This window comes from Pantoea sp. USMM079, from assembly GCF_037153115.1.
Lineage (GTDB): Bacteria > Pseudomonadota > Gammaproteobacteria > Enterobacterales > Enterobacteriaceae > Pantoea > Pantoea communis.
This window is the reverse complement of sequence record NZ_JBBCKX010000010.1, coordinates 57672-113478: the sequence shown is the minus strand read 5'-3', so window position 1 is coordinate 113478 and position 55807 is coordinate 57672. Positions and strand designations below refer to the sequence as shown.

Sequence of the window (55807 nt, the reverse complement as noted above, 5' to 3'; positions counted from 1 at the left end):
ACGTCAGCGAAAATTTCAACACTGATGCTCTGGCCTACTGAGTACTCTTCACCTTCGGTGCGGAATTCCCACAGACCACGGCCAGCTTCAACGCCAGCTTTAGCAAAATGACCTGCTTCCGGCTTGCTCACACGGTTTGCTTTTTTAGCACCGGTGGTCACCTGGATAGCCTGGTAACCGTCGTTTTCCAGGCCTTTGACCTGAGTAACGCGGTTTGCTTCAACTTCGATTACGGTTACTGGGATTGAAACGCCATCTTCAGTGAAGATGCGAGTCATGCCCACTTTTTTACCGACTAAACCAATCATTGTATCAACCTCTCAATCGCTCGATGACCTGATTAACCCAGGCTGATCTGCACGTCAACACCGGCAGCCAGATCCAGACGCATCAGTGCATCAACGGTTTTTTCAGTTGGCTCAACGATGTCTACCAGACGCTTGTGAGTACGGATCTCGTACTGATCGCGCGCGTCTTTGTTAACGTGCGGAGAGATCAGAACGGTGAAACGCTCTTTGCGAGTTGGCAGCGGGATCGGACCACGTACCTGCGCACCAGTGCGCTTGGCAGTCTCAACGATTTCCGCGGTTGATTGATCGATCAGGCGATGATCAAACGCTTTAAGACGGATACGGATTCTTTGGTTCGACATGAGACCAAGGCTCCAAACATTTTATAAACGAAAAGAATTACTACCCACACCCATTACGATTGATGGAGGAGTGTAATCGTTCAGCATATAACTCCCCAATCGGGAGTATTGTCAGGTGATACATAGCTTGCTATCACCTGCGATTCTGCTCGAATCGCGCCATACCAATATCGGCAGGCCCGCGCATTATACGCAAATCAGTTCAGGAAGCAACCCGTGATGCGTTTTTAACCACATCAATTGCGGACTAAATACGAAAAAGCCTGTATGGGGCTCGATATTTCCCCCTACAGGCTCTGTGACATTGCTACAACGAAAGGGTTTTAGTCTGTGCTTTCTTCTTTTAATTGCGCCTGCAGGTAATTCTGCAAACCGAGTTTTTGAATCAGGTCGAGTTCTGTTTCCAGCCAGTCAATGTGATGCTCTTCCTCACCCAGAATCTCAATCATCATGTCGCGGCTGACGTAATCATGCACCTTGTCGGCATAGGCAATCGCTTCACGTAAATCCTTCGCCCCTTCTAACTCCAGCGTCAGATCGGATTGCAACATTTCCGGGACATCTTCACCAATACGCAACCGGCCGAGATCCTGCAAATTTGGAATCCCTTCAAGGAAAAGAATGCGCTCGATGTATTTGTCCGCATGCTTCATTTCATCGATGGATTCGTGATACTCGACATCGTTGAGGCGAATAAGCCCCCAGTTTTTGAACATACGTGCATGAAGAAAGTACTGATTAATCGCAACCAGTTCATTCCCCAGCAGTTTATTGAGATGAGTTATGATTTTACTGTCGCCCTTCATTTTGCTTCCTCCGCTTCCAGGTAAATAGATCGTAGATGCGGATAAAAAGAAGTCAAAAAAACAGGACTGTTTTTGTGGTTATTGCCAGAGGCTGTCGAGTCGACCTAAGCGATTTCTTTGTACAGCGGTACCTTCTGCAGCTCATCATCCATAATCTCGCGCGCAAAACGGATGCACTTACCACACTGTTTTCCGATAGGAACCAGTTGACGAAGATGTTGGATCGATTTGGGCTGATAGCGACGCACTACTTCACGGAGGGTTTTGTCACTCACGGCATTACACAGACAGACGTACATTTACTGCGACTCCAGTACAAATTCTGATCAAAGTGTAAATGAGAATGGTTTTTATTTCAAACGTAGCTTTTGTGTGGGATTGGCTTGAGCGGTGAATTTCAGGCAAAAAAAAGAGCACCGAAGTGCTCTCTTTTCGTGCTGCGGTGGCTACCTAAGCAACCACCGACATTAACGCAATTAAGCGAGAACTTCAGCAACAACGCCCGCACCAACAGTACGGCCGCCTTCACGGATTGCGAAACGCAGACCCTGGTCCATCGCGATTGGGTGGATCAGCTCAACGGTCATTTTCACGTTGTCGCCTGGCATTACCATCTCAACGCCTTCTGGCAGCTCAACGTTACCAGTCACGTCAGTAGTACGGAAGTAGAACTGTGGACGGTAGCCTTTGAAGAACGGAGTATGACGGCCGCCTTCGTCTTTAGACAGTACGTATACTTCTGATACGAACTTGGTGTGTGGCTTGATGGTGCCTGGCTTAGCCAGTACCTGACCACGCTGGATGTCTTCACGCTTGATACCGCGCAGCAGAACACCACAGTTTTCACCCGCCTGACCCTGGTCCAGCAGCTTACGGAACATTTCAACGCCAGTACAGGTAGACTTAACAGTCGCCTTGATACCAACGATTTCAACTTCGTCGCCCACTTTAACGATACCGCGCTCAACACGACCGGTTACAACAGTACCACGGCCTGAGATTGAGAATACGTCTTCGATTGGCAGCAGGAACGGCAGGTCGATTGCACGTACTGGCTCTGGGATGTAGTTATCCAGGTGACCAGCCAGCTCAATGATCTTCTCTTCCCACTCAGCAACACCGTTCAGTGCCTGCAGAGCAGAACCGCGTACGATTGGAGTATCGTCGCCTGGGAAGTCGTAAGCTGACAGCAGATCGCGAACTTCCATCTCTACCAGTTCCAGCAGCTCTTCATCATCAACCATGTCGCACTTGTTCAGGAACACGATGATGTAAGGAACGCCAACCTGACGACCCAGCAGGATGTGCTCACGGGTCTGTGGCATTGGGCCATCAGTCGCAGCAACAACCAGGATCGCGCCGTCCATCTGCGCAGCACCGGTGATCATGTTTTTCACATAGTCGGCGTGGCCTGGGCAGTCAACGTGCGCGTAGTGGCGAGTCGGGGTTTCATATTCAACGTGTGAAGTGTTGATGGTGATACCACGAGCTTTCTCTTCTGGTGCGTTATCGATCTGATCGAACGCTTTAGCAGAGCCGCCGTAGGTTTTAGCCAGAACGGTGGTGATAGCTGCAGTCAGAGTGGTTTTACCATGGTCAACGTGACCGATGGTGCCAACGTTTACGTGCAGTTTGTTACGCTGAAATTGCTCTTTCGCCATGGCGATAATTCCTTACGTTGTGCCTTCATGAGTCATGAAGGCATCAGTTCACAATTTTTAAACCGTAGCTTATTTGCTACGAGCTTCAATAACGGCCTGAGCGACGTTGTTCGGCGCATCATCGTACTTCAGGAACTCCATGGAGTAAGAAGCACGGCCTTTAGTCAGAGAACGCAGCTGGGTTGCATATCCGAACATTTCAGACAGTGGAACTTCAGCATGGATCTGAACGCCAGTAGCGTTAGATTCCTGTCCTTTGAGCATACCACGACGACGGCTAAGGTCACCGATAACGTCACCGGTGTTCTCTTCCGGAGTCTCTACTTCAACCTTCATGATCGGCTCAAGCAGAACGGGCTGTGCTTTCTTAAAGCCATCTTTGAAGGCTAAAGAAGCGGCCAGTTTAAACGCCAGCTCAGAGGAGTCAACGTCATGGTAAGAACCGAAGTGCAGACGAACACCCAGATCTACTACCGGGTAACCGGCCAGTGGACCAGACTTCAGCTGCTCCTGGATACCTTTATCAACCGCAGGGATGTATTCAGTTGGAATCACACCACCCTTGATGTCGTTGACGAATTCGTAACCTTTAGGGTTAGAACCCGGCTCCAGTGGGTACATGTCGATAACAACATGACCGTACTGACCACGACCACCAGACTGCTTAGCGTGTTTACCTTCAACATCGGTAACTTTAGAACGAATCGCTTCGCGATAAGCAACCTGTGGTTTACCGACGTTCGCTTCAACGTTGAACTCACGCTTCATACGGTCAACGATGATGTCGAGGTGCAGCTCACCCATACCCGCGATGATGGTCTGGTTAGATTCTTCATCAGTCCATACGCGGAAAGATGGATCCTCTTTTGCCAGACGACCCAGAGCCAGACCCATTTTTTCCTGGTCAGCTTTGGTTTTCGGCTCAACGGCGATAGAGATTACTGGCTCTGGGAATTCCATGCGCTCAAGGATGATGACATTTTCTGGATCACACAGGGTGTCACCAGTGGTCACATCTTTCAGGCCGATCGCAGCTGCGATGTCGCCCGCACGAACTTCTTTGATCTCTTCACGTTTGTTAGCGTGCATCTGAACGATACGGCCCAGACGCTCACGGTTTGACTTAACCGGGTTGAACACGGTGTCACCGGTGTTAACAACACCAGAGTAAACGCGGAAGAAGGTCAGGTTACCCACAAACGGGTCGGTTGCGATTTTGAACGCCAGAGCAGCAAACGGCTCGTTGTCGTCAGAATGACGCTCAGCCGGCGTGTCTTTACCGTCGTCCAGCATACCGTTGATCGCGGTAACGTCAGTCGGTGCTGGCAGGTATTCAACTACCGCATCCAGCATCGCCTGAACACCTTTGTTCTTAAATGCAGAACCACAGGTAACCAGGATGATTTCGTTTTTCAGCACGCGCTTACGCAGAGAAGTTTTGATCTCTTCTTCAGTCAGCTCTTCACCGCCGAAGAATTTCTCCATCAGCTCATCAGAACCTTCTGCAGCGGCTTCAACAAGATTCGCACGCCATTCATCAGCCAGTTCCTGCATATCAGCTGGGATATCTTCGTAAACGAAGGTAACGCCCTGATCTTCATCGTTCCAGTTGATGGCTTTCATTTTCACCAGGTCAACAACACCGGTGAATTTCTCTTCTGCGCCGATTGCCAGCTGAAGCGGAACCGGGTTTGCACCCAGGCGCGTTTTCATCTGATCAACAACTTTCAGGAAGTTAGCACCCATGCGGTCCATTTTGTTAACGAACGCGATGCGTGGAACTTTATATTTGTTAGCCTGACGCCATACGGTTTCAGACTGTGGCTGAACACCACCAACCGCACAGTAAACCATTACTGCGCCATCAAGCACACGCATAGAACGCTCAACTTCGATGGTGAAGTCAACGTGTCCCGGGGTGTCAATGATGTTGACGTGGTGTGGCTCGAACTGCTTAGCCATACCTGACCAGTAACAGGTGGTTGCAGCGGAAGTGATGGTAATACCACGTTCCTGTTCCTGCTCCATCCAGTCCATGGTTGCGGCGCCGTCATGCACTTCACCGATTTTGTGGTTTACACCGGTGTAGAACAGAACACGTTCGGTAGTGGTAGTTTTACCGGCGTCGATGTGAGCACTGATACCGATGTTACGATAGCGCTCAATGGGTGTTTTACGAGCCATTTGATTCCTCTGATTCTGAGACGTTCTAAGTTAAAAAAGCCCAGCAGGTAAGCCACTGGGACGCCCGCTGGGTTAATAACAACTACGTGGCTGTTACCAGCGGTAGTGTGCGAACGCCTTGTTGGCTTCAGCCATACGGTGAACGTCTTCACGTTTCTTAACTGCAGTACCTTTGTTCTCTGCAGCATCAGAAAGTTCGTTCGCCAGGCGAAGAGCCATTGATTTATCACCGCGTTTACGAGCAGCTTCAACGATCCAACGCATTGCCAGAGCATTACGACGAACCGGACGGACTTCAACTGGAACCTGGTAGGTTGAACCACCAACGCGACGTGACTTAACTTCTACAGTCGGACGTACGTTTTCGAGTGCAACTTCAAAAGCTTCCAGACCATCTTTACCTGCACGTTGAGCCAGGGTATCAAGTGCGGTATAGACGATAGATTCTGCAGTAGATTTTTTACCATCTACCATCAGGATGTTTACAAATTTAGCCAGCAATTCTGATCCGAACTTAGGATCTGGCAGGATTTTACGCTGACCAATGACGCGACGACGTGGCATGGAAATACTCCGTTGTTAATTCAGGATTGTCCAAAACTCTACGAGTTTATTTTGACATTAAAGTGAAAATGTTTGGCCTTACTTAACGGAGAACCATTAAGCCTTTGGCTTCTTCACGCCGTACTTGGAGCGTGACTGCTTACGGTCTTTAACACCTGAGCAGTCAAGCGCGCCGCGAACGGTGTGGTAACGCACACCTGGCAAGTCTTTAACACGACCGCCACGAATCAGGATCACTGAGTGTTCCTGGAGGTTATGACCTTCACCGCCGATGTAGGAGGTAACTTCAAAACCGTTAGTCAAACGCACACGGCAAACTTTACGCAGTGCTGAGTTTGGTTTTTTAGGGGTAGTGGTGTACACACGAGTACAAACACCACGTTTCTGCGGGCAAGCTTCCAGCGCAGGCACGTTGCTCTTTGCAACTTTGCGTACGCGTGGTTTGCGAACCAGCTGGTTAACTGTTGCCATTAAATAGCTCCTGGGATTTAGCTTTTTGCTTCGTAAACACGTAATAAATCGCCTCGTATTACTACGAGGAGGCAGAATTTTAGGGCTGTGTCAAAAGGGTGTCAAGAAATAACCAGGTTTTCCTTGCTACCAGGCCACTTGTTGTTGGTGCTTCACCGTCATCGTAACGAAACCAGTATAGTCCAAACGTGCTACTTTGGTCGAAATTTGCTCAACCAACCCACGCGCGACCACATCTTCCTCAAGAACCCAAAGCGCGGCCGGAGAGGCTTGCAGCTTGATGAACATCTGGCTGCCCTCAAGCGCGGCCGTGACGCCATCCTGCATTAGCAGCAAGTCGTCGCCCTCCTGCATCAGCAGTAACAGGCTATCGATATCGCATTGCCAGGGTGATTGCAGTAGCGTGTAGAGCATGTTGGATTCTCAGAAACGAAGGATTCGATGATAAGTGGCGAGTTTCTGGCGCAGTGTCGCGGCATCCAGCACTTCAGCCGTCATCACGCGTTCAGCCGTCAGGCTTTGCCCGCGCGCATCAAGTGACTCGCGGCAGGCGAAACACTGGTCGATGTCGTAGAGATCGAGCACGCCAAACGTCGCGATATAGTTGCGAGCCAAAATCTGCTCAGGCTGCTGTGCGCGTTGCAGTTGCAGCACGCCATCGCCAATAAAGAACAGTCCAATGTCTTCGCTGAGCGCGCCAGTGGCCAGCACCGCATCCAGCCCTTCCCTGCCCGCGCTGCTGCCGTGGGGTGCCTGAGTGAAAAGAAATGCCACACGATTCATCAGAATTGCACCAAACGATCACAGCTCAACGCGGCTTCTGCCAGCGCACCTAAGCCGCTCAGTTCAAAACCAGGCTGCAAATTACTGCCCACCAGTTGCAAGCGCGTCGCTTCCTGCTCATCCGTCACGCCACGGCGCAATGCGGCAGCCACGCAAATATTTAGCGCGGCACCACTCTCTTCGCGCAGTTGCTGCCATGCGCGCACCACATCGACTTCATCGCTGGCAGGTGAAGTGAGCTGATTGGCATTCAGCACGCCTTCTCTATAAAAGAAAACACTTTCCAACTGGTGCCCTGCTTTGAGCAACGCACGAGCAAACAGCAATGCACTACTGGCATGCTGCGTACCGTATGCCGGCCCCGTCACCAGTAAGGTATAACGCATTAGCGATCCTGCCCCTGGAAGTCTCCACTTTTGAACTGGCGGATGTAGAGGTAAACCGTGTGTTTGGAAATATTGAGACGATCGGCCACCTGGTTAATCGCATCCTTGATATCAAAAATTCCCTTCTCGTACAGGTTGAGCACAATCTGGCGATTCTTGGCGTTGTTCGACACATTGCGGTCGTTGCTCACTTCCTCAATGGTAAATTCCAGCGTTTGCATCACCAGGTCTTCGACTGAGCTGGCAAAGTTGACGTTGGAATCTACCTGCTGCATTTCCGGCGGCATAAAGGTCGACATAATCTGCGAGAACGGCACATCAAGGTTCATGTTAATACAAAGCAGGCCAATCACGCGTTGCTGACGATTGCGAATCGCGATGGTGACCGATTTCATCAGCACGCCGCTCTTAGCGCGCGTGAAGTATGCGCGGGACACATTGCTGTCGGCACCATGCATATCGTGCAGCATGCGCAGTGCCAAATCGGTAATCGGCGAGCCCACTTTACGGCCGGTATGTTCACCGTTGGCGATGCGCACGGCGGAGCATTTCAAATCTTCCAGCGAGTGCAGCACGATTTCGCAGTGCGAGCCGATCAGCATCGCGAGACCATCAACGACGGCTTCGTAAGATTTGAGAATATCGTAATCGGCTTGCTCGAACGGACGTTGCTCCAGTAAATCGAAGTCAGTCAGTTCACCGGGATTGAATGGATTAGACATCGAAGACATTACCCTAAATGGCTGGAGCCTGTCTCGACAGCTTTGGGGCAGACTCATATTGTGATAGTTGTGCAGGCGCTAGTCTGGCAAATGTCGGGGTGTTTAGCCAGAGCTTTACTCATTCCCCTAAACAATTTGGGTTGCTGCAAGACGGCATATTGGTTCAGCCCTGAGCATGAGTGAGGATGGCGAGCACAGCCAGCGCAGCTCAAGTCTGGCGGACAAATAAAAACGCCGCCCGGAGGCGGCGTCAGAAGCGCAAGCAGATTACTGCGCTTTCTTATCAGCAGCGGCCGGAGCCTGTGCTTTCTCATCCGCTTTTGGCGCTGGCTTGATATCCAGCAGCTCAACATCAAATACCAGCGTTGAGTTGGCCGGAATGCCCGGAACGCCATTTTTGCCGTAAGCCAGGTTCGGTGGGATCACCAGCTTGATCTTGCCGCCTTTCTTCACGTGCTTCAGACCTTCGGTCCAGCCTGGGATCACGCCGTCGAGACGGAATGACAGTGGCTCGCCACGGGTGTAAGAGTTATCGAACTCGGTACCGTCGATCAGCGTACCTTTATAGTTCACGACGACGGTGTCGCTGTCTTTAGGTGCGTCACCGGTGCCTTCTTTCTCAACCTGATACAGCAAGCCAGATTCAGTTTTCTTCACGCCTTTTTCTTTGGCGAATTTATCAGCGTAAGCGGCACCCTTGTCAGAGTTCTCTTTCGCGTCTTTTTCCATCTTCGCCTGTGCAGCGCCTTTCACGCGGCCTTCGAAGGCTTGCAGTGTCTGCTCGATCTCTTGATCAGACAGTTTGCTCTTGCCACCGAATGCATCCTGAACACCTGCGATCAACTGATCTTTGTCCAGTTTGATGCCCAGTTTCTCTTGTTCCTTCAGAGAGTTGTCCATGTAGCGACCCAAAGAAGCACCCAGCGCATAAGCTGACTGCTGGTCTTCGTTTTTGAAGGCAGCATTTTTCGGTGCCTGCGGTGCTGCCTGAGCAGCGTCAGCCGGAGCCGCAGCGGTTTCAGCTGCCATTGCCAGCGGTGCATTCAGCGCAATGGCCATGGTGGTAGCTAACAATGTGACTTTAAACAGTGATTTCATCCTTTCTCCAAAACCGAAGCATCTAAACCTCGGGAATCATTGCGGACAGTGGCCCACACTATAACTTTACGTGGCAGCGGCGAACACTCCCACAACGTAATTACCCGCTTAACATCCGACCTTTTTTGCATCAGGAAGTTTCACCAGAGATGAAGGCATTAGCGCTGATTTCAACCGCAAAGCCCCATAAAGGTTAAAAATCGGGTGATTCTGCCGCTAAAGACCGTAGAATCACGCCCGATACGCGCCAGGCGCAGCACCGTGACAGGAGAAGAGATGATGCAACAAGAAGAGTGGGAACAACGCCTTGAGGCGCTGGAGAGCAAACTGGCATTTCAGGAGCACACCATCGATCAGCTCAATCTGACGGTGACTCAACATGAACTGGAGATGAGTCGTATGCGCGAACAGGTACGTTTATTAGTGGATAAAGTGAAAGCAGCGACACCTTCACCGATTGCTTCGCAGTCCGAAGAGACGCCACCACCGCACTATTAAAGCAAAAGGCCACCTGAAGGTGGCCTTTTGTTGTTCAATGCAGAACTTAGTGGCTGCAACCGCAACCGCCAGTACCACAACCGCCCTGGCCGTGATCGTGACCATGGTCGTGATCGTGGTCATGATGATGACCATCTGCACCATGTACATGGCCGTGTGCGATTTCTTCTTCCGTTGCTTCACGGATCGCTACCACTTCCACGTTGAAGTTCAGGTTCTGACCCGCCAGCATGTGGTTACCATCAACCACAACGTGCTCGTCTTCCACTTCAGTGATTTCAACCGGCACTGGACCCTGATCGGTTTCTGCCAGGAAGCGCATGCCAACCTGCAGTTCATCGACGCCCATGAACACGTCTTTTGGTACACGCTGCACCAGGTTGTCATCGTACTGACCGTAAGCGTCGTTTGCCGGAATATGCACATCAAACTTATCGCCAACCGCGTGATTTTCCAGCGCTTTTTCCAGACCAGAAATCAGGGAACCATGACCGTGCAGATAGTCCAACGGTGCACTCACCGGTGACTCGTCAACCAACACACCGTCTTCGGTACGAACCTGATACGCCAGGCTCACCACCAGGTCTTTTGCTACTTTCATGATATCTCCTAACCGTTGAGAACTGAGATCCCGTCTCATTGGTCTATTTTGCGTGCAATAACCAACCAGAAAGGTTCAAGACTGAGGATGCCAACAAATGTGTTGCTGCATACTGCTCAGCGTTAATGGCGCCGATTGTAGCGGAATTCAATCCCGCTGTAAGTTTAAGCTTAAAAAAAGCTGCGCCATTCTGCTACTCAGGATGAAAAATGCCGATCACTTGCTCATTGCTGCGCACCTTATCGCGAACTTGTTTATCCGCTTCACGCATTTGATGGCCGCACTGCACGCACTCCACCACTTCGACATTGTTTTCACGCCATAACGCCAGCGTGTCTTTTTCCTGACATTGCGGACATACCGCACCAGCAATAAAACGTTTACGCATACTCTTTCCTGCCCGCTATTAAGCAACGGATATGTTAAGTGTAGTCCTACTCGTCATCCCAACCGTCGATCTGACGTTTTTCATGCTGCATTTCGCGCTGGAAGATGTCTTCTAACTCACGACGAGCTTCACGCACACGTGAGGCCTGCGCATTATCATCGTGGCTTGGCACCAGCTCACGTAGCATGCGCATATCGAGTCGGCGGAAATGCTGTTGCGCGCGTTGCGCCTGATGCGGATGCATGCCGAGTGAAATCAGCGTCTTGCGCCCCAGCTCCAGCGCACTTGAGAAGGTTTCACGCGAGAACAACGTCACGCCCGCTTGCAGTAATTCATGGGCTTCCACACGGCCACGCGCACGCGCCAGAATTTCCAGCTGCGGGAAGTGCTGCTGGCAAAGGTGAACGATGGACATCGAATCTTCCGGATCATTGCAGGTAATCACAATGGATTGTGCATTCTCCGCACCGGCAGCACGCAGTAACTCAAGCTCAGTGGCATCGCCGTAGTAAACCTTATAGCCATATTTGCGCATCAGGCTGACAGCCGAGATGTCACGCTCCAGCACCGTAATACGCTTATTGTTAGCCATCAGCAAGCGGCCCACCACCTGACCAAAACGACCAAAGCCAACCACAATGACCTGCGGCTGATCATCTTCGACAAACGGCTTCTCATTGTCATCATCGGGCTCATTGAACCGACGTGCGAGAATTTTATCCACCCCCTGCATCAACAGCGGTGTGGTCATCATCGACAGCGTCACCGTCACCAGCAACAGTGGTAATTGATCGCCGCTAAACAGTTTGGCCGACGAGGCCGCTGAAAACAGCACAAAAGCAAATTCACCGCCCTGGCTAAGCACCCCGGCAAACTGCAGGCGCTCGGAACTGCGTAAACCATAAATACGGCCCAGCACATAGAGCACCAGCGTCTTGACCGCCACGAGAATCACTACGCCAAGGATAATCTCCGCGATATGGGTATAGAGCACGCCCAAATTCAGCGCCATGCCGACGGAAATAAAGAACAGCCCGAGCAGCAACCCTTTGAAGGGTTCGATCGCCACTTCCAGCTCGTGCCGATATTCACTCTCGGCCAGCAGGATCCCGGCGATAAAGGTGCCGAGCGCCATCGACAGCCCTAGCATATCCATAAACAGCGCCGAGCCCAGCACCAGTAATAATGAAGCCGCCGTGAACACTTCACGCACACCGGAAGCGGCGATAAAGCGGAAAATCGGACGCAGCAGATAACGGCCACCCACCAGCATGCCGGCAAACGCCAGCACCTTCATGCCGACTTTCAGCCAGTCAACATGACCGCTGTCCCCTCCGGCCAGCAACGGCACAAGTGCTAATGCAGGAATGACAGCCAAATCCTGGAAGAGGAGCACTGAGAAGCCGAGTTGTCCCGCTTCGCTACGATTCATGCCTTTATCGCGCATCAATTGCAGTGCCATAGCCGTGGAGGACATCGCCAGGCCAATCCCGCCGATAATCGCGGCCTGCCAGCTAAAGTTGGTTAGCCACAACAGCACACCGAGAATCGCGGCAGAAACCAATACCTGCGCAGCGCCCACGCCAAAGATTGAACGTCTTAACGCCCAGAGCTTGGCGGGATTTAACTCCAGCCCGATGATGAACATCAGGAACACCACGCCGAGTTCGGAGAAGTGCAGAATCTCATCAACGTCGCTGATAAAGCCTAGCCCCCACGGCCCGATGGCAATGCCTGCCACCAGATAACCCAGCACGGCACCAATGCCAAGTCGGGCCGCAATCGGCACCACAACCACAGCGGCCACCAGATAAATCACTCCGGCAGTGAGTAACGTTTGACCTTCCATCACATCACTCCCTGCGGCAAGGGTGACGAGAGCCAGTCACGGTAGGCGCGCGCATAATTGCGCATCACTTCCGGTGTCTGGCGGCGAGCCCAATAGATCACCATCGGCGTCATCCAGTGCATACGACACATCTGCGCCGTCAGCTCAAACGGACGCATGATGTCGCTCATCGGGTAACGATTCAGGCCGTTATGGTGATACGCGGTTTCCGGTTCTCCGGTGGTCACCACGCTGCGCCAGTACTTGCCCTCCAGCGCATTCCCGTCCTGGCCGCTGGCAAACCCACGCGACAACACGCGATCCAGCCACTCTTTCAGCAAAGCCGGGCAGCTATAGGTATACAACGGATGCTGGAAAACGATGATTTGGTGTTCGCGCAACAGCTGCTGCTCGTAATGAATATCAATGAAAAAATCCGGATAGTGGGCGTATAAATCGTGCACCGTGACGTGGTCCAGTTCCATAGCCGACTGCAGCAAAACCCGATTAGCAATCGAATCCTGTGTTTCCGGATGGGCGTAAAGCAGCAAAATTTTGGGTGGCTGCGACATCGTTCCCCTCCAAAGCGTCGTCACCGCAACGGAATTCCGCTACCATGCTCGACGCAACTAACCATTATTGAATTATGTTGCCGATAAATTAACATATTCTGACGATACGGCGCTTATGATTGTCTTTTCCGCATTACAAATACGCCGCGGCACTAACGTGCTGCTGGACAACGCAACAGCCACCATTAATCCCGGCCAAAAAGTCGGTTTGGTGGGTAAGAACGGCTGTGGAAAATCCACGCTGCTGTCGCTACTGAAGGGCGAAATTAGCAGTGATGCAGGCAATTTCACTTTTCCAGGTAACTGGGCGCTGGCATGGGTGAACCAGGAAACCCCGGCCCTCACTAAAGCCGCGCTGGAATATGTTATCGACGGCGACCGCGAATATCGTCAGCTTGAATCCGAATTAGCTGATGCCAACGCCAGGGATGACGGCAACGCCATCGCTCTGCTGCATGGCAAGCTGGATGCAATTCAGGCGTGGAGCATACATGCTCGCGCCTCCAGCCTGCTGCACGGATTGGGCTTTAGCCAGGAACAATTAATGCGGCCGGTGAGTGATTTCTCCGGTGGCTGGCGCATGCGCCTTAACCTTGCGCAAGCGCTGGTGTGCCGATCCGATCTGCTGCTACTTGATGAACCGACTAACCACCTCGATCTTGACGCTGTTATCTGGCTAGAGCGCTGGTTGAAAAGCTATGAAGGCACGCTGATCCTCATCTCGCATGACCGTGACTTCCTTGATCCGGTGGTGGATAAAATCATTCATATCGAACAGCAAACGATGTTCGAATACACCGGCAACTACAGCTCGTTCGAGCGCCAGCGCGTCGCCAAACTGGCGCAGCAGCAGGCGTTGTTCCAGAGCCAGCAGGAAAAAGTACAGCACCTGCAAAAGTACATCGATCGCTTCCGCGCCCAGGCCACTAAAGCCAAACAGGCGCAGAGCCGTATCAAGATGCTGGAGCGCATGGAGTTAATTGCCCCGGCTCACGTCGATAACCCGTTCAGCTTCAGCTTCCGCGCACCAGAGAGCCTGCCCAATCCATTATTGAAAATGGAGAAAGTCACGGCGGGTTATGGCGAACGCATCATTCTTGATGCCATCAAACTGAATCTGGTACCGGGTTCACGCATCGGTCTACTCGGCCGTAACGGTGCGGGTAAATCAACGCTGATCAAACTGCTGGCCGGTGAAATTGAAGCGCTGGATGGCAAAGTTGGCCTGGCAAAAGGCATCAAGCTTGGCTACTTCGCTCAGCATCAACTTGAATACCTGCGCGCCGATGAATCGCCATTGCAGCATCTGGCCCGCATTGCGCCACAAACGCTGGAACAACAGCTGCGTGATTATCTCGGCGGCTTCGGTTTCCAGGGTGATAAAGTCAGTGAAATCACTGAACGTTTCTCAGGCGGTGAAAAAGCGCGACTGGTGCTGGCACTGATCGTCTGGCAACGTCCAAATCTGCTGCTACTCGATGAACCGACCAACCACCTTGATCTCGACATGCGTCAGGCATTGACCGAAGCGCTGATTGATTTCGAAGGCGCGCTGGTGGTGGTTTCGCATGACCGTCATTTACTACGATCCACCACCGACGATCTCTATCTGGTGCATGACCGCAAAGTCGATGTGTTTGAAGGCGATCTCGATGATTACCAGCAGTGGTTGAGCGATCTGCAAAAGCAGCAAGCCCAGCAGGATGCTGCACCGAAGCAGGATAACGCCAACAGCGCCCAGTCTCGTAAAGATCAGAAACGCCGCGATGCTGAACTGCGCGCGCAAACCCAGCCGTTGCGTAAAGAGATCGAGAAGTTAGAGAAGCAGATGGCGAAGTGGCAGAGCCAGCTCAGCGAAGCGGAAGCGATGCTGTCAGACAGTGCAATTTACGATCAGAGCCGTAAGGCCGATTTAACCTCGGCGCTGCAACGTCAGGCTGAAAGCAAATCGGCGCTGGAAGACGTTGAAATGGCCTGGCTGGATGCTCAGGAACAACTGGAGCAGATGCTGGCGAGTTAGTGTTCAGCATCCATGCTGCCCCTGCAGGGTGAGTGCCTGCTGTAAGATCAGCAGGCAGGGTTCGCATCTCTGGAAGGCCAGCATTCTTGTTCAGCTTCTGCTGTCAGGCAAGTATGTCTGGTGCGGATTTCGTGGATGCTCAGCGTCTGTTGTAAGTCCGGTATTCTTGTTCAACTTCTGCCGACAGGTCGGCATTTAGGCCGACCTGGTTTACCACCGCACTCTTTTAAAACGGAACATCCCCTAACACCGTCGCCCGATGCATTACTCGCCGCGCCGGATAGTAATCGGCATTCGCATAATGCTGCGTCACGCGGTTATCCCAGATCGCCACATCATTCTCCTGCCAGCGCCAGCGCACCTGAAACTCCGGTTTTGCCGTGTGCCAGAACAGGAAATTCAGCAGTGCTTCGCTCTCCTTCTCACTCAATCCCAGTAAACGCGTCGTGAAGCCTTCATTCACAAACAGCGCCTTACGCCCACTCACCGGGTGCGTGCGAATGACGGGATGGTGTACCGGCGGATGCTTCGCTACGGCTTGTTGCCAGCGTTGATGTTCCTCTTCGGTCTTACGGTATTTATATTCCTGGAATGACTTCTTGAAATCGTGTTCTGCCTGCAAGCCACTCAGCAGCTGCTTGAAAGGCTCGGACAGCGCTTCATAAGCTGCAATGCCGGTTGACCACAGCGTGTCGCCACCGCTCTCCGGCAGCAACTTAGACGCTAAAATCGCAATCGCCGGCGGCGTTTCAATAAAGGTCACGTCGGTGTGCCAGTTATCGTTATCCGGTGGATTATCCTGATGGGTATCCAGCACGATAATTTCTTCCACCCCCTCTGCATGCGGATACACCGGATGGATGTGCAGATCACCGAAGCGGATCGCCAAAGCGCGCTGCTGTTCCGGCGTGATCACCTGATTGCGCAGGAACAACACCTGATGGCGCAGCAGACCATGATAAAGCTGCTCAAACTGCGCGTCGCTTAACGGGCGGCTGAGATCGAGATCGCTAACCTGCGCACCGATATGCGGGCCCAGCGCGGTAAAAGTGATACGTTCGTTCATTGCTGTTCTCCATTCCAGGGCGTTAATCGGCGCTGCAAAGCGCGCAGACCCAGTTCTAAGCTAAAAGCGATCAAGGCAATTACGGCGATTCCGGCCAGCACCACATCGGTGGCAAGGAACTCGCCCGCCGACTGCACCATAAATCCCAGTCCGCGCGTGGCGGCAATCAGCTCGGCAGCCACCAGCGTTGACCAGCCGACGCCGAGGCCAATGCGTAAACCGGTAAGGATTTCAGGCAATGCGCCCGGCAGGATGACAAAGCGCAGCAGTTGCCAGCGCGTAGCGCCTAGTGCCTGCGCAGCGCGAATCCGCACCTGCTGAGCATTTTTCACACCCGCCAACGTCGACAGCGTCACCGGCGCGAAGATCGCCAGATAAATCAGTAAGATTTTCGAGGTTTCGCCGATGCCAAACCAAATCACCATCAGCGGCAAATAGGCCAATGGCGGCACCGGACGATAGAGTTCAATCAGCGGATCGAGCAGCCCCCTAATCGCGGGACTTAGGCCCATTGCAATCCCCACCGGGATGCCAATCAACGCAGCGAAGAACAGCGCCACCAGCATGCGCGTCAGGCTGGCGCCCAGGTGCTGCCATAGGGTCGCATCCATAAAGCCTTGCGGGCTGGCGATCAGCAGCAGTTTTTGCAGCACCTGCTGGGGCGGCGGCAGAAATAGCGGTGCCACCAAATTGAGCGCCGTCACGCTCCACCACACCAGCAGCAGCACGGCTACACTCAGCAAGCTCAGGGAAAACTGCGGTGAAAAAGGCCAGCGCAACGTGCGTCGGCGAGTCTGGGTTTTCTCATCAATCACCGCGCTCATACAAACGCCTCCCGCTGGGAAAAGACCTGATTCAGCACATATTCACGGCGCTCGATAAAGGCCGGGTCGGATTTGATACTGCGGCACGGTTCACCCGCAGCGAAGCGCTGACCGAAGTCGAGTTTGATGCGCTCCACCACACGGCCTGGCCCCGGCGACAGCAGCACCAGTTCGCTGGCAAGAAACACCGCTTCTTCAATATCGTGGGTAATCAACAGAATCTGTTTGCCGGTATCACGCCACAGCGTCAGCAGCAGGGTTTGCATCTGTTCGCGTGTAAAGGCATCCAGCGCACCAAACGGCTCATCTAACAGCAGCAACTGAGGATCAGCCGCCAGCGCACGCGCAATCCCCACGCGCTGACGTTGCCCCCCAGAGAGCTGCCAGACAAAACGCTTTTCTGCCCCTTCCAGTCCGACTTTGCGGATTAAACGGCGAGCAATGGTGTGGCGTTCAGCCTTGTCCATTCCCGCCAGCTGCAAGCCAAACGCCACGTTATCGATCACGTTACGCCACGGCAGTAGCCCTTCGTTCTGAAACACCACGCCGCGTTCTGCGCCCGGTCCATTTACCGCTTTGCCATCCAGCGTGATACTGCCTGACTCCAGCGGCAGGAATCCGGCGATCAAGTTCAGTAAGGTGGTTTTGCCACAGCCTGACGGTCCCAGCACCACCAGCAGGTCGCGTTGATCCAGCTGCAGGTTGATATCCTGCAGCGCGGGTTGTCCGGCGTAACGTGCATTCAGATTGGTGATGCTGAGCATACGGCCTCCGTTATTTCGCCAAAGGCGCGACAAAGCGCGTGGTGACAAAGCTGCTGTAATCGTTAGCGGCATCCGGCACTTTGCCCTGCTCTTTCAGGAAGTGCGCGGTATCAACAATGGCTTTGTTCACTGGCTTGCCCAGCTGTTCCACCTGCTGCTGTGCGGTCAGGTAGGTATTGCCTTGCACCAGAACCGGCACATCGCTTTCCGGTACGCCACTCAGGCGCGCCAGTTTGCTGAGATTGTCGGGCTGCTTGAGCCACTGTTCTGGATTCGCAATGTAGGCTTGCTGTGCCTCAATCGCACTGCGCGCGAAAGCGGTGACCACTTCAGGATGCTGCTGAGCGAAATCTTTGCGCACCACCCACACATCCAGCGTTGGCGATCCCCATTTGCCCACCTGAGAAGAGTCGGTTAACACCGTGCCATCCTTTTCCAGCTCGTTTACCGCCGGTGACCAGACGTACGCGCCGTCGATATCACCGCGTTTCCACGCTGCAATAATGGCTGGCGGTTGCAGATTCACTAACTGCACCTGCGATGGCTTGATGCCCCAATGTTTGAGCGCTGACAGCAGGCTGTAATGGGTGGTGGAGATGAAGGGCACGGCGATGCGTTTGCCAATCAGATCCCTGGTACTGGTGATGGATTTTTTGACCACCAGCGCTTCGGAATTGCCAAGCTGTGATGCCAGTAAGAAAGCTTCGATGGGCAACTGCTGTGTTGCCGCCACTGCCAGCGGGCTGGACCCGATATTACCGATTTGCACATCACCGGAAGCCAATGCCCGCAGCACGCTGGCACCGCTATCAAACTTGCGCCAGTCGACCGTCGCGCCGCTCTCTTTAGCAAAGGTGTTATCGGCCTGCGCCACTTTGGCCGGTTCCGCCGAGGTTTGATATGCCACGGTGACGTTGACCGCCTGTGCCTGGAATGCCATCAGGGCCAATGCTGCCGCCACTGCCGTTATCGTTTTTTTTACTGCCATCATCATTCACCCCAATGTTATGTCGTGATGGCAGTTTCTCCAGCGGCTGTAATTTCATAAAGGAATTAAAAATTATCCCTAATGAAAATCTGTTCTTAGATCAACATCGGGCAACGCTATGCGAAATGCGCAAATGCAAAGAAGGCGTAAAGACGGAAATATGTCACACGCTCACATAGCGACTGTGCTATTGATAGGCTTCTGATTTTTCACCTCTACTGGCGGTACTGAAATCCATGTCGATTGAGAAAGTTGCCCGTCTTGCTGGCGTGTCTAAAGCCACGGTTTCTCGGGTGTTGAACCAGCATCCGGGCGTGCGTTCTGATACACGAGCAAAGGTATTGGCGGCCATCGAACACTGTGACTATCAGCCCAACCTGCTGGCCCGCCAGCTGCGTACTGCCCAGAGCCATATGTTGCTGGTGTTAATTTCAGACATCACCAATCCTTTCTGTTCACGTGTGGTGCAAGGCATTGAAGCTGAAGCCGAAGCGCAGGGTTATCACATCCTGTTGTGCAATTCGGCCTCACAGCTGCCGCGTGAAGCCGCTTATCTGGCGTTATTAAGCGGTAAAGTGGTCGATGGCGTGATCACCATGGATGCCGCGGCCTGCCTGCAACAGCTGAAGGGGTTGATAGGTGACGCGCCTTGGGTGCAATGCGCCGAATACGATCCGGCTATCGCTGCTTCCAGTGTCACGATAAACAATAAAGAAGCGGCTTACGAAACCGTGCGTTATCTGGCCAACAAAGGCCGCCGCCGTATTGCATTGGTTAACTGTGATATGCGCTACCTTTACTCGCATCAGCGTGAAAGTGGCTATCGCGAAGCGCTGGAACAGCTGGAACTGAATTGGGGTGGCGTGGCTTACGCGGAAAACATTTCGTGTGAAGCGGGCAGTGCCGCACTGCGTGAACTGCTGGCACGACCGGAGCGACCAGACGCCGTGTTTGCAGTCTCAGATGTGCTGGCGGTTGGCGTGATTCACGCCGCGCTGGAGGCCGGATTGCGCATTCCGGAAGATCTCGCTGTCGTGGGGTTTGATGGTATTCCCTTCACCAGCAGCCTCAATCCACCGCTGACCACCATCGAACAACCGATGAATCGGCTGGGTGCACGCAGTGTTCAGCTGCTACTGAACCGCATCCGCCAGCCGCACAGTGACGTGGTGCGTGAGGTGTTACCCTGGAAGCGCGTTGAACGCGCCTCCAGCTAACTCAACGCCAGATCAGCAGTACACAGGCGGCAGTGAGCGCACCCATCGCCAGGTTGAAGATTTTCCACGCGCGCGGGCTGCGCAACAGACGGCCAATCAGCGAACCAAATCCCATCCAGATAACACCGGATACCACATTGACCAGCGCCATACCGATACTGATGGCGATCACCGAATGCAGATACGCATCGCCCGCCAGGCTAAAGCTGGCTACCGCGCCCAACGCCATCAGCCAGGCTTTTGGGTTGATCAACTGTAGCAGGCCACCCTGCCAGAACGGCATCTGCTTGACGTTGGCATCTTCAGTTTCCAGCTTCTCGTACTCCGCGGTGGCAATTTTCCACGCCAGCCACAGCAGGTAGAGGCTACCGGCAATCTTCAGCACCAGATGCAGAGAGGGATAAAGCAGGATCAAACCACCGATGCCAAATGCCACCATCAGCAACATGACTTGCATACCAATCATGATACCAATGAGCAGCGGGATGGTGCGCAGGAAGCCAAAATTAGCACCTGAGGCGGTAAGTAACATATTATTGGGCCCTGGCGTGATGGCAGCGACCCAAAGAAAACCCAACATTGATAAAAAAAGACTCAGTTCCATGTATATTCGGGTGCTCCTCACCCAGTAAAGCGGACAACCCATCGAAGCTATCAGCGAGTTATGCATCAGACAAGCCTTTACCCAAGCTATTTTGATCGCCTGAACGGCGAGCGATTTACACCGCTGCGCGGATTCAGTAACGCGCATCTGCAAACCCTGCTGCCGCGCATACTGCGTCGGCGCGTAACCCTGCGTCCGCACTGGCAGCGACTTGACCTGCCGGACGGTGATTTTGTCGATCTCGCGTGGAGCGAAGATCCAGCACAGGCGCGTCACAAGCCGCGCATGGTGATGTTCCATGGCCTGGAAGGCAGCTTCCGTAGCCCGTATGCGCATGGCCTGATGCAGGCGTGTCAGGCGCGTGGCTGGCTGGCGGTGGTGATGCACTTTCGTGGATGCAGCGGCGAGCCGAATCGTCTGGAGCGCATCTATCATTCCGGTGAAACCGAAGATGCGACCTTTTTCCTGCACTGGTTGCAACGCGAATGGGGCACGGTGCCGACTGCAGCAGTGGGCGTTTCACTCGGTGGCAATATGCTGGCCTATTTATTGGGCATGCAGGGAAATGATGTGCCTGTGGATGCCGCCGTCGCCATCTCGGCACCCTTTGCGCTCGAACCCTGCAGTGAAAAGCTCGATGCTGGCTTTTCTCGTTTCTATCAGCACTATTTACTGACCAAGCTGAAACAGAACGCTACGCGTAAACTGCTGGCCTGGCCCGGCACACTACCGGTGGAACTGAGCCAGCTGCGCGCATTTCGCCGCATTCGTGAGTTTGATGATGCGATTACCGCACGGGCGCACGGTTTTCTGGATGCCAACGACTATTATCAACGTGCCAGCGCTATGCCTCTGCTCACGGGCGTGCGCAAGCCGCTGCTGATCATCCATGCCAAAGACGATCCCTTTATGACCGATGCGGTCATCCCGCAGCCGGCGCAACTGTCGCCTTCCATTGAATATCAGCTGACACAACAAGGCGGGCACGTCGGCTTTGTTGGCGGTACGTTAATGAAGCCGAAAATGTGGCTGGAACAGCGTGTGCCTGACTGGCTTTCAACCTATCTGGATGTGTGATCGTGATTATTCCCTGGCAAGAACTTGAAGTCGCAACACTGGAAAACCTGATTGAAACTTTCGTGCTGCGCGAAGGCACCGACTATGGTGAGCAGGAGCGCAGCCTGGAACAGAAAGTCGCCGACGTGCGCCGCCAGCTGGAGCGCGGAGACGTTGTGCTGGTGTGGTCGGAACTGCATGAATCCGTCAACATTATGCCGAAAGGCGAGTTTCGCGGTTAATGCACCGCGCAGTAATTCGTGGTAACAATGCTCATCGCCCGACTTCACAGGGAGTTCTGTTATGTCAGCCAGGCATCCAATCATTGCCGTGACCGGTTCCAGCGGTGCCGGTACCACGACCACCAGCCTCGCCTTCCGTAAGATTTTCCAGCAGCTGAATCTGCATGCTGCGGAAGTGGAAGGTGACAGTTTTCACCGTTATACCCGTCCAGAAATGGATATGGCGATCCGTAAGGCACGCGATCTGGGCCGTCATATTAGCTACTTCGGTCCGGAAGCCAATGACTTCGGGCTGCTGGAACAGACGTTTAAGCATTACGGAAAAACCGGGCTGGGTGAGTCGCGCAAATATCTGCACACCTACGACGAAGCGGTGCCGTGGAATCAGGTGCCGGGCACCTTTACGCCCTGGCAGCCGCTGCCGGAAAACACTGACGTGCTGTTCTATGAAGGATTACACGGTGGCGTGGTTACACAGCAGCACAACGTCGCCGAGCATGTCGATTTGCTGGTCGGCGTGGTGCCGATTGTCAATCTGGAGTGGATTCAAAAGCTGGTGCGCGACACCAGCGAGCGCGGCCATTCCCGTGAAGCGGTGATGGATTCAGTGGTGCGTTCAATGGAGGATTATATCAACTTCATCACGCCGCAGTTCTCGCGCACCCACATCAACTTCCAGCGTGTACCTACGGTGGATACGTCCAACCCATTTGCCGCACGTGAAATTCCGTCACTCGATGAAAGCTTTGTGGTGATTCACTTCCGTGGACTGGAAGGCATTGCTTACCCTTACCTGCTGGCGATGATCCAGGGCTCGTTCATTTCACATATGAACACGTTGGTGGTGCCGGGCGGCAAAATGGGGCTGGCAATGGAGTTAATCATGACGCCACTGGTGCAGCGGCTGATTGAAGGTAAACGGATTGAATAATCCAGAAATTCTGTAGCGGCGGCCGTTTGGCCGCCCACTTATGTTATCGCTCAATCACTTCGTAACTGTGCGTCATTTTCACACTATTGCCGAGCATGATCGCCACCGAGCAATACTTCTCCGCCGACAGATCGACGGCCCGCGCCACCGCTTTATCGCTTAGCGCTGTGCCGCTAACGATAAAATGCAGGTTGATTTGCGTAAAAATACGTGGCGCTTCTTCCCGGCGCTCGGAGGTAAGTTTCACCTCGCAGTCAGCCACATCATTTCGGCCTTTTTGCAGGATCGATACCACGTCAATCGCGCTACAGCCGCCTGCTGCCATCAAAACCATCTCCATCGGGCTTGGCGCTTTGTCACCCGAGTTACCGTCCATTAATACCTGATGGCCTGATGAGGATTCTCCGAGAAAGGTCAGCCCTTCCACCCATTTCACTCGTGCCTGCATTATTCTTTCTCCTGAAGTGGCGGTTTTGCCGCCAGAGTACGCTTTCACTTGATAAACAGCAATCCAGACTCTTCCGCCTGTTGCTGAAGCGAGACAACAGAAGACAGCTTGCAAAAGCTGTGCTACAAACAGTGCTGAAAATATTTTCGTCATCACAGACGAAGGCGGGAAGAATCAAAAGCGTAGCTTAAGAATTACCCGGAAATAATTTTCCTTTACTGGAAACGCTCGACGATTACACCGCCTGACAGGGAAAACTGCCCCCTGTGTTTTGGGCACGATTACAACAGAGGATAATAGCGAATGGTTCTCGGCAAACCGCAAACAGACCCTACACTCGAATGGTTCCTGTCCCATTGCCATATTCACAAATATCCGTCCAAAAGCACGCTCATCCATCAGGGTGAGAAAGCGGAAACGCTGTACTACATCGTGAAAGGTTCCGTTGCGGTTCTGATCAAAGATGAAGAAGGCAAAGAGATGATCCTCTCCTACCTCAATCAGGGAGACTTCATCGGCGAACTCGGCCTGTTTGAAGAAGGCCAGGAACGTAGTGCCTGGGTACGTGCTAAGACTGCCTGCGAAGTGGCTGAAATTTCCTACAAAAAATTCCGTCAGCTGATTCAGGTAAACCCGGATATTTTAATGCGACTTTCGTCGCAAATGGCGCGTCGTCTGCAAGTCACTTCCGAGAAAGTGGGCAACCTTGCCTTCCTCGATGTGACGGGCCGTATCGCGCAAACACTGCTTAATCTGGCGAAACAACCCGATGCGATGACGCACCCCGACGGGATGCAAATCAAAATCACCCGTCAGGAGATTGGTCAGATCGTGGGTTGCTCACGCGAAACCGTGGGTCGAATCCTGAAAATGCTGGAAGATCAGAACCTGATCTCCGCACACGGTAAAACCATCGTCGTCTACGGCACCCGCTAATTTCTTATCACCCACGGCGTGATGGCAACATCGCGCCGTTTTTGTTTGCGATGAGCTGATGTGGCGCCGAATCATCTATCATCCTGAGGTCAACTACGCACTGCGGCAAACGCTGGTGATGTGCCTGCCTGTGGCACTAGGCTGGCTGTTTGGCGATCTGCAAAAAGGCCTGCTGTTCTCCTTAGTCCCTGCCTGCTGCAACATGGCGGGTCTTGATACACCGCATAAGCGCTTCTTTAAACGCCTGATTGTTGGCGGCTCACTGTTTGCTACCGCCAGTTTCCTGATCCAATTTCTCACCAGTGACGCCATTCCGTTACCGCTGATCCTGTTTGTGCTGCCGCTGCTGATAGGCGTGACCGGCGAAATCAGCCCGCTGCACGGCCGCTTGTTGCCCGCCACACTGATTGCCGCCATCTTTAGCCTCAGCCTGGTAGGACGCATGCCCATGTGGGTGCCGCCGCTGCTGTATATCGGCGGCACGCTATGGTATGGCCTGTTTAACTGGTTCTGGTTTTGGCTGTGGAAAGAGCAGCCGATGCGCGAAACGCTCAGTCTGCTGTATCGGGAACTGGCGGATTATTGCGATGCAAAATACACCCTGTTGACGCAGCTTACCGATCCCGAGAAAGCGCTGCCGCCGCTGCTGGCGCGTCAGCAAAAAGCCGTTGACCTGATCACCACCTGCTATCAGCAGATGCACATGCTCTCTGCCGGCCGCGATAACAGCCACAAGCGCCTGACGCGGGCTTTCCAGGTGGCGCTTGATTTGCAGGAGCACATCTCGGTGAGCCTGCACCAGCCGGAAGAAGTGCAAAAGCTGGTCGAGCAGAGTCACGCCGAAGCGGTGATCCGCTGGAATGCCAAAACCATCTCTGCGCGTCTGCGCCTGTTGGCCGATGCCATTCTCTATCATCAATTGCCCGATCGCTTCCACATGGAAAAGCAGCTCGGCGCGCTGGAAAAAATTGCGCGCCAGCATCCCGACAATCCGGTGGGCAACTTCTGCTATTACCATTTCAGCCGCATCGCCCGCGTGCTGCGCACCCAGAAACCGTTATACACCCGTGACCTGATGGCCGATCGCCAGCGCCGTTTGCCGTTGTTCCCGGCGCTGCGCAGCTATCTGTCGCTCAAGTCCGCTGCATTGCGCACCGCGGCTCGTATTTCGGTGATGCTGATGTTCGGCAGTGCGCTGGCGCTGTTCTTTAATATTCCCAAGCCTTATTGGATTCTGATGACCATCATGTTTGTCAGCCAGAATGGCTACAGCGCCACACGAGTGCGTATCCAGCACCGTGCGCTGGGCACCTTTGCCGGATTGCTGATCGCCGCAGGATCGCTACGGCTCGAAGTGCCTGAATCGATCACCCTGCTGTTTATGCTGGCCATCACCCTCGCCAGCTATCTGGTCACGCGCAAGTATTACGGCTGGTCGATGATTGGCTTCACCGTGACGGCGGTGTATTCGCTCCAGCTGTTGTCGCTGAACGGGGCGCAGTTCCTGCTGCCGCGCATGATGGATACCCTGATGGGCTGCCTGATCGCCTTTGCCGGTATGATCTGGCTGTGGCCACAGTGGCAGAGCGGATTACTGCGCAGCAACGCGCATGATGCGCTGGAGGCTTATCAGGAAGCCTTGCGGATGTTGCTGGGGCCGGAGCAATCTCCTGAAAAGCTGGCTTACCAGCGCATGAAGGTCAATCAGGCGCACAATGCACTGTTCAACTCACTGAATCAGGCATCGAGCGAACCGGGCTTTAACGCGCAGTACCTGAAAGATATGCGCATGTGGGTCACCCACAGCCAGTTCATTGTGGAGCATATTAACGCGATGACGATCCTGGCGCGTGAGCACACCATGCTGACGCCGAAACTGGCGGAACGCTATCTGCAATCCTGTGAAATTGCGCTGCAGCGCTGTCAGCAGCGACTGGCGTATGACGGGCCAGGCAATGACAGCAATATTCTGGAAGCGCCGGAGAATATGAATGAAGGGCCGGTAACGATTGTCGAGCAGCATGTGAAGCGCATCCTGCAACACCTGAATGTGATGCACACCATCTCTTCACTGGCCTGGAGCCAGCGACCGCATCACGGCCGCTGGCTAAAGGTTTTGCGTCCGAAAGGATGATTACGCCGCCAGCACTTTCTCAATCGCTTTGGCGAAACGCGCCATGCCTTCTTCGATGTCAGTCGGCTCGATCACCAGTGACGGCACAAAACGAATCACATCAGTGCCTGCGGTCAGAACCATCAACCCTTCTGCTGCCGAGGCATTGAGGATATCGCGCGCTTTACTGGCGTGCTGTGGCTTCAGCGCTGCGCCAATCAGCAAACCTTTGCCGCGAATCTCACTGAAAAGATCATATTTGCTGTCAATCGCCTGCAGTGCCTCAACGAACTGTTGACGACGGGCTTCCACGCCACCCAGCACTTCAGGGGTGTTGATGATGTCCAGAGCCGTTTCAGCAATCGCACAGGCCAGCGGGTTGCCGCCATAGGTGGTGCCGTGCACGCCCGGCGCCATCACTGAAGCGATTTCATTGGTGGTTAGCATCGCACTCACCGGGAATCCGCCGCCCAGCGCTTTCGCGGTGGTGATGATGTCTGGCTTGATGCCGTAATGTTCGTAGCTGAACAGCTTACCGCTACGACCCATGCCGCTCTGCACTTCATCCAGCACCAGCAGCGCTTTATGCTCATCGCACAGCGCACGCAGACCCTGCATAAATTCCTGCGTCGCAGCCACCACGCCGCCTTCGCCCTGAATCGGTTCAACGACAATCGCGCAGGTGTGGTCATCCATCACTGCTTTCACCGCATCCAGATCGTTAAACGGCACATGGACGATATCTGCCGGCTTTGGACCAAAGCCGTCGGAGTATTTCGGCTGGCCGCCAACAGAAACGGTAAACAAGGTACGACCATGGAACGCATTGTGGAACGCGATGATTTTGCTTTTGAACGGGCTGTGTTTTTTGCAGGCGTAATAACGCGCCAGCTTAAAAGCAGCTTCGTTAGCTTCCGCGCCGGAGTTGCCAAAGAAAACGCGATCGGCAAAGGTCGCTGCAATCAGTTTGCTCGCCAGACGCAGCGCCGGTTCGTTGGTGAACACGTTGCTGGTGTGCCACAGGGTTTCGCCCTGCGTTTTCAGCGTTTCCACCAGCGCCGGGTGGCAATGGCCTAAAGCAGTCACCGCGATACCGCCGGAGAAGTCGATATACTCTTTGCCCTGCTGATCCCAGACTCGGCTGCCCTTGCCTTTTACCGGCACGAACTGCGCTGGTGCATAAACAGGCAAAATCACGTTATCGAACGTTTCCCGGGTTACCGCTAGTTTTTCCGCTGCCATTGCTGACCTCATTGGGTTATTTATTGAGCTGAAGTGAAATTATAATCACAAAATATGCATAAAAAATCACACGAAGGCAAACATAAGTTACGTGTTGAGGAAATTAGTCAACAGCTGATGGCCCTGCTCGCTGAGGATGCTCTCAGGATGGAACTGCACCCCTTCTAAGGGCAGCGTACGGTGGCGGAAGCCCATGATCTCATCGGGCTCACCATCACGCAGGCTCCAGGCCGTGACTTCGAATTCTGCGGGCAGCGTATCGCGCGCCACAATCAGTGAATGATAGCGCGTGACGGTGAGGGGATTATTAAGGTCGCGAAATACGCCTTGATGAGTGTGCTGGATAACAGAGGTTTTGCCGTGCATCACCTGACGAGCCCGCACCACCTGCGCGCCATAGGCTTGCGCAATTGCCTGATGCCCGAGGCAAACACCGAGAATCGGTAAGCGACCGGCAAAATGGCGGATGGCATCCAGAGACACACCGGACTGATCCGGCGTGCAGGGACCGGGTGAAATCACCAGATGCGTCAGCGGCAACGCATCCATCTGCGCCAGCGTGATGGCATCGTTACGCACCACGCGCACTTCTGCGCCCAGCTCACAGAAGTACTGGTATAGATTCCAGGTGAAGGAGTCGTAGTTATCAATTAACAGCAGCATAGTGCCCTCAGGCCAGTCAAACCGCCGCTATTCTACGCATTTTACCGTGCGGGACTCACCACTTTCGCAAACTGTGTCGTCAGCGGTGCCAGATCGCCCGACACACCAGCAAACAGCGCGGTACGCCACATTTCTCGTTCCAGCTTATCCCACGTCAACAGGTAACCGGCATGCAGCGCCAGCTGTTCAAAGAAAATGCGCTGCGTGCGGCCATTACCCGCGCGGAACGGATGCAATACGAAGATCTCACAGTAATAATGCGCCAGCCGCGCGACAAACTCATCCTGCGTCAGGTTTGTCAGCTGTTGCTCATCTTCCAGCGCGCTCATCAGCGCATTGCCCTCTTTCTCGATGTATTCGCAATGGCAATAGGGTGTTTCGTCGCGCCAGATATCAATGCTGCGCAACTCCCCCGCCCAGCTGTAGAGATCCTGAAACAGCGTGCGGTGAATATGGCACAACCACGGCATGCCGGTGCTGCGCGGACCGAGTTCCAGTGTCGCCAGACGTGCCGCGCTAAAGGCCAACTCCGCTTTACGCAACTGCGCTTCATCATGAATATCGAGACGATTTTTCAACACCGTGTCGTTGTGCCAGACATAAGGGTCGCGCACGGCCAGACTGTTATCCGCCATATTGCCTCCTTAGTGACTCAAGTCGCTCTTCATGCTGCTCAGCGCTGATATCGCTGAGTACGTAGCCGGCAAGACGGCAACTGGCCTGATAACTGGCCATGCGGCGCTGTTGCCACAGGGTGGCTTTCTGTTTTTCGGTGAGTTGGCTGGTCATTGCGCCTCCGACAAGCAATTTGCCCTAAGTATAAGAGCTAATTTTAGCTTTGCCGGAGAGCAGCAGAACGCGCCGACGAGTGCCAGCGCGTTAATTCATTAAGGCAGGACTTTCGCAGACAGGATAACAATCGGTTTTGACGGCACATTTTGGTACGGGCCGACATCTTTGGTTGGCACCTGAGCAATCTTATCGATCACATCCTGGCCTTTCACAACTTTACCAAATACCGCATAACCGAAGTCGCGTTGACCGTGATCGAGGAAGGCGTTATCCGCAACGTTGAGGAAGAACTGGCTGGTCGCACTATCTTTATCTGCAGTACGCGCCATCGAGATGGTGCCACGCAGGTTACGCAAACCGTTGTCGGCTTCGTTCTTGATCGGTGCCACGGTCTGCTTCTGCTGCATATCCGTGGTGAAACCGCCGCCCTGGATCATAAAACCCGGGATCACACGGTGGAAGATAGTGTTGTTGTAGAAACCGTTGTTGACGTAGTCGACAAAGTTTTTCACCGAAACCGGGGCTTTCTGGTTGTTCAGTTCGAGTTCGATATTGCCCGCAGAGGTGGTGAGCAGCACATGGGTATCCCCTTTGGCTGCCAGAGCGGTAGCGGATACAGAAGAGAGCGCTAACAGGGCGACTGCCGCTGTCAAAGTACGTTTAAACATGAAAGATTCCTTACCATGGAGTGCAAGCTCAAAAACGAGATCGATTGTAAAGAGCAAGTTATACAAGAGCCAGCGTTTTACCGATATTTACGCTGATGTTGCGATTGTCATACTTTTTGGGGTGCGCAATCATTTGCGTGACGAAAATCACACTATTAATGAAATATTTCGCGCTCGTTACACTCGTTGTTTATTAAGATCACAGTTGCATTTACAATTCATGACACTTTTTGCCAATCCCGGCGCATCACAGGTTCAGAACATGACAAACCGTAATCGCATTGGCCTTACCTGGATCAGCTTTTTCTCCTACGCGCTCACCGGCGCGCTGGTGATCGTTACCGGTATGGTACTGGATAATATTGCCCAATACTTCCAGTTGCCCATCTCAGAAATGAGCAACACTTTCACCTTCCTGAATGCCGGTATCCTGGTCGCGGTATTCCTTAACGCCTGGCTGATGGTGATTGTGCCGTTGAAACGCCAGCTGATTTTTGGCTTTGTGCTGATGATCCTCGCGGTGGCAGGCCTGATGACCAGCCATAACCTGACCGTCTTCTCGCTGTGCATGTTTGTGCTCGGTGTGGTCAGCGGTATCACCATGTCGATCGGTACCTTCCTGATTACCCATCTGTACGATGGTCGCCAGCGTGGTTCGCGCCTGCTGTTTACCGACTCGTTCTTCAGCATGGCCGGTACCATTTTCCCGATCATCGCTGGCGTACTGCTGGCGCGCATGCTGCCGTGGTACTGGGTATACGCCTGCATCGGGGTGATTTACATCGCGATCTTTGTCCTGACGCTGATGGTGGAATTCCCGGAACTGAAAAGCGAAGCAGCCGTGCAAGGCGGCGAGAAAGAGAAATGGGGCATCGGCGTGTTGTTCCTGTCTATCGCGGCGCTGTGCTACATCCTCGGTCAATTGGGCTTTATCTCCTGGGTGCCAGAGTACGCCACCAAATCGATGGGCATGGATATTGCGGCGGCTGGTCAGCTCGTCGGTAACTTCTGGACCGCGTACATGGTCGGCATGTGGGTGTTCAGTTTCCTGCTGCGCTTCTTCGATCTGCAGCGCATCCTGATGGTATTGGCGGCCCTGGCAACCGGTTTAATGTACTGGTTTGTCACCACCAGTGACGCCAGCATGCTGCACTGGATCATTATGATTCTCGGCTTCAGCTCCAGCGCTATCTACACCACCATCATTACGCTGGGTTCGCTGCAAACCAAAGTCTCTTCGCCGAAGCTGGTGAACTTTATCCTCACCTGCGGCACCGTCGGCACCATGCTGACCTTTGTGGTTACCGGCCCGATTGTGGCGAAAGGCGGCGCACATGCAGCGCTCTCTACCGCCAATGGCCTGTATGCCGTGGTGTTTGTGATGTGCGTGCTGCTGGGCTTTGTGACCAAACATCGCCAGCACGGCCATATTACGCACTAATCGGTGACGTGCAGGGGTGAACGTTCACCTCTGTTGCCTGGCTCAGTAGCAAGAGAGTGCGCAGTGATGCGCACTCTTTTTTTATGCAGCGACTATCGTCGGAATGTCACCGCTTCCGCCTCACCCAAATAGATTTCACTGCTCGCGGGCTGCGTTGCCGCCACCACGCTTCCCTGCCGTATTGAATAGCGCACAGGCACTTGTCTGCGCACCGCATCAAAGCCACTTTCAGCCGGCAGAATAATCAGACTGGCATGGTCACCTACCGCCAGACCGTAATCCTTCAATTGCAACGTTTTCGCGCTGTTGGTGGTAATCAGGCTCAGGCCATTGTCGATCTGCTCGTAGCCCATCAACTGACAGACATGTAATCCCATATGCAGCACCTGCAGCATGCTGGCGGTGCCGAGCGGATACCAGGGATCAAACACATCATCATGGCCAAAGCAGACGTTAATATCGGCTTCCAGCAACTCCTTCACCCGCGTGATGCCACGGCGTTTGGGATAACTATCAAAACGGCCCTGCAGGTGAATGTTCACCAGTGGGTTAGCGACAAAATTAATCTTTGAAAGCTTCAGCAAGCGGAATAAGCGCGAGGTGTAGGCGTTGTTGTAGGAGTGCATCGCCGTGGTGTGGCTGGCGGTAACACGTTCGCCATTGCCATCACGATGTGCCAGTGCCGCCACGGTTTCGACAAAGCGCGATTGCTCATCATCGATCTCATCACAGTGCACATCCACCATGCGGTCATAACGGTTAGCGAGCGCGAAGGTTTTATGCAGCGATTCCACGCCATACTCGCGTGTGAACTCGAAGTGCGGGATGGCGCCCACCACATCGGCGCCGAGACGCAATGCCTCTTCCAGCAGCGCTTCACCATTTGGATAGGAGAGAATCCCCTCCTGCGGAAACGCCACGATTTGAATATCGATCCATGGCGCCATTTCCGCCTTTACTTCCAGCATGGCTTTCAGCGCGGTGAGAGTAGGATCGGAAACATCAACATGGGTACGCACATGCTGAATACCGTTGGCAATTTGCCACTTCAGCGTCTGCTGTGCGCGCTGTTTGACATCGTCATGGCTGAGCAGCGCCTTGCGCTCCGCCCAGCGTTCAATACCTTCAAACAGCGTGCCGGACTGATTCCAGGCAGGCTGCCCGGCGGTTTGCGTGGTGTCGAGATGGATATGCGGTTCGATAAATGGGGCACTTGCCAGCCCTCCTTCGGCATCCAGCGCATCATCCTGCTGCGTGATTTGCGGTGGCTGGGGGCGTAATGCCGTTATTTTGCCGCCGTTGATTTCCATCTGCCACAGACCCTGCTGGCCGGCCAGACGCAGGTTGTTGATCCACTTTAGTGTGCGATTCGCCATGCCTTCCTCCCGTTTTAAGCCACAGGTTAAGCTAGCATGAAAATCTTTCCGTCTGTGCCATAGGTTTTTAGTCTGCCAAAATGACCATGCAAAAAAGCCCTCAGCTCAGTTTGTAGCAGCGACACTGATGGCAACCGATGCTGCACAATAACCAATCAAATAAGCCACTTATCATTTTCGTTCAAAATCAATTACATACCTCTAAATAGGTATATGGCCGTGCGCTTGATGTGCATCAATAAGCGCCTGATATTGCGCGCTATCGTAAGCGCAGATACCGCAATTTTTGAGGCAAGCATGAGCAAGCACAGTGTCGTGATTATTGGCAACGGCATGGTCGGCCACCGCTTTATAGAAGAACTGATCGACAAAGCCGAACCCGGCCAATTTGCCATTACCGTCTTTTGTGAAGAACCGCGCGTCGCCTATGACCGCGTCCACCTTTCCGCCTACTTCTCCCATCACACCGCTGAAGAGCTGTCACTGGTTCGCCCCGGCTATTACGAAAAACATCAGGTCAACCTGCTGATCGGTGAGCGGGCGATTACCATCAACCGCGATGAAAAACTGATTCACTCCAATACCGGTCGCGCGGTGCATTACGACACGCTGATTTTTGCCACCGGCTCTTATCCGTGGATACCGCCGATAAGAGGTGCCGAAGGCAGTGACTGCTTTGTCTATCGCACCATCGAAGATCTCAACGCCATAGAAGCCTGTGCCCGCCGCAGCCAACGCGGTGCCGTGATTGGCGGCGGTCTGCTGGGTCTCGAAGCGGCAGGCGCACTGAAAAACCTCGGCATCGAAACCCATGTCATTGAGTTCGCGCCCGGATTAATGGCGGAACAGCTGGATGCGCAAGGTGGCGAGCAACTGCGTCGTAAGATCGAACAAATGGGTGTGCGTGTACACACCGGCAAAAATACCCAGCAAATTGTGCACCACGCAAAAGGCGGTAAGACGCTGGAATTCGCCGATGGTAGCGCGTTGGATGTCGATTTCATCGTGTTCTCCACTGGCATTCGTCCGCAAGACAAGCTGGCAAAACAGTGTGGGCTGGAAATCGGCCAGCGTGGCGGCATCGCCATCAATGACCGCTGCCAGACGCGCGATCCGGCAATTTATGCCGTCGGCGAATGCGCAGCCTGGCAAAACCGGCTGTTCGGCTTAGTCGCGCCGGGCTACAAAATGGCACAGGTCGCCAGCGATGCGTTGCTGGGACGCGACAGTGCCTTTTCCGGTGCCGATATGAGCGCCAAACTTAAGTTGCTGGGCGTGGATGTCGGTGGTATCGGCGATGCGCATGGCCGCACGCCGGGCGCGCGCAGCTATATGTGGCTCGACGAACAGAAACACATTTACAAACGCCTGATCGTCAGTGAAGACAATCGCACGCTGCTCGGCGCGGTATTGGTCGGTGACACCAGCGATTACGGCAATCTGCTACAGCTGGCGCTGAATAACATCGCGCTGCCCGATAATCCTGAAGGTTTGATTTTGCCAGCAGGCAGTGGCGAGAAGCCGGTGTTGGGAGTCGATTCCCTGCCGGACAGCGCGCAAATCTGCTCCTGCTTTGATGTCAGCAAAGGCGATATCGTCAAAGCGGTGCAAGCCGGTTGCCACACCGTGGCGATGCTGAAAAGCGAAACCCGTGCCGGCACCGGCTGCGGCGGCTGCATTCCGCTGCTCACTCAGGTGCTCAACGCGGAACTGAGCCGTCAGGGCATCGAAGTCAACAACCACCTGTGCGAACACTTCCCCTATTCACGTCAGGAGTTGTATCACCTGATTCGTGTCGAAGAGATCACTTCCTTCGATGCCTTACTGGCGAAATACGGTCAGGGTTATGGCTGTGAAGTGTGCAAACCCACCGTGGGTTCGCTGCTGGCATCCTGCTGGAACGACTATGTGCTCAAGCCACAACTCGCGCCACTTCAGGACAGTAACGATCTGTTCCTTGGCAATATCCAGAAAGATGGCTCCTACTCGGTGATCCCGCGCTCACCCGGGGGCGAAATCACGCCTGAAGGGTTGATGACGATTGGAGCGGTGGCGCGCCAGTACAACCTTTACACCAAAATCACCGGCTCACAACGTATTGGCCTGTTTGGTGCCCAGCGTGATGACCTGCCTGCCATCTGGTCGCAGCTGATTGATGCCGGATTTGAAACCGGCCAGGCGTATGCCAAAGCGTTGCGCATGGCAAAAACCTGCGTGGGCAGCACCTGGTGTCGCTATGGCGTCGGCGATAGCCTCGGCTTCGGTATCGAACTCGAGAACCGCTACAAAGGCATTCGTACACCGCACAAAATGAAGTTTGGCGTCTCGGGCTGCACGCGCGAATGTGCGGAGGCGCAGGGCAAAGATGTCGGCATCATCGCGACGGAAAAAGGCTGGAATCTGTACATATGCGGCAACGGCGGCATGAAGCCACGTCACGCCGATCTGCTGGCGGCGGATCTGGATCGCGACACTCTGCTCATGTACCTCGACCGCTTCATGATGTTCTATATCCGTACCGGTGACCGATTGCAGCGTACCTCGCTGTGGCTGGAAAGCATGGAGGGCGGTATCGACTATCTGCGCAGCGTGATTATCGATGACAAACTCAGCCTGAATACGCAACTGGAAGCTGAACTGGCGCGACTGCGGGCTGAAGTCGAGTGTGAATGGGCTGCGACGGTGAACGATCCCCGGCAGCATATCCACTTCAGCACCTTCATCAACAGCGATCAGCGCGATCCGCTGGTGCAGCACGTCGCTCAGCGCGATCAGCACCGTCCGGCAAGCCCTGCCGAGCGTATTGCCATCACCCAGATTGAGGAGATCGACGCATGAGCCAGTGGCATTCCGTGTGTGAACTCGAACAAATCCTGCCTGCCACCGGCGTCTGCGCGTTGGTAAAAGGCCAGCAGATTGCCATCTTCCGTCCGCATGATGATGAGCAACTCTATGCGCTGAGTAACATCGATCCTTTCTCCGCAGCCAGCGTGCTCTCACGCGGCCTGATTGCCGAACATCAGCACACGCTGTGGGTCGCCAGCCCACTGAAAAAACAGCGCTTCCGTTTAAGCGACGGCGTCTGCCTGGAAGATGCCGCCCGTTCCGTGGCGAGCTATCCGGTGCGCGTTACTGCGGGCCAGGTCGAAGTGTGCGCCTGACAGAATTCTTTTACTTTATGAGACGTCACTATGTTTACTGACACCCTGAATACCTGCGCCGCCAACGCGGCGCGCATTGTGCGTACGGCGCAGCACAGCCCGCTGGCCTTCTGGATCAGCTCGGCGATGGCAGGCGCTTACGTCGGCCTCGCTATCATCCTGATTTTTACTCTCGGCAACCTGGCCGATCCAACCTGGCGTCCGCTGATCATGGGCGCGACCTTTGGTATCGCCCTGACGCTGGTGATCATTGCCGGGTCGGAGCTGTTTACCGGCCATACAATGTTCCTCACCGTGGGCGTCAAAGCCGGGACCATCAGCCAGGGCCAGATGTGGTGCGTATTGCCGCAAACCTGGCTGGGTAATCTGATTGGCTCGGTGTTTGTCGCCCTGCTCTACTACTACGCAGCCGGTGCGATGCTACCCAATGCAGGCGCACTGATTCACAGTGCCGCGCTGGCGAAAACCACGCAGCCCGCCATGGCGCTGTTCTTCAAGGGTGCGCTGTGCAACTGGCTGGTGTGTCTGGCGATCTGGATGGCAGTGCGCACCGAAGGCACGGCAAAATTCATTGCCATCTGGTGGTGCCTGCTGGCGTTCATCGCCTCCGGCTATGAACACTCGGTAGCGAATATGACGGTCTTTGCACTGTCGTGGTTTGGTCAGCATAATGCCGACCTGACCTTGAGCGGCATCGGTCATAACCTGCTGTGGGTGACGCTGGGTAACATGTTCTCTGGCATGGTATTGATGGGCCTTGGATACTGGTACGCCACGCCACAGGCTCAGCGGCCGCAAGTGGCGCCACAAGCCACTGCGCTCAAATCGGTTTAACGTTTTTAAGCCCGCACATTGCGGGCTTTTTTGAGGATGAGCGATGGACTATTTTCCGCTGTTTTGCCGTCTGCGAGGCAAGCGTTGTTTATTGGTCGGCGGCGGCGATGTAGCCGAGCGCAAAGCGCGCCTGCTGCTGGATGCCGGTGCCGATCTGCACGTTGGCGCAGTGCAATTCTCTCCTGCGTTTCAGCAGTGGGCTGAACAGGGAAAGTTGCACCTATTGCCCGGCACATTTGAAGAGCAGTGGCTGGAGGGCTGCTGGCTGGTCATTGCCGCCACCGACGATGACGCTGTGAATCAGCAAGTGGGCGATGCCGCCGAAGCACGCCGCATCTTCTGCAATCTGGTGGATGCGCCGCAGGAAGCCAGCGCTATCATGCCGTCGATTGTCGATCGCTCCCCGCTGATGATTGCGGTGTCCTCCGGTGGCCGCGCTCCGGTGCTGGCGCGCCTGATGCGTGAGAAGCTGGAAGCGATGCTGCCGCAGCATCTGGGCCAACTGGCTTCACTCGCTGGCACACTGCGCAGCCGGGTGAAGAAAACCTTCGCCAGCATGGGACAGCGCCGGGCATTTTGGGAGCGCTTCTTTGCCAGCGATCGTCTGGCGCAAACGCTGGCGAATGGTGACAAGCCACGCGCCGATCATATCGTTGATACGCTGTTCGATGCGCCGCTCTCCCAACAAGGTGAAGTGGTGCTGGTGGGCGCGGGTCCAGGCGATGCCGGATTATTAACGCTGAAAGGTTTGCAGTGTATCCAGCAGGCCGATGTGGTGGTGTATGACCGTCTGGTGTCCGAACCCATTCTCAACCTGGTGCGCCGCGATGCTGAACGCATCTTCGTCGGTAAACAGGCCGGACATCACTGCGTGCCGCAGTCGCAAATTAACCAGTTACTGTTAGAGCAGGCTCAGAGCGGCAAGCGCGTGGTACGGCTGAAAGGCGGCGATCCCTTTATTTTCGGTCGCGGTGGTGAGGAACTAGAAGTACTGGCACAGCACAACATTCCGTTCAGCGTGGTGCCAGGTATTACCGCCGCCTCCGGTTGTGCCGCCTACAGCGGCATTCCGCTGACGCATCGCGACCATGCGCAGAGCGTGCGCTTTGTCACCGGTCATCTGCAACAACAGGGCGAAATTGAGTGGAGTAAGCTGGCGGCAGAGCAGCAAACGCTGGTGTTCTATATGGGGCTGAATCAGGCACCCGAGATCCAGCGCCAGCTGTTGCAGCATGGCATGGATGCGACGATGCCGGTCGCCATCGTGCAGAACGGCACCACGCCAGAACAACAGGTGGAAACCGCGACGTTAGCCGAACTCAGCACGCTGGCGCAGCAGTTTGCCAGCCCGGCGCTGATTATCGTCGGGCGCGTGGTCAGCCTGCGCCGCCAGTTACGCTGGTTTTAAACATAAAAAAACGGCGAGTCATCACAACTCGCCGTTCATAGGTCAGGCAGCTAGCTGATTAAGGCTGAGCCACAAAACCCACCGCTTCATAAACTTTCTTCAGCGTTTCCTGCGCCTGCGCACGGGCCTTGGTGGCGCCATCACGCATCACCTGATTCAGGAAAGCTTCGTCGTTACGGAAACGATGATAGCGCTCCTGCAGCTCAGTCAGCATGCCGGAAACCGCTTCCGCCACTTCGCCTTTCAGGTGGCCATACATCTTGCCTTCGAATTCCTGCTCCAGCTGCGGAATCGACTTACCGGTGACACCAGAAAGAATATCCAGCAGGTTAGAAACACCGGCTTTTTCTTTCACGTCGTAACGCACCACTGGCGGCTCGGCGGAATCGGTTACCGCGCGCTTGATCTTTTTCACTACCGCTTTGGTGTCTTCCAGCAGGCCAATCACGTTGTTACGGTTGTCATCCGACTTCGACATCTTCTTGGTCGGTTCCAGCAGCGACATCACGCGTGCGCCTGATTTCGGAATAAACGGCTCAGGAATTTTGAACACATCGCCATACAGCGCATTGAAACGGCCGGCGATATCGCGGCTCAGTTCCAGATGCTGCTTCTGATCTTCGCCCACTGGCACCTGGTTGGTCTGATACAGCAGAATATCGGCCGCCATCAGCACCGGGTAATCGAACAAACCCGCGGTGATGTTTTCAGAATAACGCGCGGACTTATCCTTAAACTGCGTCATACGGCTCAGCTCGCCAAAGTAGGCATAGCAGTTCAGTACCCAGCTCAGCTGCGCGTGTTCTGGCACATGTGACTGAACAAAGATGGTGCTTTTCGCTGGATCGATACCGCAGGCAAGGTACAGCGCCAGCGTGTCCAGCGTGGCTTTGCGCAGCGCAGCCGGATCCTGACGAACGGTGATGGCGTGCAGATCGACGATGCAGTAAATGCAGTGAAAATCATCCTGCATCTGCACCCACTGACGCAGCGCACCCATATAGTTGCCAATGGTCAGTTCACCGGAAGGCTGGGCGCCGCTGAAAACGATGGGTTTGCTCATGTTATATCCTGATAATTACAGCCCGAGAGCGGGCAAAAGTTCGCTAAAAGTATCGAGAGTGAGATCGGGTTGGCTGGCGGCAATCGGCTCGCCATAGTTGTAGCCAAACGTCATACCGACATTAGGTACACCCGCAGCCTGAGCCGCGTGAATATCATTACGAGAATCACCAACAAACAGTAATTCTTTTTGCAGTACGCCAAAGTGACCCAAAACAAGAAAGATCGCTGCCGGATGGGGCTTTTTCACCACCACATCATCACCGCCAATAATCAGCGTGAAGAAATCGGCAATGCCCAGCGATTGCAGCAAAGGCGCGACAAACGGCGTCGGCTTGTTGGTGACGATGGCCATCGGCAAGCCTTTGGCATGCAAAGCAGCCAGCGTCTCTTTCACCTGCGGGAACAGCGTGCTGCCCGCTTCCACCGTTTCGGCGTAATACTTGTCAAACAGCGTGCGTGCGTCACGCTGCTCTTCGGCGTGCGGTTCACGGCCTAGTGCCCAGGTCAGCGCGCGTGTCATCATCACATCTGCGCCATTGCCAATCCAGGTGGAAGCCAGCGCCAGGCCAGGAGGCGGTAACTGCAAATCACCTAAAGCATGATCGATGGCCTGTGACAGACCCGGCGCGCTATCAACCAGCGTGCCATCGAGATCAAACGCCAGCGCGCGGATATCAGTGAAATGAGCCATTAACTTTCTCCAGTTCGCCGCGCATTTCGTCGATCACTTTTTTGTAATCGGGGTGACCGAAGATCGCTGAACCGGCCACAAACATATCCGCACCTGCCGCCGCGATCTGACCGATGTTATCGATCTTCACACCACCGTCCACTTCCAGACGGATATCGTAACCGCTTTGATCAATGAGACGACGCGCCTGACGCAATTTGTCCAGCGTGCCGGGAATGAAGGATTGGCCGCCGAAGCCAGGGTTCACTGACATCAGCAGAATGATGTCGAGTTTATCCATCACGTAGTCGAGGTAATCGAGCGGCGTCGCCGGATTGAACACCAGACCCGCTTTACAGCCGTGCTCTTTGATCAGTTGCAGTGTGCGGTCAACGTGCTCACTAGCTTCAGGATGGAAGGTAATGTAAGTCGCGCCCGCTTTAGCGAACTCTGGAATCAGTGCATCCACCGGCTTCACCATCAGATGCACATCAATCGGTGCCGTAATGCCATAGTCGCGCAGCGCTTTCAGCACCATTGGCCCCATGGTCAGATTAGGCACATAGTGGTTATCCATCACGTCGAAATGCACCACATCCCCGCCTGCTGCCAGCGCTTTGGCGGTATCTTCGCCCAGGCGAGCAAAGTCAGCAGCAAGAATTGAAGGGGCCAGCAAAAATTGTTTCATCCGATTCTCCCAATTTTGTGCGCCAGCCAGAGCTGGCGTAATGCGTTGGTCGCGGACGAAACAGGCTAGCGGAAAAGCGCCAGCAGTTCGTCAACCTGAGTGCGACCACTTATGCTTCGGCTGATGGAACGCCGGGCTTTGACTACGTGTAAAACCGCATTCTGATACCACTCACGCGTGAGCAGCGTGTCGTGGTTGGAAATCAGCACCGGTATGCTGTTTTCATGTGCCAGCTTATTTGCCAGCTCGGCCAGATGCTGCTGCTCGCGCAGGCTAAAGCTATTGGTGTGGTACGCGGTAAAGTTCGCCGTCGCCGACAAGGGCGCATACGGCGGATCGCAATAAACCACTGAGCCAGCAGGGGCGTTGTTCAGAGTAACATCGTACGATTCACAGACAAAGGTCGCTTTTTGCGCCCGTTCGGCAAACCACAACAGCTCCGCTTCCGGGAAGTAAGGTTTGCGATAACGACCAAAAGGCACATTGAACTCACCGCGCAGATTGTAACGGCACAAACCGTTATAGCCATGCCGATTGAGATAGAGAAACAGTAATGCACGCTGATATTCATCTTTGCTGGCGTTAAAGGCCAGACGTTGCGCGTAATAGGTCTCTGCGATATTACCTTCAGGCGTGAACAGCTGCCGCGCGTCTTCAATAAACTCAACCGTGCGGTTTTTAACGATGTTATAGAGATTGATCAGGTCACCGTTGATGTCCGCCAGGTGATAGCGATCATAATCGGTGTTGAGGAACACGGAACCGGCACCCACAAAAGGTTCGACTAAACAGTCACCTTGTGGCAAATGACGACGGATATCGTCAAGCAGCGGGTATTTCCCTCCGGCCCATTTAAGGAAAGCGCGATTTTTCTTCATGCTGTCGTGGTTATTACATCTTAATTATGGGCTGTGGTGGAACCGACAGCAGCTCTGCGCTTTAAACGGGGCCACGAGAACGCAGCCCCACATCAATTACTGGCTTTCTTTCTTCACCTGACTCAACGGTTTTACCCACGGATTTGCCGCACGAACTTCAGCAGGCAGTGATGCCACTGCGCGCTTGGCATCGGCTGGCGTAGCGTAAGCACCGCTGACCAGCACATACCAGGGCTGACCGTTACGCGTGGTCTTATACACGTGATAACCGCTCAGATTTTGTTTCTTCGCCCAGGCATTCAGGCTCTCTTCTTTCGAGGCACCGCTCAACTGCAGCGTGTAGCTGCCACCGGTTGGCAGTGACTTACTGGCACCGCTGCTGGCACTCACAGGTGCATTGTGTGCAGCGGTGGTATGTGTTTTATTCTCTTTTGCTCCGGCTACAGGTTTCGACGTGGCCGGCGCTTTGTGCGCGGTGTTGCTGTGCGCTTCACGTGAACCGTTGCTATTGGCACGCGCAGATGTCTCAGAACGCATCGCCGGAGGCGTTATCGCTTTACCGTTACCGCTTACGGTAGCAGGCGCGGTCGGCAATGAACTGTTGCCTTGTGCACCCTGTGCCGCGTTATCAACCTGACCTTGCTGGTTGCTCAACGCATTGTTGAGATCGCCCGGCAGCGTCACACGTTGCTGATTGGCTGGCGTATCGACAGGCGCAGCCTGCGTCGGTGTTGAAGACACCGCTGGCATAGAAATCGAGTTGGAATCGCCGCCTGCTGAAGAGGAGGATGTCGCTGGCGTCTGAGGTGCGTTTCCTTCCGCTGAAGGCGTGGCGTTTTGCTGGCCGCTCATGGACGTCGAGCCGGAAAGGTCGATGTTCTTTTCACCGCCGGTTGCCGTTGGCGCCGCATTGCCATTATTAGCAGTGGTCGCTGGTTTCTTTTCATCTGGACCGGTCAAAGCCGAACCGATGCCCAGTACTACCAACAGCAGAACCAGGATGCCGATCCCCATCATCATATGCTGACGAGAAACAGGTACCTTCACTTTCGGCGCAGAAGACGTTTTGCGTGGCCGCGTAGGACGGCGGTCACTGGCATCAGGTTTTAACTCGTCTTCCGGTTTGAACTCATCCATCTAGCCTCCTCCGTAAAACGGCACGCTTCCCACGCACCGCATCACCACTCTACCCGTCATACTCAAGCTGAAACGGCGTTGGTTGCACTTTATTATCCAGACGCTCACTCACATCAGCGCCTGGAATGCATGCAATGCTCACCTTGCTGCAGCTCAACTTATTCCGGATATCTTCAGTATTTTATACAATCGTTAATCGCAGCCAGCACCATATCATGTGCCACACCTGCGCGCACTTCAGAGCGGCCAATTGCGAGAGGCAGCACCAAACGCATTTCACCCGCCAGCACTTTCTTATCGCGCATCATGTGCGGAAGATACGCTTCTGCTTTCATGCTTTCCGGGCCGTGCACCGGTAAACCGGCACGCAGAAATAGCGCGATAATACGATCGGTATCCGTCGAAATGAACTGACCCAGACGTTCGGCGGTACGGGCAGCCATGACCATTCCCGCCGCAATCGCTTCACCGTGTAACCAGTTGCCATAGCCCATGTGCGCTTCAATCGCATGACCAAAAGTATGGCCCAGATTGAGCAGTGCGCGTTGACCGTTTTCACGCTCATCGGCGGCAACCACTTCAGCTTTGAGTTCACAGCAGCGACGGATGCAGTAGGCCAGGGCTTGCTGATCCAATGCCAGCAGCGCATCAAGATTCTGCTCGAGCCACTGGAAGAATTCCCCGTCGAGGATAATGCCGTATTTGATCACTTCTGCCAGACCAGACGCCAATTCGCGCGCCGGCAGCGTAGCCAGGCAATCGGTATCGACCACCACTGAGGCTGGCTGGTAGAAGGCACCAATCATGTTTTTGCCCAGCGGATGGTTGACGGCTGTTTTACCGCCGACCGAAGAGTCGACCTGAGACAGCAGCGTTGTCGGTACCTGGATAAAGCGCACACCGCGTTGATAGCTCGCAGCAGCAAACCCAGTAAGATCGCCAATCACACCGCCGCCGAGCGCAATTAACGTGGTATCACGTCCATGCGGTTTCTGCAGCAGCGCGGTGAAGACATCGTCCATCACAGCGAGCGTCTTGTACTTTTCACCATCAGGTAAAATCACCTGATCCACCTTCACGCCCGCCTGCGAAAGCAGTGCTGACAGCTTGTCGAGGTAGATCGGGGCAAGCGTCTCATTGGTCACCAGCATGGCGTTATCGCCTGCTTTTAGCGGCCAAAAAGAAGCCGGATCGTTAAACAGTCCGGCAGCGATGGTGATGGGGTAACTACGATCCCCGAGTGAGACAGTGATCTTCTCCATGATGACCGATACCTATTGCTGAGCCGTCAGGGCGCTGGATTAATTTTTTTCCAGCATGTTGATGATCTGATTGGCGACAACTTTTGCACTTTGATCGTCAGTGCGAATAGTGACGTCAGCGATCTCTTCATAAAGTGGATTACGTTCGCCAGCTAAAGCTTCCAGTACTTCGCGCGGTGGCTCTTCAACCTGTAACAACGGACGTTTTTTATCACGCTGTGTACGAGCAAGTTGCTTCTCGATAGTCGTTTCAAGATAAACGACCACGCCGCGGGCGGAGAGACGATTGCGGGTTTCACGGGATTTGACAGAACCACCACCGGTCGCCAGGACAATGCCTTGTTTCTCGGTGAGTTCATTAATGATCTTCTCTTCGCGATCGCGGAAACCGTCTTCGCCTTCCACATCAAATACCCAGCCTACATCCGCTCCGGTACGTCGCTCAATTTCCTGATCGGAATCGAAAAATTCCATATTGAGTTGCTGAGCTAACTGACGACCAATAGTGCTTTTGCCGGCACCCATCGGCCCAACCAGAAAGATATTGCGTTTCTCTGCCATTTTATCGGTATTACTAAGAATTCGTTGATGATACCCCGCGTTCAGCATAGTGCTGGCGGGACAGGAACTGAGACCTCATGAGCATTAACAAGAGTCAGACGGAAAATTATCTCAACACTCATGGCCGTTTGGCAACCGAATAAATTGCCCCCGGCGACCTTGTAACAGGACCGGTCTGTGGTTCGCGAGACGGTAACGCCCCTCCTGTTTTCCTTCACACTTCAAGCAGCATGCGCGTTGGCTGTGTCTTTTCATCCCTGAAACTTACAGAAATAAGCTTAGAAATGAACGCTTTTACCACCGCGCTTTAACTCAATTTATTTAAGGAAAATATATTCTGACGCCAGTATCGCTTGTGACTGACGCCCATCGGAAGGTTATCCTGCCGCGTTCCGCTACACCGTTTTAAAAATCGCTAAACCTTGTAAGCTAATTCCTGCCCTGCGTCAACGCAGATGGCAAATCAGAGTGAATTTTCCGCTTTATCCGGCTGTAAGCGCTGCTTCCCTGACCAGTCTGGGGGTAATGAAGATCACCAACTCCTTCTTTTTATGTTCTTTGGTTTGCTGACGGAACAGCGTTCCCAATAGGGGCAGTTCACCCAACCAAGGTACCCGCTGTTCGGTCTGCATGCGCTGTTGTTGAAAAATCCCGCCCAGCGCCAACGTTTCGCCATCACGCAGCGTCACCTGCGTTTCAATTTCCTGCTTATCAATACTCAGCACGCTACTTTCACCCACGTTCAGGCTGCGCCCCGGCATGTTCTGGCTTAAGCGCAGTTTTAACTGAATCCGTCCATTCCCCAGCACCATGGGCGTCACTTCCATCCCTAACACTGCCTCTTTAAATTCAATCGCCGTTGCACCACTGCTGCCCGACTTCACCTCGTAAGGAATTTCGGTTCCCTGTTTAATGGAAGCGGTTTGCTGATGAGAGGTAAAAAGCCGCGGACTGGCGATGATTTCAATTTGGTTCTCCTGCTCAAGCGCGCTGAGTTCCAGATTTAGCAATCCGCCACTGACCTGCCCCAGCGTAACGCCCGCACGCAAAGCAGGATTATTCACCGCCAATGGGATCTCCAGCTGTGGATGATGCAAGGCTGCCGTCACACTTTGGGCAGGTGCGGTGTGCCAGTTCACCCCCAGCTCACGCAGATGTTCTTCATTGATAGTGATGATGTGGGCAGACAACTCGACCTGTTCGAGTGGCATATCCAGCGCGCGCAACCAGCGCGAGGCGTCACGCAACGCGGCGGCGGTGTCACGCAATAACAAGCTGTTGGTGCGGCTATCGACCGTGACACTGCCGCGTGAAGTGAGGAGTGAACGCTCCGCTTGCAGACTACGATAGACATCGCTGGCATTGGCGTAATGCAGCGTAACGGACTGCTGTTCGAGAGGAAGTTGCTGTTGCCGCTCCTCATGCTCTGTTTTCGCCTGTTGTGTCTGCATCTGTTGCCAGCTTTCGGGATAAACCAGCAGCACGCCCTCTTCCTGCACTACGGTGAGTTTTGCCAGCCGGGTCACCAGCGCCAGTGCGCGTTCCCATCCTACATTTTCCAGACGCAGTGATAAGCGCCCTTCAACGCCAGGTGCAATCAGCAGGTTGGTTTGTTGATAATCTGCCAGCGCCTGCAAAATACGTTCAACGGGGGCATCATCAAACACCAGGCTTAAGCGTTCTTCATTTGCCTGCAGGGGCAGGCTCAAACTCAGGCACAGCAGTAGTGTCATCCATTTCATAATATCCTCCTTTTATAGACCAGATGATTTGCTGCGGTGGGCAGCTTTGCGCGACATGCAAGGTCATGCTATTCGCGGTTAATGCTGCCACCTGCCAGCTTGAGCGCGGTAACCGAGCCGAAGGGCCAAGCCGATGATTTTTTCCTTCTGGTGAGCGTAGCCAGGCAACATAGCGCGTGGGAGTACCGATAATGCCCTGCAACCGCCAGCCATCAGGTTCAGCTACCTGCATCCGACATTGCACCTCGGGCAGCGGCTGAAAGGGATCGCGTGCCAGCGTAAAGCCGCTCCACAGCACTAACAGCCATGCACTATGGCGCATCTCCATCCTCCAGCCACAGCTGTGTGTTCAGCGCTCCCTGCTCTTCTTTGAGTTCAAAGCGCTGCGGCACAGGCAGGCGAGTCAATGACAGCGCTGAAAACAGCGGAACAAATTGCGCCCAGCCGAGCCGCAGCTGTAACTGCTGCGGCTGATTATCCGGTAGCCAGCTTTCCAGTTGATCGCCGCGCGCGGTGATCAAAGCTTCAAGCGTAGCTTGCTCAGTGACGCCACTCATGGGTTGCTGTAACCGTGCGATTTCCTGTTCGAGTACGTTGATGGCAGGTCGTGCAGCCAATAGCTGCTGACGCTGCATCACCTGTTGTGACAACACCGCCAGCTGGCGTAATTGGCCAGCATGGACCTGTTGCTGCGGGCGAAGCAAAATCCACCACGCCATAAGCATCAGCAGCAGAGACATGCCTAACAGGCAGGCAATCCGCCACATCAGGGCTAAAGCGAGCCAGCGCTGTAATGCATCATTCACCGATGTTCTCCTGCATCCGCGCGCGCAAGACAAATCGATAGTGCCCAGCGGTTTGGCGCTGCACGCTGGCCGGTTTAACCGTGGCAAACAGCGGCTGCCGCATCAATTGATGACGAAAATCCTGGATCGCCATCATGCTCTGCGCCTGCCCCTCGAACAGCAAGACGCCCTGGCGCCGCTCCACCCGTTTGAGCCAAAGCGTGTCCTGCATCAACATTGGCAAGCGCAGCCAGAACTGTTGCCAGCGCTGATGCTCATCCTTTTTACGCTGCCGTATCCGCTGCGTCTCTAATAGCTCATCGCGTTGCTGCAGCAGCAGTTGCTGTCGCGTCAACTGGCGTTGCAACGCTTCATGCTGTTGGCTGATATCCGCCAACGTCCTGTGCATCTGGCCCTGTGTCTGGCTTCCGCGCCACCATAACGACAGCACCATCATTAAAGTCGCCAGCAGGACGCATCCCAGCAGGGAAAAACTTTGCTGGCGGCGGCGCTGCTGCAACCGGACGCGCCAGGGTAATAAATTGACGGCCAGCATCATGCATCCTCCGGGCGCAGCGCCAGACCCAGCGCAATGGCAAATTCCCCTTCGTGCGCGGGCAATGGCGGCTGCCGGTAATGCAGTAATGAAAGCGGTTGACAGTGCGCCACGCTGGGTTCAGCCAGGCTGTAGGTCGAGGTGCAAAAGATGGAGGATGCCTGAGGGAAGGTTTCACGCAGTTTCGCCAGCGTTAGAGGCTCTGTGGCCGCGCCTGATGTGCCCGGCTCACCGGCTAACGTCCATAGCCAGTGATCGCTAAGCGGATGGATTAAAAGTTGGTCACGATGCAGCGGCATGCGCATGGCGATTTGGGTCAACGCCAGGCTGCTCAGTTCAAAGACATCGGGTCGCAGGCCAGCCTCCTTTAACGGCGCCAGCCACTGCGCAATCACTTCACGCCGAGCCGCCGTAATGCACAGCTGCGTTGCATTGCGTGCCGAGCGGTAGTCAATCGACAGCGTGGCGGGTTCAACCGGAAACAAGCGTGGTGCCGAGGATGCCACATAACGGCTCATTGCCGGCTCACTGAGCGAGGTTTCTGGCAGCGGCAATGTTCGCTGCAACACCAGTTGCGGGGGCAAGCCAACTCGCAGTGAATAGCGTTTCGGCAGATGGCGCTGCCAGCGCGTCAACATCTCCTGTAACAGTGGGGTAGTTTGCAACACGCCGTTGCGTAACGTATCGTGCGGCAGCGGTTGCTGCCACCAATGGCGTAACTGCCAGCCATGACGTCGGCGTTCAATGCCCAGGGCGCAGAGTTGCCCGTTTTGGATGTCCAATCCAATTTGCCAGCGCTGAAAAGCCATATGCGCGATCTCCTTATCTTTTAAGGTAAAAAAAGAGAGACCCTCAATCTTTCGAGTGGCGGCAAGGCGGAAAACGAGCTATTACTCAGGCGCTTACCGAAGTCAGCGTCTAAGGTGAGCTCGCGCAGCCGACGTAGCTGCCGCTCGAAGTATGACGGGTATATCAAAGCGTCAGGCTTGCCTTTATACTACCGCGCGATTGTTTATAAACTGCCCAAACGACAACAGATGGGAATTCTCAGGTGAAGTTCGTAAAGTATTTATTGATTCTTACAGTGTGTTGCATTCTGCTGGGAGCAGGCACGGTTTATGGTTTGTACAAATACATAGAGCCGCAGCTGCCTGATGTGAACACGCTGAAAGACGTGCGTTTGCAAACCCCAATGCAGGTTTACAGCGCGGATGGCGAACTGATCGCCCAGTACGGTGAGAAGCGCCGCGTGCCGCTCACCTTGCAACAGATGCCGCCTGAGCTGATCAAAGCGTTCATTGCAACCGAAGACAGCCGTTTCTATGAGCACCATGGTGTCGACCCGGTGGGCATTTTCCGTGCTGCCAGCGTCGCGCTGGTGTCCGGCCATGCTTCGCAGGGTGCCAGTACCATTACGCAACAGCTGGCGCGTAACTTCTTCCTTAGCCCTGAACGCACGCTGATGCGTAAGATCAAGGAAGCGTTCCTGGCGATTCGCATTGAACAACTGCTGAGCAAGGATGAAATCCTCGAGCTCTACCTCAACAAAATTTATCTGGGTTACCGCGCCTATGGTGTCGGAGCGGCTGCACAGGTCTATTTCGGTAAGCCGGTTGATCAGCTTTCGTTGAGTGAGATGGCGATGATTGCCGGTCTGCCGAAAGCACCGTCAACCTTTAACCCGCTTTACTCTCATGCGCGCGCGCTGGCGCGTCGTAATGTGGTACTGGCGCGTATGCTTGACCAGAATTACATCACGCAGCAGCAATATGATACCGCGCGCAACACGCCGCTGGTCGCAACCTATCATGGTCCCGAAATTGCCTTCTCCGCACCTTATCTGAGCGAAATGGTGCGTCAGGAGATGGTGAAACGCTATGGTGATGCCGCTTACGATGATGGCTACAAAGTGTATACCACCCTCACGCGTCATCTGCAGGAGGCCGCACAACAAGCGGTGCGCAATAACGTGATGGCGTATGACATGCGTCATGGTTATCGCGGCCCGACTAACGTGCTGTGGAAAGTGGGCGAAGCAAGCTGGGATAAGAGCCGCATTCAAAACGCGCTGAAAGATCTGCCCACCTACGGTCCACTGAATGCTGCCGTGGTGACCACTGCCACGGCCGATGAAGCCACCGCGATGATGAAAGACGGCAGCAGCGTCTCTCTGAGTATGACGGGCGTTCGCTGGGCGCGTCCTTACAAATCCGACACGCTACAAGGCCCGACGCCCCGCAGCGTGACGCAGGTACTGCAGGCAGGCCAGCAGATTTGGGTGCGTAAAGTCGATAACGATTGGTGGTTAGGTCAGGTGCCGCTGGTCAACTCGGCCCTCGTCTCGCTCAATCCAGAAGACGGTGCGGTACGCGCGCTGGTCGGTGGTTTCGACTTCAACCAGAGTATGTTCAACCGTGCGACACAGGCACTGCGTCAGGTTGGTTCAAACATCAAACCGTTCTTGTATACCGCCGCGATGGACCGTGGACTGACGCTGGCTTCCATTCTGAACGATGTGCCTATTTCACGTTGGGATGCGGGTGCCGGAGCCGACTGGCGCCCCAAAAACTCACCGCCGACCTATGCGGGGCCTATCCGCTTGCGTCAGGGCCTGGGTGAGTCGAAAAACGTGGTGATGGTACGTGCGATGCGTGCGATGGGTGTGGATTACGCCGCAGAGTATCTGCAGCGCTTCGGCTTCCCAGCACAGAACATCATCCATACCGAATCGCTGGCACTGGGTGCGGCTTCGTTTACCCCAATGCAGGTGGTGCGCGGTTATGCCGTGATGGCTAACGGCGGCTTCCTTGTCGATCCTTACTTCATTACCAAAATTGAGAATGAACAAGGCGGCGTGGTGTTCGAAGAGAAACCGAAGATTGCCTGCCCACAGTGCAATCTGCCGGTGATCTACGGTGATACCAAAAAATCGCTGGCGTTGAGCGAAGAGAGCGTGGAAAACGTCGCGACCTCCGATCAATCGCAGAATCAGGCGGTGCCACAGCCGGAGCTGGAGCAAGTGCCTGCTCAGCCGCAACCCGCAGGTGACCAGCAATACGCACCGCATGTGATTAATACACCGCTGTCGTTCCTGATCAAAAGCGCACTGAACTCCAACGTGTTCGGTGAGCCAGGCTGGATGGGGACAGGCTGGCGTGCGGGTCGTGACCTGAAGCGTAACGATATCGGCGGAAAAACCGGTACCACCAACAGTTCAAAGGATGCGTGGTTCTCGGGTTACGGCCCTGGTGTCGTGACCTCAGTGTGGATTGGTTTTGATGATTCACGCGCGCTGGGCCGCTCGACCATGTCAGGCGCGATTCCTGACCAGATTTCTGGCTATGAAGGCGGCGCGAAGAGTGCTCAGCCTGCCTGGGATGAGTACATGAAATCTGCGCTGGATGGCGTGCCGGTACAGCCGCTGACACCGCCAGATGGCGTTGTCACTGTGACGATCGATCGCGGTACGGGCAAGCTGGCCAACGGTGGCGGCAATACCCGTCAGGAGTACTTCATCAATGGCACTCAGCCAACGGAGTATTCAGTGCATGATGTGGGCACCACACTCATGGACAACGGCCAAAGCCACGAACTGTTCTGATCAAAAAAGCCGGCGTATTCGCCGGCTTTTTTATTGCGTATTTGTCGTATTCAGTAGGTCAATCGACCCTGCTTCACCAGCCACTCACGCACCAGGAACAGCGCACTGACATTTCGGGCTTCACGGAAGTCAGGCTCGTCCAGCAACGCCAGTAGGTTATTGAGCGGCCAGCGGTGCACAATCAGCGGTTCAGGTTCATCCCCTTCCAGCTTCTCTTCATAAAGCACTTCTGCCACCACAATGTTCATTTTGCTGGAGAAGTAAGACGGAGCCATAGTGAGTTTACCCAGCGCTTCAAGTTTTCGGGCACCAAAGCCGGCTTCTTCTTTTAACTCACGGTCTGCGGCTTCAAACACGCTTTCGCCTGGGTCAATTAACCCCTTAGGAAAACCCAACTCATAGCTTTCCAGCCCCACGGCATATTCCTGAATCAGGATCACATCATCACCCAGAATCGGCACAATCATCACCGCTTCCCGGTTGGAAGGCTTCATACGCTCATAGACACGGCGTGCACCGTTACTGAAAGCGAGATCAACCGCTTCAATAGTAAACAAGCGGGAGCGGGCCACCGCTTCCACGTTGAGGATGTCAGGTTTTTTCATTGGAGTTTTCATATCAGCCTCAAACTTAGCACAGCCTTGTGAATCGCGATGACGCCAGCATACCGAAGCCCGCAGCAATGTGCGACACGCAGCGCAGGGAAAGCATCGTGACACACATTTGCTTACGCCTGCTAACAACTTATTGTTATCTATACACTTAAATTTTCACAATAAGTCAATGGGTTTTGTTAAATTCAGAAAATACCGATATTTAATTGAGTGTCCTGTGGTTAACATCCCATTAAGGAATAATCTAATAAGTTATAATTCAATGATTTTGCGCGTTATTTTATCTGAGTTTTTTCTTGTAAGAATGACTTCTGCTCGCCAAAATTGACTGGTAATAATGGTTCCATCGGGAGCACATCGTAAACGTGAAGGCAGTTTTTTGGCTGGATTGAGCAAAGCATGAGCACTTTTATCATCATTCTGGCTGTCATGCTGGCCTGCTCTCTGATAGCAGGAATAGGTTATTGGTACGCTATGCGGCATCGTCCGCCGTTGGCGAAACCGCTGCCGTTTATAAGTCCCCCCTGCCGCAAACTCACTGATGAAGAACGTCACGCTGTTGAAGCGTACATTGCGTCCCTGGCGAAACAGCAAAAACAGAGTGCTGCCCGCTCCTCAAAGAAGTCGCGTGAGACCGAATCCCTGACGCTCACGGCGCAGAGCAACAATGTTTATCCCGTCACACGTTCCATCACTCGCTATGGCCTCTCAACGGATGATGCGCATCAATGGCGCTACTACCTCGATGAAGTGGAAGTGCATCTGCCACCGCTGTGGGAGCAGTACATTGCGGAAGAAAATTATGTTGAGCTGATCCGTACTCAAACGCTGCCGCTGGTGATCTCACTCAACGGTCACTCGTTAGTAAACTATGCCGTAGAACAACCCGCCTTGCCGCCGCTGGTGCGCTCAATGTCGACCAACGCCTCTATTCGTAAAGAGGAGAGCGAAAATGTCGAGTTGCTGCAAGTGCGTAAAGAGTCGCCGGAAGAGTACCGTCTATCGCGGCCGGATGGCACGCGCGAGGCCATTGTTATCTGCTTTGCCTTCCTGCTCTTCTTCCTCAGCCTCGTGCTGCCTGGAAGCCTGATGCTGTGGATTGCCCTGTCAGCCTGCGTAATGATTGCGGTCAGCCTGTGGTTCCTTTACCGCTTCCCGGGTGAAAAAGGGCTGCGCGATGTGCACTGCTTGCGCGGAGCACCGAAACGCTGGGGCCTGTTTGGTGAATCCAATCAGGAGCAGAGCAATATCTCGCTGGGCATTATCGATTTAATTTATCCCGCCCACTGGCAACCCTACGTGGCGCACGATTTGGGCCAGGTGACGGATGTCGACATCTATCTGAATCGGCAAGTGGTGCGCCAGGGGCGTTTCCTCTCCCTGCACGATGAGGTTCGCAATTTCCCGGTTCAGCGCTGGCGCAAAAATCTGGTGCTGGCATGTGGTTCGCTGGTGGTGCTGGTGATGCTGTTTACCTGGATTCCGCTCAGTATGCCAATCAAGCTCAGCCTCGCATGGGTAAAAGGCACCGAAAGCATTGAAGTGAATAGCGTGGATAAACTCAACGCCCTGCCGCTGCACATCGGTGACAACCTGAAGGTGAGCGGAACCGGCATGTGTTCCGTACCGGGCAACTATCAAAGCAATCGCAGCTATGCGTATATGCCGTTCGATTGCTCAGCCATTTACTGGAATAACGCAGCACCTCTGCCGCAGCCGCAGTCTGATATCATCGATAAAGCTGCCGCTCTGCTTGATACCACCACACGTCAGCTGCATCCGGAAACCAACACCGATCCAAAACTCAATCCACAGCTCGCCTCCGCGATACAGAAATCGGGCATGATTCTGCTGGATGATTTCTCTGATTTAGTGCTGAAAACACAGGATCTGTGCAGCCAGCAGCAGGATTGCGTCCGGCTGAAAAATGCCCTGGTGAATCTGGGCAACGCTAAGGATTGGGATTCACTGATCCACCGCGCAGATTCCGGCAAGCTTAACGGCATGAACGTGCTGTTACGCCCGGTCAGTGCGGAAGCGCTGGAGAACCTGGTGAATACCGCGACCTCGACCTTCTTCTCGCGTGAAACCCGTCGTGCAGCAGAAAATCTGAATAGCCCACCACCGGGCGGCTTCCTGATAGTGAGTGATGAGGGTCGTCAGATGGTGAATCAGCCACAGCCTTCCGTGTCGCTGTTTGATCTTGATGCACCATCGCAATGGCGCGAATTACAACGCATGTCCGGCATGCTGTTGCACACGCCGTTTGCTGCCAACGGCATCATTACCAGCATCACCACTGACGCTAACGGCACACGCCACATTGCGTTGCACAATGAACCGGATGCGATGGCGCAATGGCGATACCTCGGTACCGCATTATTGATGCTGGTGCTGATCCTCTGCGGCGTCACCAATGGGCTACTGGCCCTGCGACGTGTGCATCGTAATCGCCTGCGCATGGTGGAAATTCAGCAGTATTACGACAAGTGCTTCAATCACAATCTGAGCACTATGCAGAGCGTGCGCTCACTGTTCTGAGCCCTTCCCTTCTGTGCTACCCTGTCGCCCTATTTTTTAGGGCGAGAGAGTATGACGATGACGCTAAACTGGTCCGGGATTGATACCGTGCTGCTGGATATGGATGGCACGCTGCTCGATCTCGCCTTCGACCGCCATTTCTGGTTGGAACACGTTCCGGAAACCCTGAGCCGCGAGCGTGATATCACGCTGGCCGAGGCACATCAGCTGATTCAGCAAAAGTATCAAGCCGTGGTGCATACGCTAAACTGGTATTGTCTTGATTACTGGTCGCAAGAACTGGCCTTAGATATCCGCGTCATGACATGGGAAAAACGTCACCGTGCCGCCATGCGCGAGGATACGTTGCCGCTACTCCAGGCACTACGTGCTGCGGGTAAACGCACCATTTTGCTGACCAATGCGCATCCGTACAACCTCGAGGTAAAGCTGGAGCAAACCGGTTTGGCTCCCCACCTTGATTTATTACTTTCTACCCATACCTTTGGGTATCCGAAAGAGGATCCACGTCTCTGGCAGGCCGTTCAGCAGCAAACTGCATTCGATAGCGAGCGCACGCTGTTTATTGATGACAGCGAAGCGATCCTCGATGCGGCGGCACGCTGGGGCATTCGCTGGTGTTTAGGCGTCAGCAATCCGGATTCCGGTCGGCCCGATCAATCTTTCCAGCGTCATGCTGCAGTGCGAGACTATCGCCAGTTGTGTGAAACGCTGCGTTAAAGCAGGAGCCGCAATGAAAGAAAAAACCAGCGAAGGTGTCCGCCTCGATAAATGGCTGTGGGCTGCACGTTTTTATAAAACGCGCGCGCTGGCTCGCGAAATGATCGAAGGCGGTAAAGTGCATTACAACGGCCAGCGTAGCAAGCCGAGTAAAATTGTGGAATTGCAAGCTGAGCTAACGCTGCGCCAGGGCAACGATGAACGAACGGTGGTGATCACCGCCATTGGCGATCAACGCCGCCCAGCCACTGAAGCGCAAGGGATGTATGCGGAGACCGCCGCCAGCATTGAGAAGCGTGAAAAAATGGCACTGGCGCGCAAAATGAATGCCCTGACCATGCCGCACCCCGATCGCCGCCCGGATAAAAAAGAGCGCCGCGATCTGATGAAATTTAAATTGTCGGGCGATGAATAACCGTCGCCCCAACGAGAGAAACGCTATGTCTGTTCAAGATCAACTGCACCGTTACCTGTTCGAAAATGTCGCCGTGCGCGGCGAGCTGGTCAACGTATCCGAAACCTGGCGTGAAATTGTCAAAAATCACGACTACGCCGAACCGGTGAAAATCCTGCTGGGTGAGTTGCTGGTTGCAACCAGCTTGTTGACCGCGACGCTGAAATTCGATGGCGACATCACTGTTCAGCTGCAGGGCGATGGTCCACTGACGCTGGCGGTGATCAACGGCAATAACAATCAGGAATTGCGTGGCGTTGCACGCGTGAAGGAAGATGCCGTCATCGCGCCGGGCAGCAGCCTAAAAGAGATGGTGGGTAACGGTTATCTGGTGATTACCATTTCACCAGAAAAGGGTGAGCGTTATCAGGGTGTTGTTGGTCTGGAAGCCGATACGCTGGCTGGCTGCCTGGAAGATTACTTCATGCGTTCTGAGCAGTTGCCAACTCGCTTGTTTATTCGTACCAGCGACAAAGGCGCCGCCGGTATTCTGCTGCAGGTGCTGCCTGCGCAAGAGCCAAGCCA

At 54.3% G+C, this 55807-nt stretch carries 60 protein-coding genes (2 of these 60 only partly in view); 18 read left to right on the top strand and 42 right to left on the bottom strand.

Going from position 1 to position 55807, the window contains the following annotated elements:
- The 13 genes from rplC to fkpA form a co-directional block, all read right to left on the bottom strand.
- Positions 1 to 308, bottom strand: partial view of a 50S ribosomal protein L3 gene (rplC, locus tag WFP70_RS15285; protein WP_038644330.1) — the beginning only. It extends 319 nt beyond the left edge of the window; 308 of the gene's 627 nt are visible here — the first part of the coding sequence; the start codon lies at positions 306 to 308; its stop codon lies off the left edge, out of view.
- A 32-nt stretch (positions 309 to 340) separates the two neighbouring features.
- Entirely contained in the window at positions 341 to 652 is a 312-nt protein-coding gene (rpsJ, locus tag WFP70_RS15280) for a 30S ribosomal protein S10 (RefSeq protein WP_006120582.1), read from the bottom strand.
- A gap of 323 nt (positions 653 to 975) precedes the next feature.
- On the bottom strand, positions 976 to 1458 hold the full coding sequence (bfr, locus tag WFP70_RS15275; RefSeq protein WP_034830757.1) for a bacterioferritin: 483 nt from the start codon (positions 1456 to 1458) through the stop codon (positions 976 to 978).
- Between the two features lie 104 nt (positions 1459 to 1562).
- Positions 1563 to 1757 (bottom strand): bacterioferritin-associated ferredoxin, encoded by a 195-nt coding sequence (gene bfd / locus WFP70_RS15270; protein WP_034830760.1) that lies wholly within the window; start codon positions 1755 to 1757, stop codon positions 1563 to 1565.
- Between the two features lie 177 nt (positions 1758 to 1934).
- Entirely contained in the window at positions 1935 to 3119 is a 1185-nt protein-coding gene (gene tuf / locus WFP70_RS15265; RefSeq protein ID WP_034830763.1) for an elongation factor Tu, read from the bottom strand.
- Between the two features lie 69 nt (positions 3120 to 3188).
- The gene (gene fusA / locus WFP70_RS15260) at positions 3189 to 5303 is read right to left on the bottom strand and encodes an elongation factor G (RefSeq protein WP_097119691.1); all 2115 of its coding nucleotides are present in this window, start codon (positions 5301 to 5303) and stop codon (positions 3189 to 3191) included.
- A 93-nt stretch (positions 5304 to 5396) separates the two neighbouring features.
- Positions 5397 to 5867 (bottom strand): 30S ribosomal protein S7, encoded by a 471-nt coding sequence (rpsG, locus tag WFP70_RS15255; RefSeq protein WP_007886246.1) that lies wholly within the window; start codon positions 5865 to 5867, stop codon positions 5397 to 5399.
- Positions 5868 to 5963: 96 nt separating this feature from the next.
- The gene (rpsL, locus tag WFP70_RS15250; protein ID WP_006120575.1) at positions 5964 to 6338 is read right to left on the bottom strand and encodes a 30S ribosomal protein S12; all 375 of its coding nucleotides are present in this window, start codon (positions 6336 to 6338) and stop codon (positions 5964 to 5966) included.
- A gap of 126 nt (positions 6339 to 6464) precedes the next feature.
- Positions 6465 to 6752 carry a sulfurtransferase complex subunit TusB gene (tusB, locus tag WFP70_RS15245; protein WP_337023698.1) on the bottom strand — a complete coding sequence of 96 codons (288 nt, stop codon included), beginning with the start codon at positions 6750 to 6752 and terminating at the stop codon, positions 6465 to 6467.
- A gap of 9 nt (positions 6753 to 6761) precedes the next feature.
- Positions 6762 to 7121 carry a sulfurtransferase complex subunit TusC gene (tusC, locus tag WFP70_RS15240; RefSeq protein WP_034830771.1) on the bottom strand — a complete coding sequence of 120 codons (360 nt, stop codon included), beginning with the start codon at positions 7119 to 7121 and terminating at the stop codon, positions 6762 to 6764.
- Positions 7121 to 7507 (bottom strand): sulfurtransferase complex subunit TusD, encoded by a 387-nt coding sequence (gene tusD, locus WFP70_RS15235; RefSeq protein ID WP_337023699.1) that lies wholly within the window; start codon positions 7505 to 7507, stop codon positions 7121 to 7123. Before tusD ends, tusC begins: the two co-directional genes overlap by 1 nt.
- On the bottom strand, positions 7507 to 8229 hold the full coding sequence (locus tag WFP70_RS15230) for a helix-turn-helix transcriptional regulator (RefSeq protein ID WP_034830776.1): 723 nt from the start codon (positions 8227 to 8229) through the stop codon (positions 7507 to 7509). The genes tusD and WFP70_RS15230 overlap by 1 nt, the downstream gene beginning before the upstream one ends.
- Before the next feature lie 267 nt (positions 8230 to 8496).
- A complete protein-coding gene (fkpA, locus tag WFP70_RS15225) occupies positions 8497 to 9327 on the bottom strand; it encodes an FKBP-type peptidyl-prolyl cis-trans isomerase (RefSeq protein ID WP_045833796.1) in 831 nt (276 codons plus the stop codon).
- 279 nt (positions 9328 to 9606) lie between these two features.
- On the opposite strand from fkpA, the gene WFP70_RS15220 reads away from it, so the two are divergent.
- Positions 9607 to 9825: a SlyX family protein gene (locus tag WFP70_RS15220; RefSeq protein ID WP_224934449.1), complete on the top strand. Its 219-nt coding sequence runs from the start codon at positions 9607 to 9609 to the stop codon at positions 9823 to 9825.
- Positions 9826 to 9871: 46 nt separating this feature from the next.
- Here the strand turns inward: WFP70_RS15220 and slyD are convergent, their stop codons facing one another.
- From slyD to kefG, 4 genes are all read right to left on the bottom strand, one after another.
- The gene (gene slyD, locus WFP70_RS15215; RefSeq protein WP_034830781.1) at positions 9872 to 10426 is read right to left on the bottom strand and encodes a peptidylprolyl isomerase; all 555 of its coding nucleotides are present in this window, start codon (positions 10424 to 10426) and stop codon (positions 9872 to 9874) included.
- 193 nt (positions 10427 to 10619) lie between these two features.
- Positions 10620 to 10814: a YheV family putative zinc ribbon protein gene (locus WFP70_RS15210; protein ID WP_034830784.1), complete on the bottom strand. Its 195-nt coding sequence runs from the start codon at positions 10812 to 10814 to the stop codon at positions 10620 to 10622.
- 46 nt (positions 10815 to 10860) lie between these two features.
- Positions 10861 to 12663 (bottom strand): glutathione-regulated potassium-efflux system protein KefB, encoded by a 1803-nt coding sequence (kefB, locus tag WFP70_RS15205; protein WP_034830786.1) that lies wholly within the window; start codon positions 12661 to 12663, stop codon positions 10861 to 10863.
- Positions 12663 to 13214, bottom strand: a complete 552-nt coding sequence (gene kefG, locus WFP70_RS15200; RefSeq protein WP_034830789.1) for a glutathione-regulated potassium-efflux system ancillary protein KefG — start codon at positions 13212 to 13214, stop codon at positions 12663 to 12665. The genes kefB and kefG overlap by 1 nt, the downstream gene beginning before the upstream one ends.
- Before the next feature lie 115 nt (positions 13215 to 13329).
- On the opposite strand from kefG, the gene WFP70_RS15195 reads away from it, so the two are divergent.
- A complete protein-coding gene (locus WFP70_RS15195; RefSeq protein WP_166936281.1) occupies positions 13330 to 15234 on the top strand; it encodes an ABC transporter ATP-binding protein in 1905 nt (634 codons plus the stop codon).
- Between the two features lie 226 nt (positions 15235 to 15460).
- On the opposite strand, the gene tauD is transcribed toward WFP70_RS15195, so the two are convergent.
- The 4 genes from tauD to tauA are packed head-to-tail and all read right to left on the bottom strand — an operon-like array spanning position 15461 to position 18879.
- Entirely contained in the window at positions 15461 to 16300 is an 840-nt protein-coding gene (gene tauD / locus WFP70_RS15190) for a taurine dioxygenase (protein ID WP_337023700.1), read from the bottom strand.
- Positions 16297 to 17124, bottom strand: coding sequence for a taurine ABC transporter permease TauC (tauC, locus tag WFP70_RS15185; protein WP_034830793.1), 828 nt, complete (start codon positions 17122 to 17124; stop codon positions 16297 to 16299). The genes tauD and tauC overlap by 4 nt, the downstream gene beginning before the upstream one ends.
- On the bottom strand, positions 17121 to 17888 hold the full coding sequence (gene tauB, locus WFP70_RS15180; protein WP_160834615.1) for a taurine ABC transporter ATP-binding subunit: 768 nt from the start codon (positions 17886 to 17888) through the stop codon (positions 17121 to 17123). Before tauB ends, tauC begins: the two co-directional genes overlap by 4 nt.
- Positions 17889 to 17898: 10 nt before the next feature.
- The gene (tauA, locus tag WFP70_RS15175) at positions 17899 to 18879 is read right to left on the bottom strand and encodes a taurine ABC transporter substrate-binding protein (RefSeq protein WP_442956349.1); all 981 of its coding nucleotides are present in this window, start codon (positions 18877 to 18879) and stop codon (positions 17899 to 17901) included.
- Positions 18880 to 19112: 233 nt separating this feature from the next.
- On the opposite strand from tauA, the gene WFP70_RS15170 reads away from it, so the two are divergent.
- Positions 19113 to 20093: a LacI family DNA-binding transcriptional regulator gene (locus tag WFP70_RS15170; protein WP_058960604.1), complete on the top strand. Its 981-nt coding sequence runs from the start codon at positions 19113 to 19115 to the stop codon at positions 20091 to 20093.
- A gap of 1 nt (position 20094) precedes the next feature.
- Here the strand turns inward: WFP70_RS15170 and WFP70_RS15165 are convergent, their stop codons facing one another.
- Entirely contained in the window at positions 20095 to 20697 is a 603-nt protein-coding gene (locus WFP70_RS15165; RefSeq protein WP_034819569.1) for a LysE family translocator, read from the bottom strand.
- 60 nt (positions 20698 to 20757) lie between these two features.
- Here WFP70_RS15165 and WFP70_RS15160 point away from each other — a divergent pair, with 60 nt between their 5' ends.
- The 3 genes from WFP70_RS15160 (at position 20758) to WFP70_RS15150 (ending at position 22926) form a co-directional block, all read left to right on the top strand.
- Positions 20758 to 21774, top strand: a complete 1017-nt coding sequence (locus WFP70_RS15160; protein WP_034819571.1) for a hydrolase — start codon at positions 20758 to 20760, stop codon at positions 21772 to 21774.
- A 2-nt stretch (positions 21775 to 21776) separates the two neighbouring features.
- On the top strand, positions 21777 to 21995 hold the full coding sequence (locus WFP70_RS15155; protein WP_034820041.1) for a YheU family protein: 219 nt from the start codon (positions 21777 to 21779) through the stop codon (positions 21993 to 21995).
- A gap of 61 nt (positions 21996 to 22056) precedes the next feature.
- Entirely contained in the window at positions 22057 to 22926 is an 870-nt protein-coding gene (locus WFP70_RS15150) for a phosphoribulokinase (protein ID WP_034819573.1), read from the top strand.
- 43 nt (positions 22927 to 22969) lie between these two features.
- On the opposite strand, the gene WFP70_RS15145 is transcribed toward WFP70_RS15150, so the two are convergent.
- The gene (locus WFP70_RS15145) at positions 22970 to 23374 is read right to left on the bottom strand and encodes an OsmC family protein (RefSeq protein ID WP_034819576.1); all 405 of its coding nucleotides are present in this window, start codon (positions 23372 to 23374) and stop codon (positions 22970 to 22972) included.
- Between the two features lie 303 nt (positions 23375 to 23677).
- Between WFP70_RS15145 and crp the strand changes: the two genes are divergently transcribed.
- Together crp and WFP70_RS15135 are read left to right on the top strand one after the other, a co-directional pair.
- Positions 23678 to 24310 carry a cAMP-activated global transcriptional regulator CRP gene (gene crp / locus WFP70_RS15140; protein WP_000242758.1) on the top strand — a complete coding sequence of 211 codons (633 nt, stop codon included), beginning with the start codon at positions 23678 to 23680 and terminating at the stop codon, positions 24308 to 24310.
- Positions 24311 to 24368: 58 nt separating this feature from the next.
- On the top strand, positions 24369 to 26444 hold the full coding sequence (locus tag WFP70_RS15135) for a YccS/YhfK family putative transporter (protein WP_337023702.1): 2076 nt from the start codon (positions 24369 to 24371) through the stop codon (positions 26442 to 26444).
- On the opposite strand, the gene argD is transcribed toward WFP70_RS15135, so the two are convergent.
- The 5 genes from argD to ppiA all read right to left on the bottom strand — a co-directional run bounded on the left by argD (position 26445) and on the right by ppiA (position 29788).
- Entirely contained in the window at positions 26445 to 27665 is a 1221-nt protein-coding gene (gene argD / locus WFP70_RS15130; protein WP_166936271.1) for a bifunctional acetylornithine/succinyldiaminopimelate transaminase, read from the bottom strand.
- An 87-nt stretch (positions 27666 to 27752) separates the two neighbouring features.
- The gene (locus tag WFP70_RS15125) at positions 27753 to 28328 is read right to left on the bottom strand and encodes an aminodeoxychorismate synthase component II (RefSeq protein ID WP_337023703.1); all 576 of its coding nucleotides are present in this window, start codon (positions 28326 to 28328) and stop codon (positions 27753 to 27755) included.
- Between the two features lie 41 nt (positions 28329 to 28369).
- A complete protein-coding gene (locus WFP70_RS15120) occupies positions 28370 to 28963 on the bottom strand; it encodes a putative adenosine monophosphate-protein transferase Fic (protein WP_337023704.1) in 594 nt (197 codons plus the stop codon).
- Complete coding sequence (locus WFP70_RS15115; protein WP_072016960.1) at positions 28953 to 29117, bottom strand: YhfG family protein; 165 nt, start codon at positions 29115 to 29117, stop codon at positions 28953 to 28955. The genes WFP70_RS15120 and WFP70_RS15115 overlap by 11 nt, the downstream gene beginning before the upstream one ends.
- Positions 29118 to 29215: 98 nt before the next feature.
- Positions 29216 to 29788 (bottom strand): peptidylprolyl isomerase A, encoded by a 573-nt coding sequence (gene ppiA / locus WFP70_RS15110; protein ID WP_034819591.1) that lies wholly within the window; start codon positions 29786 to 29788, stop codon positions 29216 to 29218.
- A gap of 262 nt (positions 29789 to 30050) precedes the next feature.
- Here ppiA and tsgA point away from each other — a divergent pair, with 262 nt between their 5' ends.
- Complete coding sequence (gene tsgA, locus WFP70_RS15105) at positions 30051 to 31229, top strand: MFS transporter TsgA (protein WP_097119703.1); 1179 nt, start codon at positions 30051 to 30053, stop codon at positions 31227 to 31229.
- A 92-nt stretch (positions 31230 to 31321) separates the two neighbouring features.
- On the opposite strand, the gene WFP70_RS15100 is transcribed toward tsgA, so the two are convergent.
- Positions 31322 to 32605 carry a cytosine deaminase gene (locus WFP70_RS15100; protein ID WP_337023705.1) on the bottom strand — a complete coding sequence of 428 codons (1284 nt, stop codon included), beginning with the start codon at positions 32603 to 32605 and terminating at the stop codon, positions 31322 to 31324.
- A 297-nt stretch (positions 32606 to 32902) separates the two neighbouring features.
- Here WFP70_RS15100 and nirB point away from each other — a divergent pair, with 297 nt between their 5' ends.
- From nirB to cysG, 4 genes are read left to right on the top strand one after another with little or no spacing between them, the layout of a single operon-like run.
- Positions 32903 to 35443 carry a nitrite reductase large subunit NirB gene (gene nirB, locus WFP70_RS15095; protein WP_337023706.1) on the top strand — a complete coding sequence of 847 codons (2541 nt, stop codon included), beginning with the start codon at positions 32903 to 32905 and terminating at the stop codon, positions 35441 to 35443.
- On the top strand, positions 35440 to 35766 hold the full coding sequence (gene nirD / locus WFP70_RS15090; RefSeq protein WP_038644290.1) for a nitrite reductase small subunit NirD: 327 nt from the start codon (positions 35440 to 35442) through the stop codon (positions 35764 to 35766). Before nirB ends, nirD begins: the two co-directional genes overlap by 4 nt.
- A 30-nt stretch (positions 35767 to 35796) precedes the next feature.
- Positions 35797 to 36600, top strand: coding sequence for a nitrite transporter NirC (gene nirC, locus WFP70_RS15085; protein WP_337023707.1), 804 nt, complete (start codon positions 35797 to 35799; stop codon positions 36598 to 36600).
- A gap of 43 nt (positions 36601 to 36643) precedes the next feature.
- The gene (cysG, locus tag WFP70_RS15080; RefSeq protein ID WP_337023708.1) at positions 36644 to 38008 is read left to right on the top strand and encodes a siroheme synthase CysG; all 1365 of its coding nucleotides are present in this window, start codon (positions 36644 to 36646) and stop codon (positions 38006 to 38008) included.
- 58 nt (positions 38009 to 38066) lie between these two features.
- Here the strand turns inward: cysG and trpS are convergent, their stop codons facing one another.
- The 12 genes from trpS to pilM all read right to left on the bottom strand — a co-directional run bounded on the left by trpS (position 38067) and on the right by pilM (position 48161).
- Positions 38067 to 39071, bottom strand: a complete 1005-nt coding sequence (gene trpS, locus WFP70_RS15075; RefSeq protein ID WP_034819607.1) for a tryptophan--tRNA ligase — start codon at positions 39069 to 39071, stop codon at positions 38067 to 38069.
- Between the two features lie 15 nt (positions 39072 to 39086).
- Complete coding sequence (locus WFP70_RS15070; RefSeq protein ID WP_160834626.1) at positions 39087 to 39764, bottom strand: phosphoglycolate phosphatase; 678 nt, start codon at positions 39762 to 39764, stop codon at positions 39087 to 39089.
- Positions 39748 to 40431 carry a ribulose-phosphate 3-epimerase gene (gene rpe / locus WFP70_RS15065; RefSeq protein WP_034819612.1) on the bottom strand — a complete coding sequence of 228 codons (684 nt, stop codon included), beginning with the start codon at positions 40429 to 40431 and terminating at the stop codon, positions 39748 to 39750. The genes WFP70_RS15070 and rpe overlap by 17 nt, the downstream gene beginning before the upstream one ends.
- A 65-nt stretch (positions 40432 to 40496) precedes the next feature.
- Complete coding sequence (dam, locus tag WFP70_RS15060; protein WP_034819614.1) at positions 40497 to 41309, bottom strand: adenine-specific DNA-methyltransferase; 813 nt, start codon at positions 41307 to 41309, stop codon at positions 40497 to 40499.
- 96 nt (positions 41310 to 41405) lie between these two features.
- A complete protein-coding gene (locus WFP70_RS15055) occupies positions 41406 to 42446 on the bottom strand; it encodes an SPOR domain-containing protein (protein WP_337023709.1) in 1041 nt (346 codons plus the stop codon).
- A 173-nt stretch (positions 42447 to 42619) separates the two neighbouring features.
- Positions 42620 to 43708 (bottom strand): 3-dehydroquinate synthase, encoded by a 1089-nt coding sequence (gene aroB / locus WFP70_RS15050; RefSeq protein ID WP_337023710.1) that lies wholly within the window; start codon positions 43706 to 43708, stop codon positions 42620 to 42622.
- Between the two features lie 39 nt (positions 43709 to 43747).
- Positions 43748 to 44269, bottom strand: a complete 522-nt coding sequence (aroK, locus tag WFP70_RS15045) for a shikimate kinase AroK (protein WP_034820046.1) — start codon at positions 44267 to 44269, stop codon at positions 43748 to 43750.
- A 482-nt stretch (positions 44270 to 44751) separates the two neighbouring features.
- Positions 44752 to 46011 carry a DNA uptake porin HofQ gene (gene hofQ, locus WFP70_RS15040; protein WP_160834628.1) on the bottom strand — a complete coding sequence of 420 codons (1260 nt, stop codon included), beginning with the start codon at positions 46009 to 46011 and terminating at the stop codon, positions 44752 to 44754.
- On the bottom strand, positions 45953 to 46333 hold the full coding sequence (locus WFP70_RS15035; protein ID WP_097119709.1) for a HofP DNA utilization family protein: 381 nt from the start codon (positions 46331 to 46333) through the stop codon (positions 45953 to 45955). The genes hofQ and WFP70_RS15035 overlap by 59 nt, the downstream gene beginning before the upstream one ends.
- Positions 46323 to 46817: a HofO family protein gene (locus WFP70_RS15030; protein ID WP_337023711.1), complete on the bottom strand. Its 495-nt coding sequence runs from the start codon at positions 46815 to 46817 to the stop codon at positions 46323 to 46325. Before WFP70_RS15030 ends, WFP70_RS15035 begins: the two co-directional genes overlap by 11 nt.
- Positions 46810 to 47355 carry a PilN domain-containing protein gene (locus tag WFP70_RS15025; RefSeq protein ID WP_337023712.1) on the bottom strand — a complete coding sequence of 182 codons (546 nt, stop codon included), beginning with the start codon at positions 47353 to 47355 and terminating at the stop codon, positions 46810 to 46812. Before WFP70_RS15025 ends, WFP70_RS15030 begins: the two co-directional genes overlap by 8 nt.
- A complete protein-coding gene (pilM, locus tag WFP70_RS15020) occupies positions 47352 to 48161 on the bottom strand; it encodes a pilus assembly protein PilM (protein ID WP_160868900.1) in 810 nt (269 codons plus the stop codon). Before pilM ends, WFP70_RS15025 begins: the two co-directional genes overlap by 4 nt.
- Positions 48162 to 48403: 242 nt before the next feature.
- Here pilM and mrcA point away from each other — a divergent pair, with 242 nt between their 5' ends.
- Complete coding sequence (gene mrcA, locus WFP70_RS15015) at positions 48404 to 50953, top strand: peptidoglycan glycosyltransferase/peptidoglycan DD-transpeptidase MrcA (RefSeq protein ID WP_337023713.1); 2550 nt, start codon at positions 48404 to 48406, stop codon at positions 50951 to 50953.
- Positions 50954 to 51003: 50 nt separating this feature from the next.
- Here mrcA and nudE read toward each other — a convergent pair whose 3' ends face one another.
- The gene (gene nudE / locus WFP70_RS15010) at positions 51004 to 51570 is read right to left on the bottom strand and encodes an ADP compounds hydrolase NudE (RefSeq protein ID WP_337023714.1); all 567 of its coding nucleotides are present in this window, start codon (positions 51568 to 51570) and stop codon (positions 51004 to 51006) included.
- A 396-nt stretch (positions 51571 to 51966) separates the two neighbouring features.
- Here nudE and WFP70_RS15005 point away from each other — a divergent pair, with 396 nt between their 5' ends.
- The 4 genes in view from WFP70_RS15005 to hslO are tightly spaced (at most 51 nt apart) and all read left to right on the top strand, a layout consistent with a single transcriptional unit that may run on beyond the window.
- Positions 51967 to 54108, top strand: coding sequence for an intracellular growth attenuator family protein (locus WFP70_RS15005; RefSeq protein ID WP_337023715.1), 2142 nt, complete (start codon positions 51967 to 51969; stop codon positions 54106 to 54108).
- 51 nt (positions 54109 to 54159) lie between these two features.
- Positions 54160 to 54828 (top strand): GMP/IMP nucleotidase, encoded by a 669-nt coding sequence (yrfG, locus tag WFP70_RS15000; RefSeq protein WP_337023716.1) that lies wholly within the window; start codon positions 54160 to 54162, stop codon positions 54826 to 54828.
- A 13-nt stretch (positions 54829 to 54841) separates the two neighbouring features.
- A complete protein-coding gene (hslR, locus tag WFP70_RS14995; protein WP_337023717.1) occupies positions 54842 to 55243 on the top strand; it encodes a ribosome-associated heat shock protein Hsp15 in 402 nt (133 codons plus the stop codon).
- 25 nt (positions 55244 to 55268) lie between these two features.
- Positions 55269 to 55807, top strand: partial view of an Hsp33 family molecular chaperone HslO gene (gene hslO / locus WFP70_RS14990; RefSeq protein WP_034819644.1) — the 5' portion only. 334 nt of this gene lie beyond the right edge of the window; only the first 539 of its 873 coding nucleotides appear in the window; it begins with the start codon at positions 55269 to 55271; the stop codon falls past the right edge of the window.

Coding starts and splice junctions, on each gene's coding strand:
- rpsJ (WP_006120582.1), bottom strand. CDS start 652: ATGTCGAACCAAAGAATCCGTATCCGTCTTAAAGCGTTTGATCATCGC.
- bfr (WP_034830757.1), bottom strand. CDS start 1,458: ATGAAGGGCGACAGTAAAATCATAACTCATCTCAATAAACTGCTGGGG.
- bfd (WP_034830760.1), bottom strand. CDS start 1,757: ATGTACGTCTGTCTGTGTAATGCCGTGAGTGACAAAACCCTCCGTGAA.
- tuf (WP_034830763.1), bottom strand. CDS start 3,119: ATGGCGAAAGAGCAATTTCAGCGTAACAAACTGCACGTAAACGTTGGC.
- fusA (WP_097119691.1), bottom strand. CDS start 5,303: ATGGCTCGTAAAACACCCATTGAGCGCTATCGTAACATCGGTATCAGT.
- rpsG (WP_007886246.1), bottom strand. CDS start 5,867: ATGCCACGTCGTCGCGTCATTGGTCAGCGTAAAATCCTGCCAGATCCT.
- rpsL (WP_006120575.1), bottom strand. CDS start 6,338: ATGGCAACAGTTAACCAGCTGGTTCGCAAACCACGCGTACGCAAAGTT.
- tusB (WP_337023698.1), bottom strand. CDS start 6,752: ATGCTCTACACGCTACTGCAATCACCCTGGCAATGCGATATCGATAGC.
- tusC (WP_034830771.1), bottom strand. CDS start 7,121: ATGAATCGTGTGGCATTTCTTTTCACTCAGGCACCCCACGGCAGCAGC.
- tusD (WP_337023699.1), bottom strand. CDS start 7,507: ATGCGTTATACCTTACTGGTGACGGGGCCGGCATACGGTACGCAGCAT.
- WFP70_RS15230 (WP_034830776.1), bottom strand. CDS start 8,229: ATGTCTAATCCATTCAATCCCGGTGAACTGACTGACTTCGATTTACTG.
- fkpA (WP_045833796.1), bottom strand. CDS start 9,327: ATGAAATCACTGTTTAAAGTCACATTGTTAGCTACCACCATGGCCATT.
- WFP70_RS15220 (WP_224934449.1), top strand. CDS start 9,607: ATGCAACAAGAAGAGTGGGAACAACGCCTTGAGGCGCTGGAGAGCAAA.
- slyD (WP_034830781.1), bottom strand. CDS start 10,426: ATGAAAGTAGCAAAAGACCTGGTGGTGAGCCTGGCGTATCAGGTTCGT.
- WFP70_RS15210 (WP_034830784.1), bottom strand. CDS start 10,814: ATGCGTAAACGTTTTATTGCTGGTGCGGTATGTCCGCAATGTCAGGAA.
- kefB (WP_034830786.1), bottom strand. CDS start 12,663: ATGGAAGGTCAAACGTTACTCACTGCCGGAGTGATTTATCTGGTGGCC.
- kefG (WP_034830789.1), bottom strand. CDS start 13,214: ATGTCGCAGCCACCCAAAATTTTGCTGCTTTACGCCCATCCGGAAACA.
- WFP70_RS15195 (WP_166936281.1), top strand. CDS start 13,330: ATGATTGTCTTTTCCGCATTACAAATACGCCGCGGCACTAACGTGCTG.
- tauD (WP_337023700.1), bottom strand. CDS start 16,300: ATGAACGAACGTATCACTTTTACCGCGCTGGGCCCGCATATCGGTGCG.
- tauC (WP_034830793.1), bottom strand. CDS start 17,124: ATGAGCGCGGTGATTGATGAGAAAACCCAGACTCGCCGACGCACGTTG.
- tauB (WP_160834615.1), bottom strand. CDS start 17,888: ATGCTCAGCATCACCAATCTGAATGCACGTTACGCCGGACAACCCGCG.
- tauA (WP_442956349.1), bottom strand. CDS start 18,879: ATGATGGCAGTAAAAAAAACGATAACGGCAGTGGCGGCAGCATTGGCC.
- WFP70_RS15170 (WP_058960604.1), top strand. CDS start 19,113: ATGTCGATTGAGAAAGTTGCCCGTCTTGCTGGCGTGTCTAAAGCCACG.
- WFP70_RS15165 (WP_034819569.1), bottom strand. CDS start 20,697: ATGGAACTGAGTCTTTTTTTATCAATGTTGGGTTTTCTTTGGGTCGCT.
- WFP70_RS15160 (WP_034819571.1), top strand. CDS start 20,758: ATGCATCAGACAAGCCTTTACCCAAGCTATTTTGATCGCCTGAACGGC.
- WFP70_RS15150 (WP_034819573.1), top strand. CDS start 22,057: ATGTCAGCCAGGCATCCAATCATTGCCGTGACCGGTTCCAGCGGTGCC.
- WFP70_RS15145 (WP_034819576.1), bottom strand. CDS start 23,374: ATGCAGGCACGAGTGAAATGGGTGGAAGGGCTGACCTTTCTCGGAGAA.
- crp (WP_000242758.1), top strand. CDS start 23,678: ATGGTTCTCGGCAAACCGCAAACAGACCCTACACTCGAATGGTTCCTG.
- WFP70_RS15135 (WP_337023702.1), top strand. CDS start 24,369: ATGTGGCGCCGAATCATCTATCATCCTGAGGTCAACTACGCACTGCGG.
- argD (WP_166936271.1), bottom strand. CDS start 27,665: ATGGCAGCGGAAAAACTAGCGGTAACCCGGGAAACGTTCGATAACGTG.
- WFP70_RS15125 (WP_337023703.1), bottom strand. CDS start 28,328: ATGCTGCTGTTAATTGATAACTACGACTCCTTCACCTGGAATCTATAC.
- WFP70_RS15120 (WP_337023704.1), bottom strand. CDS start 28,963: ATGGCGGATAACAGTCTGGCCGTGCGCGACCCTTATGTCTGGCACAAC.
- WFP70_RS15115 (WP_072016960.1), bottom strand. CDS start 29,117: ATGACCAGCCAACTCACCGAAAAACAGAAAGCCACCCTGTGGCAACAG.
- ppiA (WP_034819591.1), bottom strand. CDS start 29,788: ATGTTTAAACGTACTTTGACAGCGGCAGTCGCCCTGTTAGCGCTCTCT.
- tsgA (WP_097119703.1), top strand. CDS start 30,051: ATGACAAACCGTAATCGCATTGGCCTTACCTGGATCAGCTTTTTCTCC.
- WFP70_RS15100 (WP_337023705.1), bottom strand. CDS start 32,605: ATGGCGAATCGCACACTAAAGTGGATCAACAACCTGCGTCTGGCCGGC.
- nirB (WP_337023706.1), top strand. CDS start 32,903: ATGAGCAAGCACAGTGTCGTGATTATTGGCAACGGCATGGTCGGCCAC.
- nirD (WP_038644290.1), top strand. CDS start 35,440: ATGAGCCAGTGGCATTCCGTGTGTGAACTCGAACAAATCCTGCCTGCC.
- nirC (WP_337023707.1), top strand. CDS start 35,797: ATGTTTACTGACACCCTGAATACCTGCGCCGCCAACGCGGCGCGCATT.
- cysG (WP_337023708.1), top strand. CDS start 36,644: ATGGACTATTTTCCGCTGTTTTGCCGTCTGCGAGGCAAGCGTTGTTTA.
- trpS (WP_034819607.1), bottom strand. CDS start 39,071: ATGAGCAAACCCATCGTTTTCAGCGGCGCCCAGCCTTCCGGTGAACTG.
- WFP70_RS15070 (WP_160834626.1), bottom strand. CDS start 39,764: ATGGCTCATTTCACTGATATCCGCGCGCTGGCGTTTGATCTCGATGGC.
- rpe (WP_034819612.1), bottom strand. CDS start 40,431: ATGAAACAATTTTTGCTGGCCCCTTCAATTCTTGCTGCTGACTTTGCT.
- dam (WP_034819614.1), bottom strand. CDS start 41,309: ATGAAGAAAAATCGCGCTTTCCTTAAATGGGCCGGAGGGAAATACCCG.
- WFP70_RS15055 (WP_337023709.1), bottom strand. CDS start 42,446: ATGGATGAGTTCAAACCGGAAGACGAGTTAAAACCTGATGCCAGTGAC.
- aroB (WP_337023710.1), bottom strand. CDS start 43,708: ATGGAGAAGATCACTGTCTCACTCGGGGATCGTAGTTACCCCATCACC.
- aroK (WP_034820046.1), bottom strand. CDS start 44,269: ATGGCAGAGAAACGCAATATCTTTCTGGTTGGGCCGATGGGTGCCGGC.
- hofQ (WP_160834628.1), bottom strand. CDS start 46,011: ATGAAATGGATGACACTACTGCTGTGCCTGAGTTTGAGCCTGCCCCTG.
- WFP70_RS15035 (WP_097119709.1), bottom strand. CDS start 46,333: ATGCGCCATAGTGCATGGCTGTTAGTGCTGTGGAGCGGCTTTACGCTG.
- WFP70_RS15025 (WP_337023712.1), bottom strand. CDS start 47,355: ATGATGCTGGCCGTCAATTTATTACCCTGGCGCGTCCGGTTGCAGCAG.
- pilM (WP_160868900.1), bottom strand. CDS start 48,161: ATGGCTTTTCAGCGCTGGCAAATTGGATTGGACATCCAAAACGGGCAA.
- nudE (WP_337023714.1), bottom strand. CDS start 51,570: ATGAAAACTCCAATGAAAAAACCTGACATCCTCAACGTGGAAGCGGTG.
- WFP70_RS15005 (WP_337023715.1), top strand. CDS start 51,967: ATGAGCACTTTTATCATCATTCTGGCTGTCATGCTGGCCTGCTCTCTG.
- yrfG (WP_337023716.1), top strand. CDS start 54,160: ATGACGATGACGCTAAACTGGTCCGGGATTGATACCGTGCTGCTGGAT.
- hslR (WP_337023717.1), top strand. CDS start 54,842: ATGAAAGAAAAAACCAGCGAAGGTGTCCGCCTCGATAAATGGCTGTGG.